The sequence below is a fragment of the Maribellus sp. YY47 genome (assembly GCF_023111095.1).
In the GTDB taxonomy this organism is placed as follows: domain Bacteria; phylum Bacteroidota; class Bacteroidia; order Bacteroidales; family Prolixibacteraceae; genus Draconibacterium.
Window position 1 is genome coordinate 57,672 of sequence record NZ_JALGYW010000014.1, and the last position, 57,671, is coordinate 115,342.

Genomic DNA, 57,671 nt, shown 5'->3' on the forward strand with positions numbered 1-57,671 from the left:
CGAACTGATGGGAGAGTTTACCAAAGCAGGCATTTTTCTGGAGGGTAATATTGTATTCCGAAAAGTGGAGGAGAAGGATTTCGAGAATATTTATATTCAGACTTCGCCCCGGTTATCCGAGATTGTCAAGGTATTGAATCACGAAAGCGTAAATCTTTTTGCCGAACATCTTTTAAAACAAATTGCAGTGGAAAAGGCCGGAGTCGGCAACAGAGAATCCGGAATCGATAGCGTAATGGATTTCTGGAAGAGCAAGGGGCTTGAAACCGAAGATTTAATAATGGAAGATGGAAGTGGTCTGTCGCATTTTAATGCCGTTTCGCCTCGGTTCTTTATCCAGTTGCTTAAGTCGATGGCCGGTAATGAGGCCTTTGTAGCCTCTCTTCCTTCATCGGGAAACGGGACCATGTATTTGTTTGATAAGAACCTTTTCCCCAACAACGCCTTGCAGGCCAAAAGCGGATCGATGACCCGGGTGCGCTGTTATGCCGGTTATCTCACAGCTGATTCCGGAAAGAAATTGATGTTTTCGATGATGTTTAATCACTTCCACGGATCGCATTCGGCTTTGGTAAAGGAAATTGAAAAACTGCTGGTGGTTTTAAAGCAGGAAAATTAGCAACTTAATTTAGATTCCGGTCTCTCATGTATACCAGTATGCTATTGGGAAAGTGTGTAACATTGGTATCAAAATTTCACCCGAAAAGCTTGTAAATATGAGCTTGCTTTTGATATTTCGTTCAATATTATTTTAATCATTCTTTCCTCGCAAAAAATTTAAATAATTTTTATTTCAGGAATAAATGCTTTCGTAATAGCATTGATTAGTAGAGGTTTGGGGTTGCTTGTTTATTTAGAATCAATAAAAGTATTGACAAGTATATCTTATTGTCGTAACTTGCTTTAACTGTTAAATCACTTGAATTCTTTTTTTGAATTCATTTTAGTACAGAAGATAGACGCCAAAGCCCTTTTATCATTAGAATTTTGTATGTAGCCCTTTAGGGATGCAGAATGTTTGTGTGTGTAGGTTTTTAAAATTTACAAACCCTAACGTGTATAATAATGATATACGAAACCTTACAAATTCTAAAAGAACAGCTCGAAAAATATTTTGAAGAAGTAGGCCTAAACGTATCGCTCACCCTGGAAAACGTTGCTTTATGGGAATCCGGTTCGAAAGATGCCGACAAGTTAGACGGGAAAGTTATTCTGACTCTGCTTAACATTGAAGAAGAGGTGACCATGAAGAATATTACGGCCACCCGCGTTGTGAAAAATAAAACGGAATACCGGAATCCTCCCGTAAACCTGAATATCTATCTCCTGGTAAGTGCAAATTGTAACACTTACGACTATTCCTTGCGCAGTGTTTCCCGGACACTCGAATTTTTCCAGGGGAAGCGGATCTTTACTTCATCCAACACCATTTATAACCGCGCTAATATGTCGTTCGATGTGCTCGATTATTTCAAGTTTATCGTCGATTTGTACACCCCCGGATTTGAAGTGGTCAATCATATTTGGGGAACACTTGGCGGCCGGCAATTGCCTTCGGTTTTGTACAAGATCCAGATTTTGCAAATCGACAGGGAGAAAAAACTATCAACCCGAGAAGTGATCACACACATTGGAGGAACCCTCGAAAATTTACAATAAAATGGCATTTTCAATAAAATATAAACCGCTTTTCGAAGTGAGGATATTTCACCAGTATTTTCTGAATAAAGGAACAAGTGACTTTTTCTCGATGAGCGAAGCGGACAAAGAAAAACAGCTTGCCGGCTACAAAGTCTCAAAATTCTTGTTGGTTTTCCCTACAGCAAAAAGCCGCAATTTACTGGCCGGTCAGCATTTGGTCTTCTCATTGACGAACACCGGCTTCATGATTTGGGTGCAGGTAACCGATGCGAATGATAACATTCCTCTTATTTCGTTAGATGATGCATTGGAACTTACCTTTTTGTTGCAACCATTAAATCACACATTCATTAATTGTACCAATCTTAAGTTTTCGAGCGCCGGCAAGCTGTTTTTCTTTGGTAATACAAAACCCGGTTCAGAGCCGGTTTCCTTTCCGCAAATTAAGTTACTGAATCATCACCTGGTGGTGTCCGAAGATTTTTTGTTGACGGCTGATGGCGAGAAAAATCTGAAATCGGAATTAACACCTGCCGAACAAAATAAAAATTTGTTTGGGCTCATAAAAATCAGAATGAAAGCAGATGTTGCTTCATTGAATATTACAGAGAATCCCAACCAAATAAAGACCCCCATTCCCATTTTTGAAATTCTATTGGAAAACCGAAAAACGGTCTGGCGTTACTTTTTCAACGAAAAACCGAAAGTAAAACCACATGATAGTGTAACAGAGGAAACCGCATCGGGACTGCAACTCATTACAAAAGATCCTCAACCCTTAACCGAAAAAGGTTTTGTTTCGATTGAACTGGACGGAAGTGAGCTTCCAAATCCTGATGCCCAGGTTGTCAAGCCCAATTCCTCTGACAATAAAATATACTCAGAAATATACATGTAACAATCAAAATTAAACAGTTATGGCAACAACGTACAAAACACCCGGCGTTTATGTGGAAGAGATATCCATATTCCCGCCATCGGTCGCTCAGGTAGAGACCGCAGTCCCCGCCTTTATCGGCTACACCCAATCGGCTGTAATTGATGGCGTTGACTTTCATGCCGAAAGTATTCTCAAACCCATAAAAATTGGCTCGTTAAAAGAATACGAGTTCTTTTTTGGAGGCGCTCCCGATCCTACAACCATTAACATTGAATTGAAAGCTGATAACTCCGTGAAATCGGTAGTTGTAAATGGTTATTTCCTGTTATACGATTCACTGCGTATGTTTTTTGCCAACGGTGGTGGCGATTGTTTCATCGTATCGGTGGGAAGTTATGCCTCCGATCCGTTTGCCCCGGCAAATATTTCAAATACAAAAACGGCGCTGTTAAACGGACTGGCAACACTCGAAAAAGAAGACCTTCCGACACTGCTGGTGATTCCGGAAACGGTTCATCTTTCAGAGGCCGGTGCCGGTGAAGTACATGCTGCCATGTTGATGCAGTGTAATAAATTGCAGGATCGTTTCTCTGTGATGGACATTGTAAATGGCGACAAAGAAGCCACTCCAACCGCTGATCCTGTTTTGAAATTCAGGAACAATGTGGGGATGAACTACCTGAAATACGGTGCAGCCTACTATCCCTGGATCAAAACGACTTTGCCGTTTAAAATTGATTATGATGCAATTGTTACCGGAACCTATAAAAAGGGAGCCGACAGTAATTTCCCTGTAAAAACAGTCTTTAATAGCGGCCTAGTTGGTATAATTGATCAGCTGGATACAGATATTGCAGCAAAAGCTTCGGCCACCGCATTAACAGCAATAACTAGTCGTCCGCAACTGGTAGCACAGGCCGGAGTAATTTATGCGCGGTTTAAAGCATTTCACGACTTAACGTTTACGGATAATGATACCAACGATCCAAAATCGGCCGCCAGCCAGCATGCGAAGGCGATCGACACAGACACACCCTTTCAGAAACTGGTAAAACTTTTCTACGAATATGTTTATTTCAGCGATGCTGATAACGGAAGTTCACCCGCTGGAACATGGGACGATCCAATTTTGACCCTGGCAGACTTCGGTACAGATTTCCCTGCTTATACTTTTGCTGCGCCTACTACAGATGCCAATGATATCTATACCGCAACCAGTACGGCATTAAATGCAGCTCCTTATTTCATTGCGGTATACGACAAACTGAATGCTTTGATCAACAGTTTCTATGCTGAATTGACCGCCACACGGAAGTTCCGCACAGAAACACTGCAACAGATTGATCCGGTTTATTCGGGCATTATTGCTGCTATTCAGCAAAAAGGCGTGGTTTTGCCACCGAGTGGGGCAGTTGTTGGAATTTACGCGGCTGTTGACGAAAACCGGGGAGTTTGGAAGGCTCCGGCCAATGTCAGTATCTCGGCAGTTAAAGGACCTGCTGTTAATATTACTTCCGAAGAGCAGGAAAGCCTGAATATTGATACAGAAGCAGGTAAATCGGTAAATGCCATTCGCGCTTTTACCGGAAAAGGGACTTTGATTTGGGGAGCGCGCACACTGGCCGGAAACGACAACGAATGGCGGTACATTTCGGTTCGCCGATTTTTCAATATGGTAGAAGAGTCGGTTAAGAAAGCCACCAGTGTTTTTGTGTTTGAACCCAACGACGCCAATACCTGGGTAAAGGTAAAGGCGATGATCGATAATTTTCTGAACAAACAGTGGAAGGCCGGCGCACTTGCCGGTGCAACACCCGATAAGGCTTATTTCGTAAAAGTGGGGCTGGGTGAAACCATGACGGCTCAGGATATTCTGGATGGTTACATGATCGTTGAAATCGGAATGGCAGCTGTCAGACCCGCAGAATTCATCGTTTTGAAATTCTCTCACAAAATGCAGGAAGCTTAATAATCGAATAATCTTTAAATGTTATAGTTATGGCAACATCATATCCAATTCCAAAGTTTCATTTTAAAGTTAGCTTTGGTGATACAGAATTTAATTGCACAGAGGTTTCCGGCCTCGATTTCGAAGCCGAGGTGATCGAATACCGTTCGGGCGCCGATGCTGAATACCACAAAACCAAACAGCCCGGTCTTTCCAAATACAGTAACATTACTTTAAAGCGGGGCACTTTTGTGGATAAAGGGCGCGAGTTCTACGAGAAGTGGATTAAAACCGTCTATTTTCAGGAAAAGGGCGAGCAGTTCAGGGGTGATCTGGTGATCAGTCTTTTGAATGAGAGCCATGAACCGGTGGTGAGCTGGAAAGCGATTAACGCCTACATCACAAAAATTCAATCCACCGATTTAAAGGCTGACGGAAACGAAATTGCGATTGAAACAGCTGAGTTTGTGCATGAAAAACTGACCATGATCGAATGACAGGCTATTATCCACCCATAGGATTTCATTTCAGCGTTGAGTTTCCGGAGATTTCTTCCAATGGCAAAGATCAGCAGTTTCAGTCGGTTACCGGCTTATCGGTCGATATTGATACGGAAGAAGTTGTGGAAGGGGGCGAAAACCGGTTTAAACACAAAATTCCGGTTCGTACCAAATATCCAAACCTGGTGTTAAAGCGGGGTTTGCTGGTCGATTCGGAGGTGATAAAGTGGTGCCGCGACGCTGTGGAGAACTTTCAGTTCAAACCCACCGGGATCATTGTAAAACTGTTGAACGAGAAACACGAACCACTGGTTAGCTGGAGCATCGTTCATGCATATCCCGTGAAATGGAGTCTTGTTGATCTGAATGCCGAAGAAAGCAAACTGGCAATTGAAACGCTGGAATTAACCTACAACTACTTTAAAGTGATTTAATCATGCCGATCGAGATAAAGGAACTACACATTCGAATCAATGTGTCGAACGATGCCGACCAACCTGCAACATCTGCAGCGCCTGCCAATTCAAAAGAGGAAATTATTGAAGCCTGTGTGGAACAAATAATGGAAATTCTGGACAGAAAGGAGGAGCGGTAAGATGTCAGGAGAACTGGTAAAACTTCAGATAAAAGCATACAGCGATGAGCAGTTTAATAACGAGGTAGCCAATGGCGAATTTCGGACCCTGTTGAATCCTGAAAAGTACGTCTTTAAATACAAGGTGGAACAAAACAGTCAGCAGGCCTCAGGGACGAGTTCGTCGGCGCCGCGTTATAACCGCACACCGCCCGAAGACCTGGATCTGGAGTTTATTTTCGACCGAACAGGTGTTCTTTTAAATTACGGGGATCCATCCACCGCTTCCGATGATCATTTGTCGGTTGACGAGGGAGTGGGGATTGCTGACGATGTGGATCAGTTCAAACGCGTGGTTTTCGACTACAATGGAGATGAGCACCGTCCGAACTACCTGATCATCACCTGGGGGGCACTTTTGTTTAAAGGAGTGCTCACCGAAATGGATATCACTTTTAAGTTGTTTAAATCCGACGGAACGCCGCTGCGTGCCACAGCCACAGCCAAGTTCAAAGGTTTTATCGAGGACAATCTCAGGGTGGCGCTGGAGAACAATACTTCTCCCGATTTAACTCACGTGAGAATTGTAACCGAAGGCGATACACTGCCCCTGATGACATTCCGGATTTACGGTGATTCAAAATATTACCTGGAGGTGGCAAAAGTGAACAAGATCACCAATTTCAGGAAACTGAAAGTTGGTCAGCAAATTTTCTTTCCACCCATAGAAAAAGTCTCGTAATATGCCTGAACAAAGAGTCATACCAACACAACGGTCTGCCGATCTGGTTACCTGGAAAATACTGATTGAAGGCGAGGAATTGTCTTCAACCTACCAGGTACTGAGTATTGCCGTTGAAAAGGAGATCAACCGTATTCCGTGGGCGAAGATCGTTTTGCTGGACGGTGACCCGTCAGCACAGGATTTTGCATTAAGCAATGAATCATTCTTTGTCCCGGGAAAAGAGATCGAAATAAAGGTGGGTTATCATTCCGATGAGGAAACGGTTTTTAAGGGTATGGTTATCCGTCATAATTTATCGATTAGGTCAGACAAGGCACAACTGGTGATCGAGTGCAGGGATAAAGCGGTGAAAATGACGATCGGCCGCAAAAGCAAATATTTCTACGAAAGTAAAGACAGCGATATTCTGGAAGAAATCATTAGCGCCCATAACCTGGAAGCAGATGTGGAAGCAACGTCGGTTGATTATCCTGAAATGGTGCAATACCGTGTCAGTGACTGGGATTTTATGATCGCACGTGCGCAGGCCAACAGCAAGGTTTGTGTCGTGGACGATGGAAAGGTCTCGGTGGTGACACCTGATTACAGTCAGGAAGAAAAACTAACGCTGGTTTACGGTGCTACCATCCTTCATTTTGACGCGGAAATTGATGCCCGGAACCAGTTTGGAAACATTACCTCCTTTGGTTGGGATGTGGCAAATCAGGATGTTTGGGAGCGGGAAGCCGCAGCATTGAATGTTCAGTTAAACGGAAATATTTCGGCCGATGAACTGGCATCGGTGATTGATTTGGAAAAACTGGAATTAAAAGATGGCAGCGGACTTAGCGATGCCGGGTTACAGGCCTGGGCCGATGCCCGGAACCTGTTTAACCAGCTTTCGAAATGCCGGGGAAGTGTCCGTTTTCAGGGAATCGCTGATGTGAAACCGAATACAACCATTGCTCTGGCAGGAGTAGGCGATCGCTTTAATGGGAAAACCTATGTGTCAGCCGTTCGTCATCACATGACCGAGGGAAACTGGACCGTTGATGCCCAGTTTGGTGTCGATTCAAAATGGTTTACCGATAAATCGGATATCAACGAGCTTCCGGCGTCGGGCTTGCTCGGAGCTGTGCATGGACTGCACATCGGAAAAGTTACGCAACTGCAGGACGATCCGGAAGGAGAGTACCGGGTGTTAGTTCGAATGCCGCTGATCAACAACGACGAACAAGGTGTTTGGGCACGGGTGGCAACACTCGATGCGGGCAATAACCGCGGCTCGTTTTTCAGACCTGAAATTGACGATGAGGTAATTATCGGTTTTCTGAATGGAAGTCCGAACGACCCTGTAATTCTCGGAATGCTAAACAGCAGTGCCAATCCTGCTCCGCTGGAGCCGGAAGATGCCAACAACGAAAAAGGTTTTGTGACGCGCAGTGAAATCCGCTTCATTTTTAATGACGACGATGTAAGCGTGACCATGGAAACACCCAACGGCAATAAAATGGTGATCAGTGATGCGGATGGCGGAATAAAACTGGAGGATGAAAACGGCAACCTGATTCAGATGGATGCGAACGGAATTAAGATCGAAAGTGCGAAGGATTTGAATTGTAAATCTTCAGCAAATACGGTAATTGAAAGTGATGTAAATCTCGAACTATCGGCGGGTGCACAGTTTAAGGCCGAAGGTGGAGCGGGCAGTAGCCTGGAATCATCGGCTATTACAGAGATAAAAGGATCAATGGTAAAAATTAACTGATATGCCGCCTGCTGCAAGAATAACCGATATGCATGTTTGCCCGATGGTAACCGGAACCGTTCCGCACGTGGGAGGTCCGATACTTCCCCCGGGTTGCGCAACAGTGCTGATTGGAGGACAGCCGGCAGCACGGGTAGGAGACATGGCAACTTGCACCGGGCCCCCTGATTCCATTTTAACGGGCTCAGGAACCGTAATGATCGGCGGAATGCCCGCAGCAAGATTGGGAGATACAACAGCACATGGTGGAACAATTGTAAGCGGATTTGGAGCCGTAATGATTGGAGGATAAAAATGGAAAAACAACACTCATTTTTAGGAACAGGATGGAGCTTCCCGCCTGAATTTCAAAAAGAAAACAAAGCAGTGAAAATGCTTCAGGACGAGGAAGACATCAACAGTAGTCTGCACATTCTGTTGACGACCCGTTTGGGCGAGCGCGTTATGGTGCCTGATTACGGTTGTAACCTCGATGAGTTGCTGTTTAAACCATTGAACCTGACGGTGAAAACATACGTGTTCGATTTGATAAAGCGGGCGATTCTCTACCACGAACCACGAATCGATGTCAACAAGATTGCGATTGATCCGGTGAATGAGCTGGAAGGCCAGTTGCTGATCAACATCGATTACACGATCCGAACAACAAATTCAAGACGAAATATGGTTTTCCCATTTTACAAAACCGAGGGTACCGAACTATAAAAACACACTAAATGGCAGGTTGCGGAAAAGACATATTGTTAACGCGGGAAGGAACAGAACAAACACAACGTTTCAGCGAAATACTCGATCCTTCGTGGGTTAAACTCAATAATTTTGGTTTAAGTGAATGGATGAGGTTTGCCTGGAACTTTGCAGCTCATCTTCAGTATTACGGGGTGGATGACGACAAAGTGTCTTCCGGAAACTGGCAGGATTTCTTTTTCACGAAAGAGGAATTGGAGGCTTTCCTTACAAAGGTGAAAGAAGGACAGGAAATTACGCCTCACCTGGCTTTGTTTGTAACCTTTGTAAAGCTGTTGGAGGTTACACAAAAACATTTTAACAGCCTCACGCAAAGTCACCTCGACTTTTATTTCAACCGGGTACTGAAAATTGAAAAACAGGCCGCTGTTGGCGATAAGGTTCATATTCTTTTTGAACTGGCAAAAAACGCCGTGGATGAAAAGATTGCCTCAGAAACACAGCTGGACGCCGGAAAAGATGCAACCGGGAAGAAGCTGATCTATCAAACAAAAGAAGAGCTGATTGCGAACCAAACCGTTGTAGCACAGCTGAAAAGTGTTTACAACGATCATGACTTAAGTAAAATAAAAGCAGCGGAAGTGGCCAATTCTTATGACGGATTGGGGGAAGATTTTCCGAATAAAGAAGTCAAATGGTGGCCTTTTGGGTATTTCGAACCTGCTCCAAAAGACGGTGATCCCGATTTGCGAGAATATCCCGAATTGCCCGATGCAAAAGTTGGTTTTGCTGTTTCGGGCGAAATACTCGAATTGCAGGAGGGCGAACGTGATGTATTGATACGATTGAAGTTCGACAGCAACCTCTCCGGAAGTATTTCCCGCGATGATCTGGAAGCCAACCTCGAGGTGTTTTGTACCGGAGAAAAAGGCTGGATCGGACCTTTGGAAATCCTGGCACAGTCAGGAGGAGAGGACGAAGATCCGGTATCATTTAGTTCAGGCGTAAAAAGCGGCGACCTGAAAACACTGAATATTTTGTTTCGGGTTCCGAAAGAGGAAAAAGCGGTGGTGAAATACGATGCAAAAGTACATGCAGAGCATTTCAATGCCAATTTCCCGGTTTGCCGGGTACTTTTCAAAACGGCAGATCCGGATGCCCATCAGCTTTACCGCGAACTGATCGCCAAAGAACTTATTTCGGCGAGTATCAGTGTATACGTGAAGGGCGTCGAAAGCCTTTCATTATCCAACGATTTTGGAGACATTAATGCCGCCAAGCCTTTTTATCCTTTCACAACTCAACCTGTCAAAAAATCAAAGTTTAACATCAACTATCCCGAACTATTCAAAAAGAAATGGGGAGATCTGCATGTAAAAATCGACTGGAAAAATACACCGGATGCTTTTAAAGAATGGTATGCTGCCTATCGGAAGAGTTTCAAATTTCAGATGACCTCGCTCGATTACAGCAATCAGATTTTTAGCAAAGCTTACATCGATTCTCTGACAGCGTCTCCACCTGTCGGAATAGGTAAGGTAGTCGGAATGGCTAAATTCAATTTCAGCAACCTTATCATTTCGTCTGACGAAGATTTTACCGCTGCGGTGGAGATTTTTCAGAACGAAGACTGGGAATTTGTAGCCGATAAAAAGGAAATTCCACTGTATGATACAAAAGAAGATGACGGAGCTTTTTCGATGAATTTTGATGTTTCCAACCCGGAATCAGATGATGATAATACCGGACCAATTCGCTTGTCATTGATTCAGCCCTTTCTTCATGATATGTTCCCGCGACTGTATGCGGTGGCGATGAGCAGCGAAGATAAAAACATACTGATTCCGAATGAACCTTACACGCCTTTTGTTGAAAAAATAACGCTTAATTACACGGCTAAGGCCGAACTGAAACCCAGCGGAGAAAGCTACGATATCGAAGAGTTTGACCTGTTTCACGAACATCCGTTTGGGCAGGCAAAAGAATCGATTATCGGCAAGTTATCCAATAAAATAGTGGCAAAACAGGAAGCCACTAAATTGCGGGCGGTTCCGAATTATTGCAAAGGCGGTGAATTGTACATTGGCCTGGAAAATGTGAAAAAACAGCAGATTGTTTCGTTGCTGATCCAGGTGCTGGAGGGAAGTGAAAACCCGGAGGCAGAATCTTTTACAGGTAAGCAAAAAGTGGAATGGTGGATGTTGTGTAACAACGACTGGAAACAGTTGGATACCACCGCCATTATTGCCAACGAAACGGATAATTTGCTGAAATCGGGGATTTTGAAATTTACGGTTCCAAAAGAGGCAACCAACGACAATACTTTGCTTCCGGCTGGCTACATGTGGCTGAAAGCCCGGATTCATAAAAAATACAATGCGGTTTCGAAAGCCATCGGAATTCATGCGCAGGCTGTGGTTGCTGAGTTTTCAGATAAGGGAAACGATCTTTCGCACCTGAAAAACGGTTTGCCGGGAGATACTATTTCGAAAATGATTTTCAGAATTCCGAAGGTAAAAAGCTTGTCGCAGCCTTACAGTTCGTTTGGAGGCAAACCCGAAGAAAGTGATGCTGATTACTACCGCCGCGTAAGCGAACGACTGCGGCATAAAAACAGGGCCATTTCGATGTGGGATTACGAACACCTGGTACTTCAGAATTTTCCCGAAATTCATAAAGTAAAATGCCTGAATCACACCTGTTCCAAAATTGTAAACAAGCAGCGAAAAACTCGTTACCTGGCGCCGGGAAGTGTAGTCGTGGTGGTGGTTCCTGACATCGTCAATAAAAATGTGTTTGACATTTATCAGCCGCGCGTGAGCAAAGCAACTTTGAATAATATTGAAAACTACCTTAAAAAGCTCAACTCTCCTTTGATCAATACCGTGGTCATTAATCCCGAATACGAGGAAGTAAAAGTGGCGTTAAAGGTTCAGTTTAATACCGGTTTTGATAATGTCTATTCCAAAAAAATACTGAAAGAAGATTTAACCAAACTGTTGTCGCCGTGGGCGTTTGATACTTCCGCCGAAATTCGTTTTGGTTTGTCGCTGCACAAAAGCGTGGTGATCAATTATGTCGAAAAACTGCCTTATGTGGATTTTGTAAGCGATGTAAAACTCTTTCAGAAAATTGCCGGAGCAGAGGAAGAAGTAAAAGTAGCTGTTCCGTCGAGCCCCGAAACCATATTGGTGTCCTCAAAAGCACATGTTGTGGATGACCTGATAAACGACTGTTCCAAAAACGAAATTGAACCAGCAGAAAAATGTCAGAGCTAACAAAACATATTACCATACCCAAAGACGTGGCATCGCACGATGATCAGGACTATGCATTCCTGCGTCAGAAAGGGCAGGAGTACATCGAACAGCTTTCCGGAAAAGTGTGGACGGATTACAACGAACACGATCCGGGCATCAGCATCATGGAGGTGCTGTGTTATGCGATAACTGATCTTGGTGCGCGCATCAGTATGCCGCTCGAGAACATTCTTACTCCTCCGGCAGGAAGCGGTTTTATTGGTGATCAATTTTTTAAAGCCACTCAGATACTGCCGTCGAAACCCGTTACGGAAGCCGACTATCGCAAGCTTTTTATCGACATTGAAGGCGTTAAGAATTGCTGGCTGAAGAAATACGAGAAAACAGTTTATGTGGATTGTAAACATGATCTGCTCTCGTATGGCCCGGATGATTTTTCGGGGCTTGAAAAACACAACAAAAATGAATTTATCCTGAATGGATTGTACCGGGTTATCATGGATTTTGACGAGCAGTTTTTGAGTGAGTTTGAAGATGAAGACGCGAAAAAGGAGGAAATCAAAAAGCAGATCATCGACACATACCATAAAAACCGCAATTTGTGTGAGGACCTGGTGGAAGTGGAAGAGGTAACAACTTTCCCGGTGCAGGTTTGTGCCAGTATTGAAGTGGAAGCGGATGTGGATGAGGAAAGAGTACATGCGCAGATTTTACGAGCCATCGATAAGTATTTGTCGCCCGATATCTGGTTTTACTCTTTGCAGCAAATGTTTGACAAGGGATATACTTCGGATCAGATTTTTGACGGCCCGGTTCTGGAAAATGGTTTTATCGATTTGCAGGAACTGGAAAAGGCCCGGCTTAGAAAAGAAGTCAGGCTTTCGGATTTGATGCAGCTGGTAATGAACATCGAGGGCGTGAAACTGATCAAAGACATGTCGGTCAACGATTGCGCAAATCCTGCAAGCGACAAAGACGTATGGCTGGTTTGCGTTCCGGACGATAAAAAGCCAATTCGCTGTCATCTCAGTGCTTTTTCTTATTACAAAGGCGTTCTTCCCGTCAACATAAACAAGAAGGCGGTTAATGCCTATCTCGCAAAGTTTGAGGAAGAGGAAAAAGCCCTGCAGGAAGAGGCCAAAATCGGAAAAGAGATTCTTGTGCCTGAAGGTGAATACCTGCAAACCGGGGAGACAACCACCATTCAGAATGATTTTCCGGAAACGTACGGAATTGGACCTGTTGGTTTGCCCAAACGTTCCACTGTTGCACGAAAGGCACAAGCCAAACAACTGAAAGCTTATTTGCTGTTTTTTGACCAGGTTTTTGCCAGCTATTTTGCACACCTGAGTAAGGTGAAAGATCTCCTGTCGGTAAACAACAAACTTTCAAAAACATATTTTACACAGGCAGTTAGCGATATAAAAAACTTCCATGAAATTGTTCAGGATTATCCGCTGGAGGATAACGATTTGCTGACTGAACAATTGTTGGCTGACCTGGACGATAACATTGCCCGCAAGAACCGTTTACTCGATCATTTGCTGGCCCGTTTTGCTGAGCGATTCAGTGAGTATGCCTTTTTGATGAAAACTTTGTATGGAAAATTTGCCGATCAGTCGATTGTGGATACCAAGCAACTTTTCCTTTCGGAATATGGTGAAATCACAGATGCCGGGAACAACATCGAGAACAAGGGAATCAGTAACTGGCGGGGCAGTGGTTTCAATTATTTTGAACAGGCGAACGGGGATCTTTGGGACACCAAAAATGTGGCGGGAGTTCAGAAACGAATTGCCCGTTTGTGTGGGATGAAAGACTACAGCCGGAGAAATCTCTCTGAATCGTTTGTTGAAGTGTACGATTTGATCGATTCCGAAGGAGAAAAAGTATATCGCTGGCGGATAAAAGATACTACCGGAACACCGGCTTTGTCGGCTACGGTCAACTACAAATCGCCCCGGTATGCTGAAGACGAGATGTATTTCTCGATTCTGAAAGTGATCGAAACTTCGCCCGAAACCATCAAAGAAGCCTTTCTGAATGAAATCGGTGACGAGTACGAGGTCGGGAATTTTGAAATACAGAAAGCGGAAAGCGGAATGTATTCGTTTGACGTGATCAATACCGAGGCCGATCCCAACAGCGTGGACCGGATTATCGCCCGTCAGTTTTTGTATTACGAAACGCAGGAAGAGCTAAAAGAGGCAATTATCAGCCTGATCAACTTTCTGAGAAATGATTTTACGGATGAGGGAATGTTTATCGTTGAACACATTCTTTTGCGTCCGGATGTCACTGCGGAAGAAGGATTAACAGACGAATTTATGCCGGTTTGCACCGACAATTGTGAGAGTTGCGAACCCATCGATCCGTATTCGTACCGGGTAACCGTTGTGTTGCCGGGCTGGACATACCGTTTCAGCAACATGGATTTCCGGAATTTTATGGAAGAGCTTATCCGCCGCGAACTTCCGGCACATATTCTTGCCCGGATTTGCTGGATTGGCGACCGTAAAGGCAGCGTTGAAGATGAGAAAAATGATATGCTTCATTTCGAAAAAGACTACAAAGCCTTTTTGCTGGCCAAAACAAACATCGGGCAGGCACAGGACAAAACAGCATTGAAGAATTTGATAAAGTCAATCACCGAATTAAACACCATTTATCCATCCGGCAGGCTAATCGATTGCGACGATGAGAAAGATTCACTGCAAGGCCGGATCATAATGGGGAGAACAAACATTGGAAACCTTTAATTACAGAAGCAATGACACCGAAACTAACAGAAATTACTACCAAGTACCATACATTTGTTGAAAACCAGGTACTCACGGATGAACAGTTAAACGAGTTTATCGAATATTTCGATGATCAGGACCGGCTGACCCGCACATTTTTGATCGGTGTGGGCACCGTTTGTGGTTTTGAGGTTTCCCGGTCGGGCGTCAACATTGTGCTGGCACAGGGCGTTGGAATTACCACCGATGGCGACTTGCTGCAACTGAAAGAGGAGGGAGTCTCACCTAAAAAGCTGGTAAAGAATTCAGTTACTTATTCCCATTATAAAAAGTTTGACGATAACGAAGCTGCTTATGCGCCCTTCCGGAAACTTGTTGGTAGCGAAGAGCTTACTACTTCTGTAATGGATTTGTACGAGATTTTACCCACTTCAGTTGAAAATTCTTCGGCTCTAAGTGAACTGCCCAACCTGAATGAAATGGCGGTTTTGCTTTACCTTGAATCATACGCCGACGACGGCGATTTGTGCACTGCCATGGATTGCGACAATCAGGGAGTTGCCCAGATCAATCGCCTGCGGGTATTACTGGTTTCCAAAACCGATGCAGAATATATTGCTGCTAACGACTCGATATTTTCAGCGCACAATAAAATAGATCAGTATTTTGATCTTCCTTCAGTGGCGGTGCGACGTGTTGTACTGAACCAGATCAATACTTCAAAATACGAAGAATTGAAACGCGCCTATCACACGGCCATCAATAGCGATGATTTGCTGAAAAACCTGAGTACAGGTATCAGTTTGATCGTGAAGAATTTTGGCGGACTTTTGCAGCTCGGAATCAGCCCGGCTACACTCAATTCAACCTTAAATAGTTTGAAGGCGCAGTTTACATTTGCGGCTTACAAAACGCCTTTCGATATTCAGTATCGCTACGATTATTTAAAAGATCTGGTGGATACATACGATGAAATCAGGCAGGAATTACTGAGCCTGAAAGAAATTTGTTCGCCCGATGTGAATGCTTTTCCAAAACATTTGTTGCTGGGATTGCTTTCCGAAATAAACACTGTTCCCAAACACCTGCGGCACAGTTTTTACCGCTCGCCTGCTTTAAGCAGCTGCGATAAGCTGGAAAAGGTAAAGTCGCTGGTACTTCGCCTGTTGGAACAGATCAAAAATTACGGAATCAAGGTCGGTGAAATAAAAATAACGCCTTCGAATAAATTACCGGAACTGGGCAAACGAAGTATTCCGTTTTATTACAAGGTGGAAACAGCTTTTCTGAAAAGCTGGGACTTTTCCAAAACGAAAATATTCCGGGAGAAATTTAACCTGAGTTATCGCAGCGAGAACCTTTCTACAGCTCCGCAAATTCAGAATCCACTGGCTTTTAATACCGATTCTTCTGATTTTCTACGGATTGAAGGGCACCAGGGAAAAGATTACCGCGATGTGCTGGAAGAGTTGGATGATCTGAAAAAAAAATACGGACTTTCGTTCGACGTAAAAGCACTTTCAGTAAATATCAATACCGAAACGCTCGATATCGACGATTATGAATGCGAGTTCGAGGACCTGAAAGTGATGTTAAAAGCCTGGACTTCGGAACAGGATTGTATTTTGGCGCAGGTGGCCAGTTTCTTTTCGGGTTTTAGCACCAGGGTTCCGGGAGCGAACATAAAAGAAGCGGAACTCGATCTCAAATCAAATCTGAAAGTCGGCTCCATTTCTACCAACTACCGAAGCGTTGATTACAATACAACTTTTCTGAAAGAGGCTACGGTGAGCAAAACAAAACTGCTCTATCAGGCAGTTGCCGGAAGCTCGGTGATTTCGGATAATATGAGCAGTGTGGAAGATACCCTGGGTGTTGAACTGAAAGCTGCAATTGATGAGAACAAAGGCGGTTCGGCCAACGATATTATTGCCAGTGCAAAAAACAAACTTCAGGAAAAAATAAATACCGAAGAATGGAATGCTGTGCCCGACTTAAAGGATTTTGTAGCCAATAAATCGGTGGAACTAATGGCGCATACCTACATTATTACACAACGGATGCCGCTCGCGGTTCATTTGGTCGATACCGTTAAGGTGCGCGACTACAAACTTTCGCTTACGCAGTTATGCGCACTGGTTCAGAAATTAAAAGCCGGGTACCAGTCCACGTCTTTATCGGTGGGACTTCGCGCATTTATCGGCTTGCTGATTAACCAGCTTTCTACGGTTTGCTGTTCGGGCAAAAAAATGGAAGTGCTTTTGGATGAGATCAATAACCGGAAGGAACAGATCTTGCTTCGCCTGCAGCTTTCAAAATTTATTGAACAGCATCCGGGACTGGAGCACAAAGCTGGTGTGGAACCCGGTGGCACCTTTGTTTTGGTGTATAAAAATGCAGAAGTAAGCACTGATACCGGCTCTGTAATCAATCGTGTTTCGGATGCAAACATCTTTTCAAAAGTGGATTTGTCCGCTTCAAAATCTTTACTCTCCAGTCAGTTATTGAACGCTGAAAAATTGACTTTTGCTGAGAGATCGACCGTCCTGAAAAGTGCCACGGAGATATTGAATTACGAAAGTTATATTGACCGGATCAAAGATATTCAGTCGTTAAATCGACTGATTGTACCTTCATCGGTTCCTGACAACACCGTGGTGGCTGATTTTGCTTTGCCTTACATGTGTTGCTCTGATTGTGCTCCGGTGAATTTCATCATTGCCAAACAACCGGCAACGCTTCGCCTGGAGCGGGATAAATATTGCCTGCTGACCGATACGGAGCCGATTTTGTACGAAGTCAGCCCGGCAGATGGAACAGTTGCACCCAATCCGGCAGTGGATGGAGTGAGTGTTGAAAACGGCAAAATTGTGATCCTTGCCGATGCATTCCCCGCAACTCAAATAGGTGTTCCCATTAAATTTACAGTTGATAACCAGGTAACCGATGCTGTTCTAACAGTTTATGCCGGAATAAAGGCCGACTTTTCGGTACCTCTGGAACCCACCAACCAGGCAACGCACCGCTTTGTTGCAACCGGTGAGAACCTCGAAGGTGCATCTTATTTGTGGGAATTTGGAGACGGAGCTACCTCCAGCGAAGCAACACCTTCGCATACCTACAAATTGCCGGTAAACGAAGAAAACAAAGTGACCGTTAGCCTGACTGTTACGGCTTCAAACGGAATTTGCAAATATACGGTTGACCACGATATTGCCTTTGTGGAAATCAAGCCAACCGTTCAACTAGATGCTACCGAGTATTGTGCCAACGATAAAAACGAATACGCATTTGCGGTAAGTCCCGAAAATGCCCAGGTGGTAATCTCCGGGCCGGGAGTGATCCCAAATAATGCAGGAGGATTTAGTTTTATTCCGGCTGCCGCTACCGTCGGAACCTTTGGGTTCCTGGTAAACGGCGAAGACGCTGGTTTTAATGTTACATTATTTGCTCCTCCTGTGGCCGGTATTTCTCCAAAGCAGGTCGGCAATCAGTTGGTAATTTCCAATACTTCGAAGAACGCGAACAAATTCGACTGGTCGATCAATGGTACGCCGCAAACCACCACGAATCTTAATCCGATTGTGATCAATCTTACGCCAAACAGTCCGACTGAATGGCGAATAACACAGGTAGCTGCGGGGGCAGCAGTTTGCCCGGTGAGCCGGACTTCTGTTGGAATAACCACCAAATATGTGGAGGAACCGCCGGTAAGCAACTGTGTGGATGAAGCAAAAACAGCGATCCTCAGGGACTTGAAAATTCTGTTGGCAACTAAGCCTGACGAAGCCGGAGTGATTGGAAACATTCTCGTTCAAACACAAAGTATTTATGGTGGTACAAGTGGTTTCAACAAAGGAGTAATCGACCGGATCGATGAGTTCCTGAGCGGAAAAGCCAACAGCGAGGTTCAGGTTATGTTTGAAAAACTTTGGTTTGAAACATTCAACATGATCATTAAAACAAGCACGCAGCCCGAAATTCAGAAACTACTGATGATCTTGTTCGAACTTCAGATCCGGCTGTTCTACAATGTAATGGGTTGTCAGAGCAACGAAACGCTCAAAGCGTTTGGCGATATTCTGAATAATTTGCTCAACCAGCTAGTACAGTACTTTGAAGAACTGAAGGAACGTAAGATTTCATTCAGTGAAGCAATGAAAGCTTTTATAAAAAACTATGCAGAAAAAGTCGCGGACCGGCTTTTCCTGGCCGAGCAGACAAAATTTATAATTGATAATGTATTAATCTAATTTGGCAACATTTGGCAACCATATTATAAACAGGGTTTTGGTGGACGTAAATCTGCGGAACGAAGAGACAGCCCATCAGATCAAAGATAACATCAGTGGATTCTTGCAAAACGAGGTATTTCCTGAATTGGAAAGCCTGTTGGATGAATTGAATGCAGGAAATCAGATCGTTCGATACAAGCAACTTGTTTTTGACCTGAAAATCGAAAATTGGGAGCAGCGTCATCGGGTCAAAAAAGAGCTGGTGCAGAACCTTCGGCAAAATATTGTCGAGTCGTTGGGTGTAAAGGTCCCTGCAAACGGGGAACGGTGGCGACTGGATGGAACCGGAAAAATTGCGAGCACCGGTTTGCACGGTGAATTTGTAAGTCCTGAACAGAAAAATCGCAAAACGCTCCTGTTTTTTCTGGAGCATGGCTATTTACCCTGGTACGGGAAACGACCGAATTTGGAGGAGCTGGTGGAGGAAAAGGCATGGGAGAAACTGGTAAGTGACAATTCTTTTTCTGTTCAGCTGATTTCACTTTTTATGAATAAGGACAGTGCATTAAAACGCTTCGTTTTTCAGTTTTCGCACTCGCAGGTTCTCTCTGTTATAGATGGCGTTAATCCTGTTTTTACTAATCGTCCCGGGTTTGAGGTGTTTCTGCAAACACTTTCCACAGCAAGTCAAAGATTACTCATCGAGTATTTACTGCGGATTTCGGTGTCCTCCGGAAAAGAAATTTTCGGAAGTAGATTTTTGCAGCTGTTGCGTACTTTTTTGAAAGAGGGAATAATTTCTGTTTCAGAAAATTCGGATGATATAAATAAAGAATTTCATAAAAAAATCGGGAAATACTTGAAGGACAATGTTGTTCGTCGGCATTTTCAAATTGGGAAGGAAGAACTTAAGGAAACTGTGATGTTTGAAGGGCATCACCCGTTCGAACACACAAAAAGGGGGTCTACTCAAGGCAAGGGGTCAATCGTTGAAAATGACCCAACCGTTATTTCAAAAGGATCAGTGCATACTGAAAATGAAAAGGAACCGCTGTTTTTCGAAAATGACGCTGGTGAAATCACCGTTCGAAATGCAGGCCAGGTTCTTTTTCATCCTTTTTTGCTTTACTTTTTTGAACACTTTGAGTGGCTAAACGAAGAAAACAAAATCAAAGAGGAATACCGGATGCTGGCTTTGCAGGCGGTGCATTTTTGTGCGACCGGCGCAGAAACTTTTTGGGAAGAAGAAATGACACTTGAGAAGTTTCTTTGCGGAGTTTCGCTGGAAACACCCGTTCCTGCTTATAGTTTGCTAACGCCGGAAATTAAAAGCGAAGCCAACGAGATGTTGCAACAGGTAGTTGACAACTGGAAAGCACTAAAAAATACTTCGGTGGAGGGAATGCGCGAGATGTTTTTTCAGCGGGATGGGAAACTGGTTCGGACGGATCAGCATTTCAAACTGATTGTGGAACGCAAAGCACAGGATATTTTGCTGGACAAGTTGCCCTGGGGCGTGTCCATCATTAAATTACCGTGGAGAGAGCAATTGTTATTTGTTGAATGGTAAGCGATGAGACGAGGAAACAGAATTTACAGATCGAATTACAGTGGCCGAAGAAATCATTCGCCGCTGTTTTCACAATCCGGGGAGTCATCTTTTTTTCCGGCACAGGCCAAACTTACGGTAGGCCAGCCAGGAGATCGTTTTGAACAGGAAGCGGATCGTGCGGCAGATGCGGTCGTTAATCAAAATGTACCGGATAGCGCGTTAAACGGATTGGATAGCAATGAATTCAGGAATACCGGAGAAAGTATTTCAGAAGGAATAACACCGCTTGTTCAGCAGGAAATGGAAGAAGTTGGCATTGCACAACGCCAGCCAAAGGAAGAAGAGGAGGAAATCGCACAACCAAAACTGCAGGAAGAGGAGGAGCCGGTTCAAGCGCAGGCAGAAGAAGAGGAGGAACCGGTTCAGGCCAAAGAGGAAGGCGAAGAATTGCAGATGCAGGAGGAAGAAGAGGCAATACAAGGTAAGGCTGAGGAAGAAGAGGAGGAGTTGCAAATGCAAGCGGAGGAAGAGGAAGAAGAAATAATGCCAAAAGCCGAGGGAAGTGCTCAACCTGCATCAAGTGTGGAAAGCACTTTGGCTTCGAGTCCGGGAAGCGGATCAAAAATGGACAACAACATTCGTTCGGAAATGGAAAGCGGCTTTGGAGCCGATTTTAGCCAGGTTCGGATTCACACCGGGCACGATGCGGTAAACATGAACCGCCAAATGGGAGCACAGGCTTTTGCACATGGTAACGATATTTATTTTAACGAAGGAAAATACGATCCAAATTCGGAAAAAGGAAAGCACTTATTGGCGCACGAACTTACGCATACCATTCAGCAAAAAGGATTTGTTAAGGCCGATGTGCAGACCACGATGGACGATAACCGGGACCTTGTTTCGGATCGGTTTAGTGGTAATTTACGCTTGGAAGCCTGTTTGGATGGAGAACGAACGCTTGGCTATGGAAGCACTGGCCGGCCGGTTTCGTTGATACAACAGGCTTTGGTGGATGCCGGATTTCCATTGCCAGTGTATGGCGTTGACGGGATTTTTAAAAATGAAACCAAAGCAGCTGTAGAAAGTTTTCAGCGTTCGTCTTCTTTACCGGTAACGGGAATAATTGATGCCCGGACCATGGCCTCGCTCGACGGATTATTCTCGTGGGGCGCGCCAACTTTGCCCACCGGAACTCCGGCCACAGAGGCTCCTTCCATCACTTCTTCAACGATCAGCATTGCACCCGACGGAACAGCCGATGAACGTACCTTGGTGGGAGTGGGGGAATTTGTTCGCTTTACCGGAAATACGGAAGGCACCTGGACTGTCACCGGAGGAAGGATTATCGGATTAAATACGGGACAGAACATGGTGTGGGAAGCTCCGCCTGTTCCGATGGTCAGCATCATTACACTTACCAATCAGGCAGGTTCAGCGTCTATGATCATGTCAACCAAAGCACCCGACTCAATTACCTTAGAACGGTCGGCAATTCTACCCATACCCGCCGGAACGCTTGGCGCAGCAATGGAAGCTGCTATTACCGTTCATCCCTTGAACGTAAACTTTGGCCGCACACAGTGGTTCGAGGAGCCCGGTCCGGCAACAAGTGTAAGCGGCTATTTTAACCAGTTTTCAGCGGCAGATCTTCACCACGACCCAAACCCGGATTATCTGCCATTTGATGATATGAATACCGGGCTAACCGATGAGGCCGCCTGGCGGGGAGGGAATCCTCCGTTCAGCAGAGGCTATCACGAATGGGTGATTCCGAACAAATACAAGATTGACGGAGAATCGGATGCCCAGGGAAGGGTATTTACCAATGTTACACAGTCCTTCTTCGTAACCCCGGGAGGCAGTTTTATGGTAGCCAAAGCAGGAGCATTTATTTTCCGGACGCTAAACAACTTTACGATATAACCGACAAATTTTGAATTGATAAAAGGAACCAATGATTTATGTACGAATCAAAATCGGCACAAAAAAGTAGTACTCACTCTTCCGCTGCAAACCGGAACGAGCCTTTTATCCAGCCCAGTTTAAAGGTTGGACAACCGGGCGACAAATACGAGGTGGAAGCTGATCAGATGGCCGATCAGATTGTACAGCAAAGCAGGGCACAAAATACCTCCCAAGACACATTTTTTTCTGTATCCGATAGCGTAAATGCCAAGTCGTTGAATTCCTCCGGGGGATTTTTTGGTGCGGGAACAAGTGCTGAAAAATCGGAAGAAGAAGAGGTGCAAATGAAAGCGGAGGACAAGCAAAACGATTTGCTGGTTCAGAACTCAGTTGACAACGATGTTGTTTCATCCATTCCCGCTTTACAGGCCAACTCAATCGGTTCGGCAGAAGAAGAACAAGTAAAAGAACCGGAAGAGGAAGAGGTTCTTCAAACTGAATCAATCGTTCAAAAAAGTACCGATATCCCTGAAGAAGAACCGGAATTACAAAACAGGTCAGATTCTCCCAACAATGCAAGTTCGGTAGAGTCATCTCTTGAGAGCTCTAAAGGCGGTGGAAGTCCAATGAGCGGCGATACAAAAAGTGAGATGGAATCGGGTTTCGGGGCGGATTTTGGCAGTGTGAGGATTCACACCGGAAGCGATGCGGTGCAAATGAGTGAAAACCTCAATGCACAGGCCTTTACACACGGCAACGATATTTATTTCAACGACGGAAACTATAATCCTAGAACTGAATCGGGAAAACATCTGCTGGCGCACGAGCTGACGCACACGGTTCAGCAGGGAGCTTCAGTCCAGCGTAAAATGATCCAGAAGCAGGAAAATGATACAACAGCTGAAAACCCGGAAGATATACTAAAGAAATTTTATCTCCCGGCAGTAAAAGCCCGACATTTATCGCTTTATCAAACCTGGGCATCACAGGGAAAATTGAAGCGTTTTCAGGGCTACAGCCGGGGAAGACCAAATCAAATAAGTGTTTGGAAAAATCATTTTTGGGATAAAATGCAAAATACCGAAAGACTCGGGCTTCACGAAGAATTTTCGGGCGTTAAAAAGATAAAAACTCCGGGCGATAAAGAAATACGGGGACGGCGGGCAACTTTGTTAAAAAAGCTCACCATCGCCAATTGGGACAAACGTGGCCGCGTGCTAGATAATACCATGGAAGTCGATCACATTATTGAACTTCAAACCGGAGGCTGGCCCAATTCTACCACGCCCAACGAAATTGAAAACATGGAGCTGCTCGACAAAAGCTCCAATGCCACTGCAGGGGCCAAAACCAAATCGAACATTGTGGCTATTGTCCGAAATTATCTGGAAGCTTCCGGCGAATCGAATACTCAATCCGATGCAGAAACCTATATGGCGGCCAATACCATTAATTTTGAACAGGTGGAGCTTGGTCAAGGTGATTTTGCAGGACAAAGAGGGGAGAGTCAGTATTGGACCCGGGAAGAAATTGAACAGGGCTTGCATTTGAACGATTTGGAGGATCTGGGAAATATCGGCGAACCGGGATCGCCCACTGAATTTGCCTTGATGACACCCGACGACGGTTACTTAATGGAATTATTTCCGCATGAAGAAAATAGTTTGTCGATTCAACTGGGACCCGATAATGCCAAAAGCAAAGCGGTGGCCGGTATGAAAATCTCCAACATTTCACTCAATTCCGGTTATGATTCAGTTGCTGCCGATCTGCCCATGGGGCAAATTACCGCAAACTGGGATCTTCCATCCGATTTTAATGCCCCGGAAGGACCGTTTACAATTCCTGTAAAAAAATCGATTAGCCAGTATGCCGGAAAAGTGGGAGACGTACCATCAATGGGGATGGATTTTGAGTATCTGAGCCCCATCGAATTGTCCGGTGAATTTGGAATTAACGAGGAGGGTTTTTTTGCTGAAGGAAGACTGACTCCTTCTGTAGAATTTTTGCGGGGAGCCGCATTGGTGGTTGGAGTGCGGGGTACAGAGGCCTATTTCGCAGCCGAATATTCTCCTTCTGATCTGAATATACCGGTGCCGGGATTAAGCATTGATAGTTCCAGTTTATCGGTTGGTTACAGTACCGCTGACGGATTTGGAGTAGATGGAAGTATTGAATTTCAGATGGACCCGATCGGGAGCGGTGCCATTGAAGCCGGTTTTAACCAGGAGAATGGCTTGAGACTGCGGGGCGATATTACCTTCGACGAACGACTTTTTGGGCGGAGTGAGGCGAGTGCCAGAATGGCATATGAAAATGGTTTGTGGAGCATTGGCGGTACTTTAACGATTCCCCGAAACAAAGTACCGGGAGTAAAAACAGCCACCATAAGTGTTGATTTTTCGGAAGAATCGGGGTTATCTGCCACCGGTGATGCCGAACTTGATATTCCGGGAATTGAACAGGGAACTTTGTCGATTAACTATGGTGATGAAGGCTTTTCGATTTCCGGCGATTTTAACCTGAGTTCTGAAATCCCCGGCATACAGGGCGGTACAGTGTCTGCACGCGTTGGCAAACAGGAAGGTGCAGAAGGTTATGACATTATGATTTCCGGCACAGCTCAGCCGGATATTCCCGGAATCGACTCAACGTTGACCGTAAGTTACGAGAATGGTGCACTTACCATTGAAGGACAGGCAGCCTACGAACGTGGAATGCTCAGCGGAAATATACGGGTGGGAGCTACCAACCGGACCATTGGTGAAGACGGTCAGCCAACCGGAGAGCCGGATGATACCATGCGGGTTTACGGTGGCGGCGATCTCACGCTGCAACTTACGCCATGGCTGGAAGCAACTGCCGGTGTTCAGTTTTTGCCCAACGGCGAGATGGAAGTAACCGGCCGAATTGGTTTGCCCAGTGCGGTGGATGTTTTTGACCGGCGCGAATTCCGCAGAAGCCTGTTTACAGTGCCAACGGTTGAGATTCCGATTTTTGCCATTCCACTCGGACCCCGCAGTATTGGTTTGGTAGCACAAATAAGTGGCGGACTCGATTTCTCCGCCGGTTTTGGCCCGGGGCAATTGCGAGAAGTGTATGCCGAGGTTACCTACAATCCGGATCGCGAAGATGAGACCGAAATTCATGGTCACGGAGAGTTTGCCATTCCTGCGGATGCCGGACTTACACTCCGCGGCGATCTTGGACTAGGAGTGAGCATTGCCATCGCCAGTTTGTCGGGTGGCATCGAACTGGCCGGAACACTTGGTCTGGAAGGCGAAGCATCGGCCATGGTTGATTTATCGTGGAGTCCGCAAACAGGAGTGGTACTCGATGCGGAAGGACGAATCACGGTAAATCCAAAGTTTGTGTTCGACGTCAATGCCTTTGCCCGCGCCAGCCTTGGGATTGGCTGGTTCTCTATTTCCGAAACCTGGCGATACAACCTTGCCTCGTTTAGCTGGGGACCCGATATTCAGTTTGGACTGGTGTTCCCGGTTCATTACCAGGAAGATCAGCCTTTTGATATTTCATTCGACGATATTGAAGTGATCTATCCCGACCTGGATGTGATTGACATGGCGAAAGGACTGGCACGCGACGTAAAAGATGATATGTTTGATTAATGATTTAGATATGGACAAACTTATTGAATTAAATAACCAGGGAGTTTCACACTTTCTAAACCAGCGGTTTAAAGAAGCGGAAGATTCATATAACAAAGTGCTGGAAATAGATGAACACAATGCCACAGCATTGAATAACCTGGGATTGTTGTATCATCAGCAAAAACAATACAAGGATGCCGAAAAAAGTTTTGAAGAGGCGATTGAGGCAAATCCCAGATCTTCCTATTTTCTCAATCTTGCCAATGTGCAGGTATTTTTGAAGAAATGGGCGGTGGCTGAAAAAAATTATATAAAAGCCTGCGAGCTGGATGCCAAAAACGTGAAAGCCAAAATTAGTATGGCCCGTTTTTATGAAGCGCAACGATTGTTTTCGAAAGCTGCTGATGTTTGGTTCAGCCTGATCATGCAAACCAACGAAACCCAATACAAGATAAACCTGGCCGGAAACAAAATGGCAATGGGGCAGTTTGAGGAAGCATTGGGCATTCTTTCAAATTTAACAGACCAGAAAGAAGCTGCCACGGTTTATCATCAGATCGGGATTTGCGAATTGAACCTGAAGAATTACGGCCTGGCGCTGCTGGCTTTTCGCAACAGCCTTGGGCTCTCTCCTGATAATCTGGCTACGCGTCATTACCTGGCGATAACCATGCTGGCGGCCGGAGAGCATGAAAAGGCTTTGGAAGAATTCGACTTTCTTCTGAAAATGAACCCCGAAAGTATAAAGTTTCGTTTGGACAAGGCTTCGGTGTTGTTGTCGCTTCAGCAAACCGGAGAAGCTAAGGAATTGATCGATGAGGTTTTACAACGGGATCCCGGGAATAATAAGGCGGCCAAATATCTTACTTTGATAAAGGGTGAGGAAAAATAGAGTATGCATGTATCGGCAACAAATAAAATGGAGAGTATTTATCAGCAAGTGTTTGCTTTTGTCCGGCTGGGAATTCAGCACCGGCTAAACCAGGATTTCAAAAAAGATGCTAATTCAAGTTCTGTAATCCCGGATTTTTCGTTTGCTACGGATACAACTTTAGGGAAGTTCATCGCTGAAAATAAGTTAAGCAGCGAAGAAATTTTTTGTCTGTGTATGGCGCTCATGCCACACTTATCGCCCGGATTTATTTCGGGAGTAGTAGGGGCATATCTTCCCAACGGTGGCGAATTTCCGGAGTTTGGCGGAGTGAAAGGTAAAAACCACCGGGGAATCATTCCAACCGGTGAAACGGTTCTTTACCTGCTGGCCGGAAAAGACCTGGCAAAAAGAGCAGCAATGATCCGGATGTTTGAAGAGGATCACCTGTTTTCGCGGAAGAACGTCCTTTTTCTGGATCAGGTTCCGTTGGGAGAGCCCAAAATGAGTGGCCGCCTGATTATGGATGACGAATACGTCGATCTTTTTATTGCAGGCAAAATTTCGAAACCAAAACTGAGCAGCGATTTTCCGGCACAGTTGATTACTACAGATCTGGAATGGAACGACTTGGTTTTGCATGAAAAAACAATTGAGGATATTCGAGAGATCGAAACTTGGCTAAAATTCAATGCCAGGTTGATGCAAGACTGGAAACTTCACGGAAAGGTAAAGCCCGGATACCGGGTTTTGTTTCACGGGCCACCAGGAACCGGAAAAACAATGACAGCTTGCCTGCTCGGAAAATACACGGGTCGGGATGTTTTCAGGATAGACTTGTCAATGGTGGTGTCGAAGTACATTGGCGAAACCGAAAAGAATCTTTCGAAGTTGTTTGACAAGGCAGCCAACAAAGACTGGATTTTGTTTTTTGATGAGGCCGATTCGATTTTCGGGAAACGCACTAACGTTAGGGATGCGCACGACAAATATGCGAACCAGGAGGTTTCTTATTTGCTTCAGCGAATCGAATCGCACGAGGGGCTGGTTATTTTGGCTACCAACATGAAAGCCAATATTGACCCGTCGTTTACCCGCCGTTTTAATACGTTTGTGGAATTCGATAATCCCGGAGTGGATGAGCGCCGCCGTTTGTGGGAGGTTTATCTGCCCGATTCAAAAAAACTGGATAAGGAAATTCAGACAAAGGAACTGGCACGTCTTTACGAGTTATCAGGGGCCAATATCGTAAATGTAATTCAGTATGCCGGATTGCAGACATTGCAGAAACAAAACAAACAACTTCAGATGGAAGATCTGCTGAAAGGCGTTGAAAAAGAGTATCTGAAAGAAGGTAAAATGCTTCGAAGAAATTGAAACTAAGGGATTAATATTTCTTTATCGTGTGTAGTATCTTCGTTTGCTGCTATGAACATAAAAAACTAATTTAGCCATCTACAACCAATTATAACTAATAAAAATGAAGATCCTGATTTCAGCATTGTTTTTAATGCTTTTATTGCCGGTGTTGAGCATAGCTCAAGAGGCCAATTATGACGAAACAAAAGTCCCTGAATTCAAATTACCCGATCCGTTGACCACTTTTAACGGAAAGAAAGTAAAAAGTGTAAAACAGTGGGAGAAGAAACGTCGTCCGGAGCTTTTGCAGTTTTTTACCGAGAATGTTTATGGCGCCGTTCCCGGTGAATTGAAGATTCATGATATAAATGTGGTTGAAGAAAGTGCGAATGCGCTAAATGGAAAGGCCAAAAGAAAACAGGTAACACTCACATTTAAAAAAGATGCGAAAGAACTTGATTTTACCATTCTGATGTACACTCCAAAAACCGAAGAGAAAGTTCCGCTGTTTTTGGGTTATAATTTCTACGGTAATCATACCATCACTGAAGATGTAAATGTGCAGATTTCTTCGGCCTGGGTTCGTGATAATCCTTCTTTTGGCATTGTAAATAATCAGCTAACGGAACAATCGCGTGGAGTTCGGACCAATCGCTGGGCATTAGAGAAAATTATTGACGCCGGTTATGGCTTGGCGGTAATTTTTTATTGCGAAGTTGATCCCGACAAAGACGATATGACTGACGGTGTACATCCGTTTTTTTATGTGGATGACCAGCAACAACCTGCCAATAATGAGTGGGGAGCGATTTCAACGTGGGCCTGGGGCCTGAGCCGGGCCTTGGATTATTTTGAACAGGATGCCGATGTCGATGCTTCGAAAGTGATCGTATTCGGACATTCACGTTTGGGGAAAACTTCGCTATGGGCCGGAGCTACCGACCAGCGTTTTGCCGGGGCTATTTCGAATGACTCGGGATGCGGAGGAGCTGCGCTTTCCAAACGTTGTTTTGGTGAAACTGTAGCACGTATTAACCGCAGTTTTCCGCATTGGTTTTGCGGAAATTTTAAAAATTACAGCAACAACGAACAGGCTTTACTGGTCGATCAGCACGAACTGATTGCACTGCTTGCTCCGCGCCCGGTTTATGTGGCCAGTGCCGAAGAAGACCGTTGGGCCGATCCCAAAGGCGAATTTCTGTCTGCTTTGTATGCCAGCCCGGTATTTGAGTTGTATGGCAAGACGGGAATTACGCAACAGGAAATGCCCGAAGTGAACCATCCGATTCAAAGTACTGTTTCTTATCATATTCGGACCGGTGTTCACGATGTAACGGATTACGACTGGGAACAATACATTCGCTGGGCCGACAATTTTATAAAGTAACCGACACTTTACTTAACACTATTGATACCATGAAAAAACGTTTGCTACTTCCACTGCTCGCCCTTCTTTTTGCGGCGTGTAATTCATCGAAAAATGCAGTACCCAAAGATCCGACCATTCATCTTTTTAACGGGAAAGATCTCTCGGGCTGGCATGCAGATGTTCCGGCGGCCGATCAAAATCCGGATACAGTTAAATCGTTTGTAATTCGCGATACCTTGTTGGTGAGTATGGGCGATCCGCGCGGACATTTGATTACGGATTCGATTTTTAGCAATTACCGTTTGGATGTGGAATACCGTTTTGCCGGAACACCCGGTAACTGTGGGGTTTTGGTGCATGCTTCAACACCGCGGGCACTTTATCAAATGTTTCCAAAATCGCTGGAGGTTCAGATGCAAAATGGGCAGGCTGGCGATTTTTGGTGTATCGTAGAAGATGTTACTGTGCCTGACATGGTGGAGCGACGCGGGCCGGAAGAAAACTGGGGAATAACCGAAGGTAAAAGCAGACGAATTCTGAACCTTACCGACGGATCGGAAAAACCGGTAGGCGAGTGGAATCATATGACCGTCGAGTGTGTAGCTGATACGATAAAAGTTTGGGTAAACGGCGATCTGGTGAATTATGGTTACAACTGTACAGCACAGAAAGGACAAATCGCGGTTCAGGCGGAAGGATCGGAAGTCGAATTCCGAAAAATTGATTTAAAACCGATTGAGAAAACTACGCCGATAGAAATATAGATTCTTGATTTTTAGGAGTCATTAATAAGTGGAATGTTGATTTATCGCAGCTTGTTTTCCTTTCTCCTATCCTCTTTCCCCCAGATCGTACGGGTGGATTTCCCTGTGCCGAGCCAGCTTTTATATACAAATTGGAAAAAGCTGGAAAATAAGAAATAGCAAATAAGGAATAAAGAATAAAAAGTATCGGAAACGAAATAATTTGAATCAATACTTTCGATTTTTTATTTCATGCTTTTTATTAAAAAACGTTCATATTTTCCTCAAGTTCCAGAAAGGAAAAGATATGTATAAAGGGGAGTTGCTCGCAAGGAAAGAAATGAGGATGGGTATGAATGTATTACCGAAACGGATTTGACTTTTATAAAAAAAGGGAGCCAGTAAGCTCCCTTTATATTTTGTTGTTTTTGATCGATTACATATCAACTTCAACTTTGGCAATTTCGCCGGTGCGGTATTCGCCGGCCACCAGTTTTTTACGCGTTTCTTTAAAGGCTTTCAGTGTCAGTTCAACATCCTCTAAAGTATGCATTGCAGTTGGAATTAAACGAAGAAGGATTTCACCTTTTGGAATAACCGGGTAAACCACCATTGAGCAGAAAATACCATAGTTTTCGCGAAGGTCGTAAATCATTTGAGTAGCTTCTTCTTCGCCACCTTTCATATAAACCGGGGTAACCTGGGTATTGGTTTTACCCAAATCGAAACCGGCTTCTTTTAACCCACCTTGCAGTGCCTTAACGACTGTCCACAGTCTTTCGCGCAATTCAGGCATGGTACGAATCATATCCAAACGTTTCAATGCACCCATTGTCATGGCCATTGGTAACGATTTGGCAAAAGTTTGCGAACGCATGTTGTAACGTAAAATGTAGCAAATGTCTGTTTCGCAGGCAATAAATCCGCCGATACCGGCCATTGCTTTCGCAAATGTTCCAAAGTAAAGGTCAATTCCATCCTGTACGCCAAAATGTTCGCCCGAACCTGCACCGGTTGGTCCCATAGTTCCAAATCCGTGTGCGTCGTCAACAAACAAGCGGAAATCGAACTCTTTCTTCAGGGCAACAATCTCATCAAGTTTACCAACCTGTCCGGTCATCCCAAAAACACCTTCGGTAATTACCAGGATACCTCCGCCATTTTCAGCAGCAAGTTTAGTGGCAAATCCTAACATTTTACGCAGCTTTTCCATGTTGTTGTGCTGGTAAACAAAGCTTTTTCCGCCCTTGGCTTTATGCAGGAAAACGCCATCCATAATACAGGCGTGCGATTCCGAATCGTAAACGATTACGTCTTTTCTGCTGGCAAGAACATCAATGGCAGAAACCATTCCCTGGTAACCGTAGTTTAAAAGGAAGGCATCAGGTTTGCCAACAAATGCAGCCAATTCACGTTCGAGCTGTTCGTGTTTAACGGTTTGCCCCGACATCATACGAGCTCCCATCGGGTAAGCCATGCCATATTGGGCTGCCGCTTCGGCGTCCGCTTTTCTTACTTCAGGGTGGTTAGCCAGCCCCAGGTAGTTGTTCAAACTCCAGGTTAAAACTTCTTTTCCCCGGAAGTTCATTCTGGCTGCGATTTCACCTTCCAGTTTTGGGAAGGCAAAATAACCGTGAATTTGGTCCATCCACTTACCAATGTCACCTTTATTATTTCTGAATTTTGCGAAAACATCCATGATAATTCGTTATTAAATGTTCGATTTCAAGGGTGCAAATGTAAACTTTTTTAAAATCTCAGCAAATGTGTTAAATAATTCTAAGCACTTAGCCCACACATTCATTACAATGTTAAATTAGCGCTTCGTAAAAGAAGGGCTGGGAGGTTATTGTGTTAATTATGAACAGTGTAAGTCTTTGTTTTAATTATTTACGAACAATAAAATTTTGATATTCTTTTAGCCTCAGTTAATTAAAAAAAGTATATTTTTGCGCCATGTTTATGAAAATGAGATTTTTGTGGGTATCGTTGGTGATGGCAACCTTGTTGCTGACATCTTGCGGAGATTACAATAAGATTGTAAAAAGTAGTGATTACGAATTTAAATATAAAAAGGCCGTTGAGTACTACGAAGATGGAGAATATGTAAGGGCCGGAACACTTTTTAAAGAATTGGTTAATATTTATCGGGGAACAAGCAGAGCCGATAAAATCTACTATTACTACGCCAAGTCGATGATCGGTCAAAAGGATTATCTCATGGCCGGACACTATTTTAAGTCGTTGGTAAAAGAATTTCCAATGAGCGAATATGCCGAAGAATCTCAGTTTATGATCGGTTATTGTTCGTACCTCATGTCTCCAAAAGCCAGGCTCGATCAGCAGGTGACACTTGAGGCGATCGATGCGCTTCAGCTTTACTTAAACCTGTATCCATACAGCGATCGGGTACAGGAAGCGAATCGCTTAATTGATGAACTTACCGAGAAGTTAACCTTTAAGTCGTATTTAAATGCTAAATTGTACTACGATTTCGAAATGTACAAGGCTGCTGTAGTAGCATTAAACAATAGTTTGCAGAAATTTCCCGACACAAAATACCGTGAGGAAATAAAATATATGCTTTTAAAATCGAAGTATTTACTGGCTTACCGCAGTGTAAACGACAAGCAGGAAGAACGTTACTCCAATGCGTTGGACGAGTATTTTTCGTTTGTCGATGAATATCCGGAAAGTAAATACCGAAAAGAGATCGATAAATTCTACGAAAAAGCATCTGAAGTGTTAAATTATAAAGAACAAGAAACTAATATCAATTAGAAAATGGATTACAAAAAAACAAAAGCTGCACCGTCAACTATTTCGCGTGACCTTGATGTTTTGACTCAGGAAACAGGTAATATCTACGAAACAGTGATGGTTTTGGCTAAAAGAGCAAACCAGATTTCTTCGGAATTGAAAGAGGAGCTGAATCAAAAACTTCAGGAGTTTGCTTCTTACACTGATAATCTGGAGGAGATTTTTGAAAACCGTGAGCAGATTGAAATTTCGAAGTTCTACGAGCGTTTACCAAAACCAACATTGATCGCTTTCGAAGAACTGAAAACGGGTGAAATCTACCATCGTAACCCTGCACGCGAAAACAAGCAGCGCATTTAATTTCATGCCCATGCGGCTGAAAGGAAAAAATATTATACTTGGAATTACGGGAAGTATTGCAGCTTATAAAGCAGCAATGCTTCTTCGGCTTTTAATAAAGGAAGGAGCCGAGGTTCAGGTCGTAATTACTCCGGCGGGAAAAGAGTTTATTACACCGGTTACTTTATCGGCATTGTCGAATAAACCGGTGGTGAGTGAGTTTTTTGGCGCCAACGACGGATCATGGAACAGTCATGTTGATCTTGGATTGTGGGCCGATCTTATGCTGATAGCGCCGGCTACAGCTTCCACGCTTGGCAAAATGGCCAACGGAATTGCCGACAACATGTTGGTGACCACTTATTTGTCGGCAAAATGTCCGGTATTTATTGCACCTGCCATGGATCTTGATATGTTTGCTCATCCTTCCACTCAACGGAATATTTCGATACTCCGCGGGTATGGAAATGTGATCGTAGAACCCGGTTCAGGAGAGCTGGCGAGCGGACTGGAAGGAAAAGGCAGGATGGAAGAACCCGGGAACATTCTCAATCTGGTAGTGGAACATTTTTCAGTAAAAAAAAAACTTCTGAATCGTAAGTTCCTCGTAACTGCCGGTCCTACTTTTGAAAAAATTGACCCCGTTCGTTTTATCGGAAATTATTCTTCCGGTAAAATGGGATACGCCCTTGCCGAAGAATTGGCTGATCAGGGTGCAGAAGTGATACTTGTATCCGGGCCGGTGTCGGTTTTGGCAAAAAACAGTGCGATTAATGTGGTCAAGGTAGAGTCGGCACAAGAAATGTACGAAGAATGTGTTTCTGTCTTCCCCTCGTGCGACGGAGCCGTGATGTGTGCTGCCGTAGCCGATTTTACTCCGGTTGATAAAGCACGGGAGAAAACCAAAAGAGGCAAGGAAAATTGGTCCATCGAGTTACAACCCACAAAAGACATTGCTGCGGAGCTCGGAAAACTGAAAAAAGAAAATCAGCTTTTGGTGGGCTTTGCGCTCGAAACCAATAATGAACTGGAGAATGCCGGAACAAAGCTGGTGAAAAAGAACCTCGATTTTATTGTTCTAAATTCGTTAAACGATTCGGGCGCTGGTTTTGGCGTTGACACCAACAAAATTACAATTGTGGCAAAAGACAATAAACCGGAGATTTTTGAGTTAAAATCAAAGAAAGAAGTTGCCCGCGATATTGTTGGGAAGATTATTGAACTGAAACCTTGACAGCATGATCAGAAAAATTGCAAGTACCTTATTGATTACAGCTTTTGTGTTATTCGGCGCCATGGCGCAGGAGTTGCGTTGTAATGTTACGGTTTCTGCACGTGGAATTCAGGGGGCCAATCAGAATCTTTTCCGAACCATGCAGTCGGATATTTACGATTTTATGAATAACCGCAAATGGACAGAGCATGTTTATGGTTACGATGAAAAAATCCGCTGCAACATTCTTATTCGTTTGGATGAACAGGTTTCTGCCGATGAGTTTAAAGGATCTATCCAGGTACAGCTAACCAGGCCGGTGTTTAATTCGAGCTACACTTCTACGGTGCTAAATATCAAAGACAACGATTTCCATTGCAATTATGTAGAGTTTCAGCCGCTTGAATTTAATGAAACTTCAAATCGCGACAACTTGACCAACATTTTGGCTTATTACGCTTATATCATTCTTGGTTTTGATTACGACACTTTTTCTCCGGAAGGAGGAACCGAATTTTTTCAGAAAGCACAGTCGATTGTAAATAACTCGCAAAATGCCCGGGAAAGAGGTTGGAAATCATTCGAAAGTGAACGCAATCGTTATTGGCTGACCGAAAATATCTTAAATAAATCCTATTCTTCTTTCCGGAGCTGCATGTATAATTACCACCGCATGGGACTTGATATCATGTCGGATCGGGCAGAAGAGGGGCGCGCCACTATTGCCAATTCGTTGCGCGATATCCAAAAAGTATTTCGCCGTCGTCCGTCGACCTATATTTTGCAGATATTTTTCGATGCCAAAGTCGATGAGTTGGTAAACGTCTTTTCAAAGTCGTTTCCCGATGAACGCAGCCGGGTGCTCACCATCCTGAACGAGGTGGATCCTTCGAACGGAAGTAAATACGAAAAGATCAATGAAAGTGAAGACATGTGATCTTACCTGCTCATCGTTAATATTATTCTCCGCATAAATCTTTTTTGAAATAACTGAAAAGAAAAAGTCAGTTGTCCTATTTTTGGTATTTTTACCCGAAATACAATTTGAATATGCTTGCCCGATTATACATATCCAATTATGCTTTGATCCAGGAATTACAGGTCGATTTTAGCCGAAATCTGAATACTGTAACCGGGGAAACCGGCGCCGGAAAATCCATAATTCTTGGAGCACTTGGACTGATTCTTGGCAATCGTGCAGATTTGTCGGTGTTAAAGGAAAAGGAAGAGAAATGTGTGGTGGAAGGTCAGTTTGAAGTCAAGACTTATCAACTGAAGCCGTTTTTCGAGGAGAATGATCTGGATTACGACGAAATCACCATTCTGAGGAGGGAAATAACACCAGCCGGAAAATCGAGGGCTTTTATAAACGATACGCCGGTTACCCTGAAAACGCTTCGGGATTTGGGATTAAAGCTAATCGATATTCATTCTCAGCATCAAAACCTGGAATTGGGGAACCAGAAATTTCAACTCGATTTGGTGGATGCAGTTGCCGGGGCCGGAGAAGCGCTGGCCGACTATAAAAAACAGTTCCGGCTGTATCGAAATACAGCAAAAGAACTGGCGGCCTTAAAAGAACAGGCTGAAAAGGAACAAGCCGATCTGGATTACTACCAGTTTCAGTTTAATCAACTGGAAGAAGCTGCCCTGAAAGAGAATGAGCAGGATGAACTGGAAGAAGAACTGGGACGCCTGACACATGCCGAAGAAATCAAAACGGGTTTTACAACCGTTGTCCAGCTTTTGGACGATGAACGTTTTTCGGTTATTCAGAACGTGAAAGACGGGAAAAAAGCCCTCGAAAAGATAAGGAACTATATAACAGAAGCCGCCGGTTTAGAAAGCCGGCTGGAGAGTGCGATGCTCGAATTGCGCGATATTCTGGATGAAGCGGAGGCTTTGGCTGAAAAGATTGAACACGACCCGGAACGCATTCAGGAAGTGAATGACCGGTTAAATTTGATTTACAGTCTTCAGCAAAAACACAATACCGATAATGTAGCCGCTTTGATTGAGCTACGCAACGAACTGGATCAGAAAATCAGCAAAGTAACCGGTTACGATGATGAGATTCGTGAAAAAGAAAGCGAATTGGCCCACCAAAGTAAGTTGCTGGAAGAAAAGGCCGGTAAGCTGACATCGGTTCGAAAAAAGGCATTTGCAGTAATCGAAAAGTCGGTGGTGGAGGATCTGCAGCAACTTGGAATGAGCAAAATCCGTTTTGTGGTGGAGCACACGCTGATGAGCAATTTCGGCCCGGAAGGAAAAGACGAAGTGGCTTTCCTGTTTAGTGCGAACGCCGACTCGGCGCCTGATGAAATTTCGAAAATTGCATCGGGTGGTGAAATGTCGCGGCTGATGCTGGCCATTAAAAATTTATTGAGAAGCTCGAAGGCGCTGCCCACCATTATTTTTGATGAAATCGATACGGGCGTGTCGGGCGAAGTGGCCATTAAAATGGGAGCGATTATTAAGTCATTCTCAGACACCACACAAATCATAAATATTACGCATCTTCCGCAAATAGCAGCCCGCGGCGATGCTCATTTTATGGTGTACAAACTGGAACAAAACGGACGAACTTATACGTCGATCAGGCAATTGTCGGAAAACGAACGCATAGAAGAACTGGCAAAAATGATGGGTGGAGATAAACTCACCGATACAACAATTAGCGCAGCGCGCGAACTTTTAGCAAATTAATTATGACAGAAATAGGAAAAATAAATACACTCGATATTGTTCGTGAAACTGGAAACGGAGTTTATCTTGACGGAGGTGAGCTGGGCGAAATTTTAATGCCCCAGAAGTTTGTCACCGATGAAATGAAAGCAGCCGGAAAAGCAGAGGTTTTTGTGTACACCGATTCGGAAGACCGCTTGGTGGCAACTACCGAAAAACCGTTGGCCAAAGTGGGTGAACTTGCCTGCCTTGAGGTGAAGCAGGTGACCAACGTTGGCGCTTTTCTCGATTGGGGACTTCCCAAAGACTTGCTGGTGCCTTATCGCGAGCAGCGCGAGAGAATGGAAGTGGGGAAGAGTTACTGGGTGCATGTTTTTCTCGACCTGCTTTCGAATCGTATCGCGGCAACAACCAAACTGCAGAAATACCTCGATAATACTCCGCCGGAATATAACCCGGGGCAGGAAGTGGATCTGATTATTTTTGACGAAACGGATCTGGGCTATAAGGCCATCATCAATCGCGAACATACAGGAATGCTGTACAAAAACCAGGTGTTCAAGGAACTCCGGATAGGTGATGTAACACGTGGCTTTATCGCAAAGGTTCGGAAAGATGAAAAAATCGACCTGATGCTGGAAAAGCCCGGTTACGGAAAAGTAGACGACATTTCTGCAAAAATTCTGAAAGAGCTGAAAAACAACCGGGGCTTTATGGCGGTATCCGACAAATCATCTCCCGATATGATTCAGGCCCTGTTTGGCATCAGCAAAAAAACATTTAAACAGGCGATTGGCGGTTTGTACAAAAAACGGCTGATTAGTTTTGAATCCGATGGCATTAAACTGGTGGAAGAAGATTAGTGTTGTTGGTCGCCGGTAAAAGACATCTGTTTATCCAGTATTCTGAAATCCAATTTACGAACACCCAGGATATTCAGATAGCTTTTACAATTGTAGGAATGAATTTCATCCTTTTCTCCAAATATGTGATACGAACGAACTACCCAGTCAATGGCAGCATCAATATCCCCTTCCATTTCGCAGGCCAGTCCCAAATTGTACATACACTTGGCTGCAATCCTTTTGTTCGGATTGTCGATATTCTTTTTCCAGTAGTTGGCTGCTTCCAGCCAATTTCCTTTTTTTAGAAAATCTTCGGATTGTTTCAGGTCAGGATGCCCCGATTTATAATACATCCGTTCTACTTCCATCCAGTGAGGAATAATCATTTGCGCAAACTGAGTACCGTTCATGTCTGCCGAATTCAAAACTGCATCTCTGCGTGGCGGAACAACTTTTAATGCGTTTTGCAGAAAGATACATTCTCCTTCCCATGTAATAGGATTCTTATGCAAATAATGATAGAGGAACATGTTTTTATTCAAATCATATATACTCCAAAGTGCATTTACTTCTGCCAACTCTGTAACGTTGTAATAGCCTTCCGCAAAAGTCTCATTGGTGTCTATTTCGTTCCGTGTAAAAAAATGATCCAACGATAAAAGAAAATCAGCCCCTGTAGAATCAGAAATGGCTTTCAGTTCATTAGAAGTATATAATCCGAATTCGGGATCCAGCATCTTATCATCTGCCTTGTTTTCTGTGGAAGCAGGTAATTCTTTTAAATAACTCGCAATAGCGAATGAATTTACGTATCCAATATAGGAATCAGGATTTGCAGTTGAATCTATTTTCGCGAGTTGATGAAAATTGAGGGTGTCTTTGACCAAAATTGAAGAATAATCGCACGGTTCCAGCTCAATAATTCGATCAAAAAAATCCTGCTCCAGGATTCCTGCAAGGAAATAGTCGTAATAGATTTTTGAGGCAACACTGTCCATGTTACTTGTGTCACTCATCTCTTGTCCCAGAACTTTGTAATGAATGAGTTCGGGATTATACGCCACATTGGTATTGTTGTAGCGTACGGCAAGTTTTCGGTATACTTTGGGAAGCGTGATTTCTGCCGGTTGAAGGACTTCAATTTTTATCGAACTTGTCTGCAAAAAACGGGCACATCCCTGTAAAAAAGCAGCGATAAAGAAAACAGTGATTAAGGTTAGAGGTAAACGTTTCATTTATTCATGGTTTAGTTTTGAAATGTCACGCATGCGTTTTTGAAGTGCATTTTGATAGAAAAGGATTCGTTTGATATCTTCTTTACTCCGGTATTTTGTGGCCAGTTGCATTGCAGCCGTCAGCCAGCTCGATGCGGTATCCATGTCGTCTTTCATTTCGTAAGCCAATGCCATGTTGTACCTCGCCTGTATGGCGATTTTCCCGTTGTCGTCTCCCACATAACGCTTCCATAGTAATATGGCATTATCCCATTCTCCTTTTTGCAGGTAGGTTTCAGCAGAAGCGAAGTCGGGGAGTGGCGGTACCGAATACATTCGGTTGGCCGTTTGCCACGAGGCAAAAAAACGTTTGGCATAGTTTTCACCTGCCATCTGGGAGGCTATTTTAAGGGCAGTTATACGCGGGGGAAGCAGTGTTTTTCGCTGGTAATTTCCCTGGTCGTCGTAACCGTTCCAGAAAACGGTATCAATCATGGTTTTCCGGTCCAGCATTCTTTTTTCAACCGGATCATAAACCGCCCAGACCGCAGCGGTTATTACTTCGTTCGATTTTGTCGGCATTTCCGCTGTGTAGGAATATTCGTTGTAAAAACACGAATAGGTTTCGAGCGAGATCATCAGATCGCTATTTGATTTATCGGTGATATTCTCGATCAAATCATAATTGAGCGGAGGCAGTTTATCGCCCCGGTGTGTTTTGAAAAGTTCGGGGAAAATATGAATGGTCTCAAACGTCTGATGATTTTTCAAATTGCCAGCCAGTTTCTGCATGGCCTGGCTTACCAGCACCGAATCGAGGTTTTCAGGATCATTAACGGCTTTTTTTAGCCGGTAATCGTCTTTGTAATAATGAATAAGCGTGTCGTTGGTGTACTTAAAATTGCGGTAAACAATCGCAGCACTTTTACTGTTTTGGGGGATCGTAATTTTGCCCGGTTGAAAAACCTCAATCTGGTATTCTTTATAAACGGTGCACGAACTGAACAATGCCAGCAGGATCACCAGTGGGAGAATGCGGTTCATTATTTAAGTTTTTCTAGTTCCTGTCGTCGCAGTTTCAGCCGTTCCAGGTAGTCGTATGTCACCTGCCGAAACATCGTATTGTACGACTCCAGTCCCCACTTTATCGCTTCATCAACATTCCCCTGAAGTTCGTAAGCTACAGCCAGATTAAATGCAGCTTTACTTTTGGTCGCTTTTGAGCTGCTTTCCGCGGCAACTTTCTTCCAAATTTCCATCGCCGAAGGCCAGTCGTTACTGTTCACCAGGTTTTCAGCCTGGGTCATCTGCGCATCTTTGTCGCTTAGAATTTGTCGTTGTTCGCGGTACCAAACCGTGCTGATTTTTTCCGAGAAATCGAGTGCTGCCGCTATACCTGCCTCCGAAAGACCTTGTTTTACCGTTGTAAAGTGAGAGAACAGTTCGCGCGCAGAACCCGCACCGTCTTCCCAGTACAAGGTATCCCGCTGGTATTCGCGTATGATCACCTTATCTTCTGACGGATCATATATTCTGAAAAGAGTTTCATAGACAACGGCCATTTGCGCTTTTACCATTTCGTAAAAAGCGTCATCTGCTGGATTGTAATAGGTATCTCGGTTGAAATTGGTAATCACCCGGGTAGTAAACATATCAACCGACAAAACGGCATCGGTGTTAAAGGTATCGCAAAGCTCTTTAACCTCGTTCCACGGCATGGTTTCACTTAGAAAAGCATTTTTTTCGTGATCAATAAAACGATCAACCGGGATAACATAATCATATCTTCCCGACTCAAAAAGCAGTTGCCCTAGCGCCTGTAACATGGTATCGGCCGATTGACGGTCATGAATAACCGTGTCAACATCGAATCCTTTTTTGAAAAAAATGTTTTGAAGCGTATCGGCAGCGGTGTCGGTGTACGAATCGTCGACTGTACGGTTAACCAAAACTAGGCTTTGAATTCGTTCAGGAAGTTCCTGTTTCGCTTTTTGCGGAATTTCAATGGTAATATATTTTGGCGTTGTGCAAGACGTAACCATTAGCAGCATCAGAGGCAAGAAACCAATAAATTTCCTGAATTTGGTATTCATACAGCGTGTTTCGTTTATACCTGAAATTAATAAACTCCCCAATATTTTCTCAAAAACCATTCCACACTCAATATTAGCAACAAAACAAAAAACAGCCATTTAAAGTTGAGCAATTCATTTACCATTTCCTGGTAATAATTTACTGTTTTGGGTTTATTGCCTGATTTGAGTTCGTCAATCAGTTGGCCTGCGCTGGCCGGCAGATAAAACTTTCCGCCACTTAGCGATGCCAGTTGATACAAGGTGTTATGATCGGCCCTTGTCACCACATCTTCCAAATTTACCGGAACAACCGTGAAACTGCCAGTTTCGTTATATTCTTCCGTTCCGATATCAACTTTGGCATCAAAAGTATAATCGCCCAACGGGAGGTGTCCCGCGTTCAAAAAATAATCTTCGCCCTGTACATCGAAGGTAAAGTTAAAATCTTCATTGTCAAAGTTTTTTAGGGTGATGTTTACTTCTCCGGTGGTGATGCGTTCAAAGGCATCATTGTACACTTCTGCATTCAGAATAACATCGTCGGTTTCGGAATATACCGGTTGGAACTCAACAATAAAATTATCTTCATTTTCGCGCAAGGCAAGGTACTGAATCAGCTGGTTGATCAATTCGTTAAAACGGTCGTGACTCTGATTCTGATAATAATCGAACAAGCGCCAGCGCCAGATCCCTTCGCCAAAAATAAAGCCCACCTTCCGGCCGTTCTTTTTCCCGGTGGCCATCAAAGGTTTTCCTGTTTCAATATTTTTTAGTTTTTGATAAAGCAGTGTAGTAAAATCAGCATCGAGTTCATAATCGGCATAAGCGACATTTAATGGCGGAAATTTTGGCAGAACTTCCAGGAAATCTTCAGATAAACGAAACGTCGCATAAATCGGATTGAATACGGGTTGGGCTTCTTCTCCCGAACCGGCCAGCGGTGTTATTTTTGCTCCCTGATCGAAAGTATTAAGCTGCGGCAGAAACGTTTTGCTTCCTACGATAAAAAGAACGGGTAACCTTCCGGCCTGAGCATTTTCAATTACCTGGGCGATCGATTTTCCCGAAGTCGGAAGTTGATTAAGAATGATCAGGTTGTAATCGTTCAGGTTCGATGGATAAGGTTCGGCGGTAAATACACTGACATCGTATGTTTTTTGTTCTTCAAGCGTATACTTAATCGCTCCAATGTCGGGGTGCGAACCATCAGACAGAATCAGGATCTTTTGCTTGTTTTCCAAAACATTGATGACAAAGCCGGCCGAGTTATTTTTGGTGTTTTGCTCGTTTTCCACCGTCTCTATTTTTGCGGTATAATGTTGCAACCCGGTCTGGTCAGCGTCAAGAATAAATTCGCGGCTTATAAAATAATTGTCATTAGGCGGGGTGATCATTACGCTTTGCAGCTCTTCGTTGCCTTTAACAACCGACAGTTTTAGCACTTTATTCCTTACTTTCGAAAAGTGCACGTCCACCTCCACCGGAAACTTATTGCCCGAGAAAGCCGTACGGTTCACGCGAATATTCTGGATTCTCGAATCGGCCACAATGGTGGTGTCTCCGAATCCGATGGTATAAACCGGGAAATTGATATCGCTGAGTTGGTTTACCGGGTTTCTTCCCTGGTTGTAAATGCCGTCGCCAACAAGAATCAGCGCACCAATATTCTGGTTAAAATGATTGTTGCTGACCGTATTCAGCATCTCACTGTAATTCGATCTTTTGGCGTTGAATGAAAGCTCATCCTTTGTGCCGGGTTCTTCTCCGAAATTATAATTTACAAGCTCGAAATCATTGCCAAGTTTATCGTTTAGTTCTTTTTTTAACGCTTTTATTTCTGTGGAAAGAGCTGTCGAATCGGGGCCTGAAATCATCGATGAAGAGTTATCCCAGGCAGCTATGATCAGCGGATTCTGGCTGATCTTTTTAAGGCTTCTCAAAAACGGAGCTAACAGCAGCACCGCAATCAGGAAAAAAGAAACAAAGCGCAGGGCCGACAGGATTCTAATCTGAATTTTGGAAAGTTCACTATTCGCTTTGTTTTTGAAATACAAAAGAATAACGATGCCCAATGCTGCGGCAAGCACAGCGAGCAAGTGGATAAACCAATATTTAGTTCCGAATGAGATCAAATCAAGTGAATTTTGAAAGTCGTAAATATACGTAACTCCTTTTTTAAAATAAGGATTTATGAGTATTATTACATAGTAAAATAAAGCAGAAATAGTTGGTGGAATTAGCCTATAAATCATTTGACAACCGGGCTTTTTTATTGCATGACCATTGGCCTGTTCTACTTGCTGACGCTTTATTTGAAACCGAAAATTAAACTACCAACCCATGAAAATTACACTGCTGTTACTTGTTATTTTGGCTTTTACAGCGTGCGCTCCGAAATTCAATCCCGAAATTTCGGTTGACGACCTGAAGGAAAATATTTATTACCTGGCTTCCGATTCGTTGCAAGGGCGACAGTCGGGAGAAAAGGGAGGATTGCTGGCTGCTGAATACATCCGTTCGAAGTTTAAAGCGGCAGGCCTGCAGTTGTTGTACAACGACGGATTTCAGCCGTTTAGTCTTGTAGCTGACGCTGAACTGGGCGACGGAAATTCGCTGGAGGTGGGTGGAAATTCGTTCCAGCCTAAAACCGACTTTTTACCCTACGCATTTTCAGGCAATACAACGGTTGAAGCTCAGGTGGTGTTTACTGGTTATGGAATTGAAGTAGACCGCGATTCATTAAAGTGGAACGATTTTGAAGGCGTGGATGTTACCGGAAAATGGATGCTGGTGCTTCAGGGCGATCCCGATTTGGATAATCCGAACAGTCCTTACCTTGAGTTTTCTACTGAACGCGCCAAAGCGCTTACCGCTTCCGATAAGAATGCGGCTGGAATAATTTTGGTTGCCGGGCCGGCTTTTAATGAGAAAGACGAACTTTCCTCGCTCTTTTTTGATAAAAACAGCAGCCGTTTTAGCATGCCGGTTCTGCAGGTGACCCGAAACGTGGCCAACGAAATTCTTGCGGGGACAGGAGAAACGATAGAATCGCTCGAAAGCAAAATCAAGGAACAGCATAAAGGTATAAATCTGGAAGTTAATACTTCCGTAAAAGCAACGGTGAATGTTCAGCTAAAGGAAAAGGAAACACGTAATATTGTGGCCATGCTGCCCGGAGTGGATGAGAAACTGAAAGATGAAGTTGTTGTGATCGGTGCGCATTACGATCACCTGGGAATGGGTGGCCCCGGCTCGGGATCACGCGCGGTTGATACAGTTGCTGTTCATAATGGTGCCGATGACAATGCTTCGGGTGTTGCTGCCGTAATTCAGTTGGCAGAGAAATTTGCTTCGTTAAAGACCAACAAAAGAACGTTGATTTTTGCAGCATTTGGCGCTGAAGAAATGGGACTTGTCGGATCGAAGGCATTCACAAACGATCCTCCGGTTGCCAGCGAAAAAATGGTGGCCATGTTTAATTTCGATATGGTGGGCCGTTTGGATACCACTACCAATGCTATCAGCATCGGCGGAACAAAAACTTCGGTCGAAACCGAACAAATACTTACCGATCTTAATACGGGTTTTGAGCTTGCATTTTCGGGAGAAGGAATTGGTCCGTCAGATCACGCATCGTTTTATCTGCAAAATATCCCGGTGTTTTTCTTTTCTACCGGAGCTCATCCCGATTACCATACACCGAAAGACGATGCCGAAATGATTAACTACGAAGGTGAGAAAAAGGTGCTGAACTACGCAGAAAAAGTGATTGAAGAAGTGACAAACCGCGATCAGAAACTTACATTTCAGGAAGCAGGCAGCAAATTCCAGCGGAGCAGGGGCGGACGTTTCAAAGTTACCTTTGGAATTATGCCGGATTACGCGGGACTTGAAAAACGCGGGATGAGAATTGATGCTGTTTCAAAAGGGAAACCGGCAGATAAGGCAGGAATGCTGCGGGGCGATATTATTACTGCGATTGAAGGCAAAAAGGTTAGTAATATTTATGATTATATGAGCCGTCTGCAAACACTAAAAGCGGGAGAAAGAGTTTCAGTTGACATAATCAGGGACAATAAAGAAACGGTACTTATCGTTCAGTTGTAATAAGCGTAATAGTTTTTTTATAACCAGGGATGCCGTTTAAAAGTGGATTACATCCCTGTTTTTTTCTGAAAGTCAATTTTAAAAAATATTCAATTCTCAATTTCGAATGCGAAATATCCAACAAAATCCGGGAAATTGGATATTGGGAATTTTGCATTGGATATTCTGCATTCGAAAATAATAACATCCCTTCTATATGCAGATATTCTTAAAAGTACTGTCATTCCTATCGTAGTGAGAATCTGTTCGGATTAGTAGACACTACTATTTTTTATATCCATCCGCGAAGCTTGTAATACGACAGCGCAAACATTTCGCGGACAAATAAAATCTCGTATTTCAGATGGTTCCAAAGCTTATAACGCACGTTGATGTTTTGCCCCACATCGGGAATAAAAATGGTGTTTCCTCCCAGTTCGTCATCATTAAAGGCAAAGTCTGCTTCGGCAACATTCTCAAATGCGGGTAATGCGTTTACTTTTTCATAACCCACTTTACGAAAACAAAATACGGCTCGTCGCATGTGCTCAAGAGAGGTTATTAAAAGAATGGGCGTTTGGTAACTGATAATGCCTGCACAATTCAGCGCCTGCGAGCTGGTATTGGTTCCTCGTGCTTCAAAAAGTATCTGGTCTTCCGCAATTGCTCTTACTTCCAGCTCTGCTTTCATTTTCTGCGGCGTACTCATACTGTCTTCCAGCTCCCCCGGCATCGCGATAACAACTTTTGCTTCGGGAAAACTTTTAACAGCCACGGCGGTGTACCAGCTTCGCATCAGGTTCGACTGGCTGGGCATGCCACCTCCTCCGAGAAGTATGATGTACTGCGGTTTTTGATTGATTTTCGATTGACTGGTTCCCAACCAGTGGTAGCCCCGGTATGGTGCCGAAGTGAGCGCGAGCACGATGCAAATCATGAAAAATATGCCTGTTACCATGAAGATATTTCGCAGGAGTCTCAAAAAATAGATACTTTTGACTTTGGTTTTATGCATCACCTTTGAATTGAAAAGTAAAATTACATTAAAAATAAATACACTCACTTTTGAATACAACCGTTAAAAACGAGCTGATAGAACTGTTTGAACACCAGTTCAATGAAAAAGTAGAAACCTTTGAAATGCTCCCTCAATCGGGTTCGTACCGCGAGTATGCCCGGATGGGAAACACAACCCGGACGGTGATTGGCGCTTTTAATAACGACGTGAAAGAGAATACAGCCTTTCTTTCATTCTCCAATCACTTGTACAATAAGGGAATAAAAGTGCCGAAGGTTTATGCGGTGAGTTCTGATTTAAAGAAATACCTGTTGCAGGACCTCGGGGATACAACGCTTTTTGGTTACCTCACTCAGGTCAGGGAAGAAGAAGGTTTTTCGGAAAATATTATCAGCCAGTACAAAAAAGTACTGACAGCGCTCCCTAAAATCCAGATCATTGCCGGAAAAGATATCGATTACTCGGTTTGTTATCCGCGTGAGGCTTTTGACAAGCAGTCGATGATGTGGGACCTGAACTATTTCAAATATTATTTTCTGAAACTGGCCAAAATTTCGTTCGACGAACAGGCTTTGGAAGATGATTTTCAGCAGTTTAGTAACTATTTGCTGAGTGCAAGCTCGAAGTATTTTCTGTACCGCGATTTTCAGTCACGGAATGTAATGCTGAAAGACGATGAAGTTTATTTTATAGATTACCAGGGCGGACGCATGGGGGCGCTTCAATACGATTTGGCCTCGCTCTTATACGATGGAAAGGCTGATATTCCGGAAAGTGTTCGGCAACAACTGTTCGATTTTTATCTCAGCGAGCTAAAAAAATACATGAAAGTGGACGAGGAGCGCTTCACTGCCTACTTCAAAGGTTTTGTGCTCATTCGTATTATGCAGGCAATGGGAGCCTATGGGTTCCGTGGCTTTTACGAGAAAAAGGAGCATTTCCTGAAGAGTATTCCTTTCGCTCTGAAAAATCTGGAAATACTTCTGAAAGACCTTCGGCTTCCGCTTGAATTACCTGAGTTGATAAGTGTTTTGAAACAACTGACCAAATCAGAAGTGTTAAAGGAAATCGGGAAATCGAAGTCTGATCTTACCGTTCGCATTACCAGTTTTTCTTTCAAAAAAGGTATTCCTGACGATCCTTCGGGTAACGGAGGAGGGCATGTTTTTGATTGCCGTGCTATTCACAACCCGGGGAGATATGAAGAATATAAAAAGCTAAGCGGAAAAGATGTGGCCGTGCAGGAGTTTTTGGAGCAAAAGTCAGAAATGGGACTGTTCCTCGAATCGGTAAAAGCATTGGTGGAACAATCGGTAAAAGTTTACCTTGAGCGCGGATTCTCTCATTTGTCGGTGAGCTTTGGTTGCACCGGCGGACAACACCGGTCGGTGTATTCGGCCGAAAAAATTGCAGAATTTCTTCAAAACAATTATCCGGTGAATGTTGTTGTAGTTCACCGTGAAAGGGATAGTTGGTGATGAGTAAAAAAGCATGTAAAAAAAAGGATTTTGAGAACAAAAAAGACGCGCTTTTTGAATGTAAAAAGTGCGGTGCTAAAGTAAAAAGTGAAGACAAGGTTTGTAAACCGAAAAAGATTGGCTGACAGTTATCGTTGTATCTTGGGGATCAGGTAGCTGACAAAAATCAAAAATGTATCAGTTTTGCCTGTAAGATCTTGGTAATTAAAAACTGAGTTTTTATTTTCGCAGCAAATTTCAAAAAATTAAAAATCATCCATGGGAAGAGCATTTGAATACCGCAGGGCAGCAAAAGAAAAACGCTGGGATAAGATGTCGAGGGTTTTTCCAAAACTCGCAAAAAAAATCACGATTGCAGCCAAAGAGGGCGGTGCTGATCCGGATATGAATCCCTCATTGCGTACAGCCATTTTGAATGCGAAGCACGAGAATATGCCGAAAGCTAACATTGATTCGGCTATCAAACGTGCCTCGGGTAAAGATGCTACCGACTATATTGAGGTGAGTTACGAAGGAAAAGGTCCGCACGGAGTACTTGTTTTTGTGGAATGTGCCACCGATAATACAACGCGCACAGTTGCCAACGTAAAAAGCTACTTTAATAAAGCCGGCGGAGGCCAGGTGCCTAACGGTTCTTTGGAATTTATGTTTTCGCGGAAAGCAGTTTTCGAATTCGATCTTCCGGAAGGAATGGAGGTGGAAGATATGGAACTGGAACTGATTGACTCCGGTTTGGAGGAAATTGAGGAGAACGAAGGCAAATATTATGCTTCGGGCGATTACACCAGTTTTGGCGAATTGGCTTCGGCATTCGAGCGACTAAATATCGAACCAAGTAAAGCGGAGTTAAGACGAATCCCTACTACTCCGGTTGAATTTACCGAAGAACAGCTCGAAGAAATTGAGAAGATGCTGGATAAACTGGAAGAAGACGACGATGTTCAGGCAGTTTACACAAACATTGCCTAATCAGCGTTATTGATAATAATTTCAAAAGAACGTATTCGTTTAAAACGGGTACGTTTTTTTTATGCGCTCGATTTACCATTCAGATCACTTCATTAACCCTAAAAAACACTGTACTCGTCTAATAAATGACAGCTGAATTTTTCTTTTGTCCTATATTCGGAGAAAACTTAACTTATGCTGCCTGTCCGTAAATACATTCGACATTTTTCGGAAATATGGGAAAACAGTCCCGGTAATTTTCCTGCTTTCTCTAAAGAATACTCATCTCAGGAAAAATTGTCAAGAGAGGCCAACTACGAACTTTTCCAGGAGAAGATAAAAGCGATGCAAAACCGAAAAGAAATAAAAGCCGCGAAAAGTGATCCCGGAGCTTCTTTCTTTCCCATGTTCAAAGCTTTTCTGGAAACGGTTTTTGATTTTGAAAAGGACCATTTGAAGGTGATTTTATCGGAGGAGTTTAAAAATGTATCCAAAGACTTTTTTTACCGGGCCCGCGAGTTTGGGCCGGAGTTGAAACCAACCGATATTTACCAGGGAATGCGGAATGTGTGGATCATGAACGGACTTCAGCTAATGATGAACATCCCTGTTAAGATTACCCCTTCGGTTTTTGCCTATTCGATGATCTACCCGTACAGCGATAATCTGTTGGACGATCCTGCAATTACCAATACCGAAAAGGAAGAGTTTTCGGAGCGTTTCAACCGTAGGTTACATGGTGAGGATGTTCATCCTGCTTCCTTTTCTGAAAGCCAGTTATTTAAATTGGTGGAAATGTTTGAAGAAGAATTTCCAAGAACGGATTTTCCGATGGTATACGAAAGTTTGTACGCTATTCAGCAGGGGCAAACCAACAGTTTAAAAATGTGTACACAAAGTGGCCTGTCGGATGAACAGATTCTTGAAATTTGTTTTGAAAAAGGAGGAGCTTCGGTTTTGGCAGATGGTTATTTGGTTGCCGGCCGGTTAACTCCCGAACAGGAGCAGGCCTTGTTTGGCTATGGTGTTTACCTGCAGCTGCTCGACGATATTCAGGATGTAAAAGAGGATGCACAGGCATCTACCAAAACCATTTTCTCCTGTCTCCCTGAAAATGATCTGGGAACTTTTGTAAACAAAACCATTCATTTTGGCCGTACTGCACTTGCCGAAATGAAATGCTTTCAGGGGAGTGAAAATGACGAGTTTATCAGTTTAATGAATCGCAGCATCGAAACCATGCTCATTGAGTCGGTAGGATTGAACGATGGTTGGTTTACACAGGAATACCTGGACGAACTGGAGCGTTTTTCACCCTTGCATTTTAGTTTTGTTCGCGAAAAAAGGGCGCAGTCCAAATCACAGCGCTTTGCTTTGTTCCAGAAATACTTTGAGTCGGCAAAACCTGCCGCAGTTTAGTGCCTGATGCTTCAATCTCTCTACTTTAAAAGTTGTTCGATATAAGGCTCCAACTTTTCCGGTTTGGTAATGGGAGCAAAGCGTTTCACCGGTTTACCGTTTTTGTCGATCAGAAACTTTGTAAAATTCCATTTGATCTTACTTCCGAGTACACCACTTAATTCTTTTTTCAGGTATTTAAAAATTGGGTGTGCCTCTTCTCCGTTGACGTCTACCTTCGAAAACATCGGAAACGAAACGCCGTAATTGATCAGGCAGCCTTCCGAAATTGATTTTTCATCTCCGGGCTCCTGGTTTCCAAACTGGTTGCAGGGAAAACCGAGAATCACCAGGCCGTTGTCTTTGTGTTTTCTGTATAAATTTTCCAGACCTGCGTATTGCGGAGTAAAACCACACTTGCTGGCAGTGTTCACCACTAAAATGGTTTTTCCTTTAAAGTCTTCCATTGGAACCTCCTTGCCTTGAAGACTGTTGGCTTTGAATTGATAAAAATTGTTTTCCATGGTTAAATTGTTTTATGTTGTTTTAAATATATCGTGCGCAATCCAAATGTAGAAATTTGATTGTATGTCGCATGCGATATAAGTTGGTGCCAACTCAAATTAATGGATAATTAATCGTTAAAAAGCGTTGATTTTGAAATGCAAATTCAAAATAGTTCGTATTTTTGCGAACAACGAACAAGCTGATCATGATGGAAGTAAAAATAATTTCAGACGAACAACAAAAACTGGCGCGGTATTCCAAAGCCCTAGGTCACCCTATCCGTGTTTATGTAATGCAGTTGCTTGGGCAACAAGCCTGCTGTTACAGTGGCGATTTAAGCGAAGAGTTACCGGTTGCAAAGTCAACACTATCGCAGCATTTGAAAGAACTCAAAGATGCCGGATTGATCCAGGGTGAAATTGAAGCTCCAAGAATAAAATACTGCGTTAATAAAGAGAATTGGAAAGAAGCGCAGGAATTATTCAAAACCTGTTTCAAAATCTGAAAAAAATTTAGAGCGATAGTTCGTGTTTTTGCGAACTACGAATAGAAATTAATTATACAAATCACAATGGAAATAAAAGTATTAGGTACAGGTTGTGCCAAGTGTAAAAAACTCGAAGAGCTGACCCGCAATGTGGTTGCTGAAATGGGAGTGGAAGCTACTATTGAAAAGGTAGAGGATATCTACAAAATTATGCAATTCGGAGTGATGAGAACTCCCGGGTTGGTGGTGAACGGAAAAGTAGTTCTTTCTGGTAAACTTCCAGGAACCAGTGAGTTAAAGGAGCTGTTGGAAAATGCGTGATCGTTTTAAAATACTGCTCTGGCCATTTGTGCTTTTGGCGCTGTGGATTCTGATTTACAACAACCTGCATGAAATTGCCGATCTTGTCGTTTACCGGCTGATGGGACTAAAAGAGGGAACACATCTGACAGAATCGATTTGGTTCTTCATTTTTGAAGTTCCCAAAGTAATGCTTTTACTTGTGTTGATTGTGTTTATCGTTGGGGTGATCAGAAGTTGGTTCTCGGCCGAGAAAACGCGCAAGGCGCTCGAAGGTAAATCATTGTTTGCCGGAAATGTGATGGCTTCGGTACTGGGGATTTTGACTCCGTTTTGTTCCTGTTCAGCCATTCCTTTGTTTTTAGGTTTTGTGGAAGCCGGCATCCCCATCGGAGTCACTTTTTCTTTTTTAATTGCGGCTCCCCTGATCAACGAAGTGGCGCTTATCTTGCTTGCAGGTTTATTTGGATGGAAAGTAGCTGTAATTTATGTGGTTACCGGCTTAACCATTGCCATCGTTTCAGGTTTTGTGATTGAAAAGCTGAAGTTGCAGAAATACGTGGCCGACTGGGTATTCCAGGTAAAAGCCAATCATGCTGCAATGGAAGAACAGGAATTAACTTTAGCGGATCGGATACAGGTGGGATTTGACACGGTAAAGGAAATTGTGGGCAAAATCTGGATCTATATCCTGATTGGAATTGCAGTTGGCGCCGGTGCGCATGGTTATGTTCCTGAAGATTACCTGGCCCGCATTATGGGAGAAGGAAGCTGGTACGCCGTGCCGCTTGCTATTTTGCTGGGAGTTCCGCTCTATTCGAATGCTGCCGGTATTATTCCAATCGTGGCGGTTTTGATGGAGAAAGGAGTTACGCTGGGAACCGCACTGGCATTTATGATGTCGGTAATCGGCTTGTCGCTTCCCGAAATAATTATCCTGAAAAAAGTGCTGAAGTGGCAGTTTATTGCCATTTTTGTTGCAATTGTAGCCACTGGAATTACAATGGTTGGATTTTTATTTAATCTTCTGCATTTATAGTCATGGTTCGAAAACACGGTTTCCTTGTTGTCATGATCCTGCTGGTGGGCGCTTTGCTGATCTTGTTGTTCAACAAGGAGAAACTGTACGATTATATCTCCGGCGAAATGCAACAACAGAATTCGGAACAGGCAAAATTCGAAGCCAAACAGTTCATCGAATCCAATTATAATTATGCTGAAAACGGAAAGGATCTTGAGTTTTCCCTGCTTCAGTTTAAATCCTCCGGGTGTACCATTTGCAAACAGATGGAACCGGTTCTGGAAGAAATCAAAAACTGGAACGGGGCAAAAGTAAATATTCAGGTTTTTCAGGTGTTGAATCCTGACAGCCAGGAAATGATGAAGTATTTTGGAATTTCTACTATTCCGATGCACATTCTCCTGGATAAAAACGGGCAGGAATTCTCCCGTAACTACGGGTTTATTTCTGCAGACGATCTAAAATCCCGATTTCTGAAAAATAAACAGGCTAATAATTAAAAGACCAGTGTTGAATGAGTTCATTCGCTTTTATGGTGCAATAAAATACATCTTTGCTTCCGTTATACGAATGAACTCAAACTATATTCAGATTAATCATCAAAAACAAATTTTACTCCGAGCGAGAACATCGAAGCGCTAAACTTCGAGTCGCGGTCGTATTTGTTGTATTTCAAATCGATACTTTTCAGACCAAACTTGTAAATGTGTTTGCTGGTAAATACATCGGTATACGAGACGCCCAATCCAAAATTGTTGGAATTAAATTTCGACAAATCGTAATCCGAGGTATAGTACTGTTCGGTAGACAAATGTTGATTGTACGGCGCAAAGTAATCAGCTGCCGTTTGGTCGTAATACCGGTACGAAGGATAGATCGTGAATTTATCCGTGATCTTTACCGGGATTTCGATGCTTGCGGTGTTGGACGTAATTCCCCAGTCGTCGAAATAATAGCGGTAATAGGTTCTGATCGTTACCCGCTCGTTCACAAAGTAATTTAAACGGCCTCCCAAGGCGGTTTTAAAGCGCGAATTTGGCAAATGCTCAATCCCTTCGGCCAGATGGAAATTCTCGGCAAAAGCATCCTCTACATCGCTAAAATAGACTCGGTGAAAGGGTGTCGACAGCAAACCATCCTGTAAGATAAAATCAGCCGACAAATAGGCATTCATCCGGGAAGAGAGTATTTGCGAAAATCCAAAACCCGCCGAATAGGAATTCCTGCCTTTACTGGTTATTTCGTTGAACTCTGGATTGTAGTTTCCCTGAATCTGGATCCCCTGAATCAACTGATTGCCGGGCGTTCCTCCAATCATCGAAGGGCGCAATTCAATGGGATAAATCAAACTCCAGGTATCGATGTATACGTTCCCGTGCAGCGAGAACTCTGTGTTTTTTTCGTTAAACAGCCAGGTGTACGATCCGCCGCCACCCACCGAAGTATAATCGAACTCGGCAGAAAACGAAAGATCGGCCGACCAAATGCGGTTGCGGTCGTCGGAGCTGTGACTGTAACCGATAATTCCGTTTATCCAGACATCGCTTTTGGAAGCGCCGCTGCTTGCCACAAAAGGATCGGCGGGCTTTTTGCCGTCAAACGGATCGATATTACTCGACGAGGCCGATGAGTATGCCGAAATATTTGCATTAATGGTAAGTACATCGTCGTCGTTTAACGGAACACTCACAACAATGGTAGGAGAGAGGTCCTGCAGTTCTTCCGTTCCTTTTCCGCCGGTAACCGCTGCATTTTCCCCGCTTTGCTCATAATAATTCATGAGAAATTCGACCTCGGCATTCTCCAATACCCTTTTTTTATACTCCCCGTTATTTTCGGAATCCGTTTGTGCGAACAATGCTCCGGAAAGGAGGATCAAAAAAATACTCAGTAATACTTTCATACTTCTAAAATTTAGTTACACCCACATCCTCCGCCGGTTTTGCCTCCGTTGGCTCCCGATGCTGCTTCGCGGTACGATTGAAAACTATTTTGAAATTTGTCGATCGAACGTTGGGTCAGTGCCATGTCCGGATCGTTGATGTTCACCTTTTCGTACTCTTTCAGCACCGTACACGAGCTAAAAAGCAAAAGGCCTGCACCCATCAGTAGCAATAGTCTTTTTCTCATTCTGTCTCAATTTTTATATTTTTTGATTGATGGATGTTTCCCTGTTCATCCACAATAATGCATTCAATGTTGGGCAACTGGTTAATGCGGTCGATTCCCACGTCGATTCCCATTACAAAGATGGAAGTGGCCAGCGCATCGGCCAGCTCGGCTTTCGGTGCAAATACGGTGGCACTGATGATCCCCGTTGCGGGATATCCGGTTCTGGGGTCTATGATGTGGGCGTATCGTTTCCCGTTAAAGCTTACATATTTTTCGTAATCGCCCGATGTAACCACTGCTCCGTGTTCAATGGGAAGCAAGGCAAATGCCTTGTTTTTGTCCATCGGATTGGTGATGGCTACCATCCAGTCTTCTCCGTTGGGTTGTTTTCCCCAGGTATTCATGTCGCCCGAGGCATTAATAATCCCGGCAATCACGCCTTTTTGTATCAGAAGATCTTTGGCTTTGTCGGCAGCATAACCTTTTCCGATGGCGCCAAAACCGATTTTCATTCCCTCTTTTTTCAGAAAGACAGTTGAATTAGTTTCATCCAAAACAATGTTCTGATAACCGACTTTTGAAACAGAGGCTTTTATCGATTCTTCCGAAGGCATTTCTTTCATACTTCCGTCAAATTTCCATATGCGATCCATCGACGCATAAGTAATGTCGAATGCGCCGTCGGTTAATTTCGAAATTCCGATAGCTCTCTTTATCAGGTTGAAAAGTTCGGGTGAAACTTTTACCGCTTTCTTCCCGGCTGCAGTATTTACTGCCGATGTTTCGGAATCGGGATCCCACGATGAAATCAATTTTTCGATACGCGTAATTTCCGCAACAGCCAGATCAATAAATTGGTTGGCTTCTGTTTCGTTGTTGGCCACAACCGTAATCTCGAAGCGGCTGCCCATTAACTTTAGCGTACGCTTAAAGGGCTGGTTGGCCAGAGCAAATCCGGCCAGCGAAACAAATAATATGGCCAGAGCAAATCGCATCATCTTTTACTGATTGATACCAGGTGCTCGATGTATTCTTTGGGTGAAAGCTTTTTGTACCCTGTTTCTCCGAGTATTTTCCCGGTTTTGTCGAGTACGGCAACAAAAGGAAAGAAACCTTTCGAGTTGTATTTTTCGGCCAGCTGCTTGTTGAATTTAACCTGTTCGCTGTCGGGTTGATTTTCTTTTTTTCTCGGAAAATCGGCTTTGTAGACTACCAGGTGATCGGCAGCGTACGTTTTAAACTCATCTGAACTCCAGATTTCCTTTTCCAGTTTCATACACGGTGCACACCAGTCGGAACCCTGGAAAATGAGTAATATGTTTTTATTTTCTGCGGCTGCCTTTTCTTTTATTTTCTCAAAATCAGTAGTCTTGTTTTGCGCAGAAAGCGTGAGTGTGAAAAGCAGAAATAGAAAACTGATCAAAACTCCGGTTTTTTTGAATTGCATTGTCAGTTGTATTAAGTGAATGATTTTAAAGAAATTTTGTTCATATAAACCCCGCAACAGATGAATTGTTCTGTCGAAACCGGAATTTAACGTTTGTTAGCGGTAGTGAGTTATGTGAAACAAAAGGTGGAAATTATTCGCCGGCGGTATAAAAACGTGTGGTTGGATAGGCGAATTGAATGTCTTTTTCGGAAGCAAAAGCTTTCAGAATCCTTTGCCAGATTTGGTTTTCAGATCCTCTTCGTGTACGGGGATTACAGAGGTAACGAACAGTGAGCCGAACGCCGTATTCCTTTACCGACGTATAAACGATGGGAGTGAGGTGCTTGTAATAAATCATGTAATTCTTGCTGGCCTCAAGTATTTCCTTTTTAGCCTTTACCGGAATATCTTCTGCCAGTTCGTTGATGATCTCTTCAAGAATGATCTTTGCTTTTTCCCAGTTACTCTCAAACGTTATGTTCACTTTTATTTCATTCCAGATGTATTCAAATCCGGCGCTGTAGTTGGCTTGTGGTTCCAGAAAAACCTTTCCGTTGGGAATGTGCACGATTCTTCCCGTGCTTTGGTCGGCTTCCACCCAGTTCCCAATTTCGAGGATCGTAAACTGAAACAGACGGATATCGATAACATCTCCGATATAGCTGGCCACCTGCACCCGGTCTCCCACATTAAATGGTTTCCTGAAAATGATAAAAAGCCAGCCGGCAAGGTTGGTGAGCGGGTCTTTTAGCGCAATGGCAATACCGGCGGTAAATAAGCCCAGAAAAGTTCCAAACTCCTCGAAAGCTTTTATCCATACGGCTGCGACCATTAAAAGTCCGATGAAAGGCAGGGTCATGGAAAGTGATCTTTTCCACTGGTAACGCACTTTAACATCTTCCGTGCGCCGCCAAACCACTTTTAGGATCGCTAAACGCACCACCGACAAGAAAACGATGATCAAAACCGAAACGATCACTTTGCTGAACGTCTCGGCATTTAACCCAATATGATGCGTTATAAACTCGTTAATTTGATTCATGAGCAGTTTCGCTTTACTAAGTTTAATTTACAAAAAGCCTGACTAATTTGCCGAACTATTCAATGGCTTTCTGATTCTTGGAATGCACAAACAATACGGTACCGAGGTCATCGTATCCCTTAAACAGGTCTTCTCTTTCATGTTTCACCAGTTCTTCGCGCAAACCAATCAGGGTAAGACCGGCTTTACTGGAGTGTTCGGCAATGATTCTCCGGGAAGACACTCCGGCGGGTTGCAAAATCACTTTTACGTTTTTCTCGTTGATGGGCAAGCGTCCCAGTATAATCAGATTTTTAAGTTCGGTTTTGGTCGAACTCAATTCATTTTCCTTGCACAACGCGAA

Annotated in this window: 48 protein-coding genes (2 of these 48 cut by a window edge); 35 read left to right on the plus strand and 13 right to left on the minus strand. The window is 43.7% G+C overall.

Annotated features, from left to right (window positions below; genetic code table 11):
* From dacB to MR764_RS12880, 21 genes are all read left to right on the plus strand, one after another.
* On the plus strand, nucleotides 1-619 hold the end of the coding sequence (gene dacB / locus MR764_RS12780; protein WP_247979814.1) for a D-alanyl-D-alanine carboxypeptidase/D-alanyl-D-alanine-endopeptidase. It extends 809 nt beyond the left edge of the window; the window shows 619 of its 1,428 coding nt (coding positions 810-1,428); the start codon falls outside the window, past its left edge; its stop codon occupies nucleotides 617-619.
* Nucleotides 620-1,065: 446 nt separating this feature from the next.
* A complete protein-coding gene (locus MR764_RS12785) occupies nucleotides 1,066-1,659 on the plus strand; it encodes a DUF4255 domain-containing protein (RefSeq protein WP_247979815.1) in 594 nt (197 codons plus the stop codon).
* Between the two features lies 1 nt (nucleotide 1,660).
* Nucleotides 1,661-2,539 (plus strand): hypothetical protein, encoded by an 879-nt coding sequence (locus tag MR764_RS12790; RefSeq protein ID WP_247979816.1) that lies wholly within the window; start codon nucleotides 1,661-1,663, stop codon nucleotides 2,537-2,539.
* Nucleotides 2,540-2,558: 19 nt separating this feature from the next.
* Nucleotides 2,559-4,490 carry a phage tail sheath C-terminal domain-containing protein gene (locus MR764_RS12795; protein ID WP_247979817.1) on the plus strand — a complete coding sequence of 644 codons (1,932 nt, stop codon included), beginning with the start codon at nucleotides 2,559-2,561 and terminating at the stop codon, nucleotides 4,488-4,490.
* A 29-nt stretch (nucleotides 4,491-4,519) separates the two neighbouring features.
* Nucleotides 4,520-4,966 carry a phage tail protein gene (locus MR764_RS12800; RefSeq protein ID WP_119439243.1) on the plus strand — a complete coding sequence of 149 codons (447 nt, stop codon included), beginning with the start codon at nucleotides 4,520-4,522 and terminating at the stop codon, nucleotides 4,964-4,966.
* A complete protein-coding gene (locus MR764_RS12805; protein ID WP_247979818.1) occupies nucleotides 4,963-5,403 on the plus strand; it encodes a phage tail protein in 441 nt (146 codons plus the stop codon). Before MR764_RS12800 ends, MR764_RS12805 begins: the two co-directional genes overlap by 4 nt.
* A 2-nt stretch (nucleotides 5,404-5,405) precedes the next feature.
* The gene (locus MR764_RS12810) at nucleotides 5,406-5,564 is read left to right on the plus strand and encodes a DUF5908 family protein (RefSeq protein WP_247979819.1); all 159 of its coding nucleotides are present in this window, start codon (nucleotides 5,406-5,408) and stop codon (nucleotides 5,562-5,564) included.
* 1 nt (nucleotide 5,565) lies between these two features.
* Nucleotides 5,566-6,285 carry a hypothetical protein gene (locus MR764_RS12815; RefSeq protein WP_247979820.1) on the plus strand — a complete coding sequence of 240 codons (720 nt, stop codon included), beginning with the start codon at nucleotides 5,566-5,568 and terminating at the stop codon, nucleotides 6,283-6,285.
* 1 nt (nucleotide 6,286) lies between these two features.
* Nucleotides 6,287-8,035, plus strand: coding sequence for a type VI secretion system tip protein VgrG (gene vgrG, locus MR764_RS12820; RefSeq protein ID WP_247979821.1), 1,749 nt, complete (start codon nucleotides 6,287-6,289; stop codon nucleotides 8,033-8,035).
* 1 nt (nucleotide 8,036) lies between these two features.
* The gene (locus tag MR764_RS12825; RefSeq protein WP_247979822.1) at nucleotides 8,037-8,327 is read left to right on the plus strand and encodes a PAAR domain-containing protein; all 291 of its coding nucleotides are present in this window, start codon (nucleotides 8,037-8,039) and stop codon (nucleotides 8,325-8,327) included.
* Nucleotides 8,328-8,329: 2 nt separating this feature from the next.
* Nucleotides 8,330-8,740 (plus strand): GPW/gp25 family protein, encoded by a 411-nt coding sequence (locus MR764_RS12830; RefSeq protein WP_247979823.1) that lies wholly within the window; start codon nucleotides 8,330-8,332, stop codon nucleotides 8,738-8,740.
* Nucleotides 8,741-8,751: 11 nt separating this feature from the next.
* Nucleotides 8,752-12,000, plus strand: a complete 3,249-nt coding sequence (locus MR764_RS12835) for a baseplate J/gp47 family protein (protein WP_247979824.1) — start codon at nucleotides 8,752-8,754, stop codon at nucleotides 11,998-12,000.
* Nucleotides 11,988-14,741, plus strand: a complete 2,754-nt coding sequence (locus tag MR764_RS12840) for a hypothetical protein (protein ID WP_247979825.1) — start codon at nucleotides 11,988-11,990, stop codon at nucleotides 14,739-14,741. The genes MR764_RS12835 and MR764_RS12840 overlap by 13 nt, the downstream gene beginning before the upstream one ends.
* An 11-nt stretch (nucleotides 14,742-14,752) precedes the next feature.
* Nucleotides 14,753-18,976, plus strand: coding sequence for a PKD domain-containing protein (locus MR764_RS12845; protein ID WP_247979826.1), 4,224 nt, complete (start codon nucleotides 14,753-14,755; stop codon nucleotides 18,974-18,976).
* A gap of 1 nt (nucleotide 18,977) precedes the next feature.
* Nucleotides 18,978-20,528 carry a contractile injection system tape measure protein gene (locus MR764_RS12850; RefSeq protein ID WP_282189221.1) on the plus strand — a complete coding sequence of 517 codons (1,551 nt, stop codon included), beginning with the start codon at nucleotides 18,978-18,980 and terminating at the stop codon, nucleotides 20,526-20,528.
* 3 nt (nucleotides 20,529-20,531) lie between these two features.
* Entirely contained in the window at nucleotides 20,532-22,436 is a 1,905-nt protein-coding gene (locus MR764_RS12855; RefSeq protein ID WP_247979828.1) for a DUF4157 domain-containing protein, read from the plus strand.
* Nucleotides 22,437-22,474: 38 nt separating this feature from the next.
* Nucleotides 22,475-26,047 (plus strand): DUF4157 domain-containing protein, encoded by a 3,573-nt coding sequence (locus tag MR764_RS12860; RefSeq protein WP_247979829.1) that lies wholly within the window; start codon nucleotides 22,475-22,477, stop codon nucleotides 26,045-26,047.
* A gap of 10 nt (nucleotides 26,048-26,057) precedes the next feature.
* Nucleotides 26,058-26,921, plus strand: coding sequence for a tetratricopeptide repeat protein (locus MR764_RS12865; RefSeq protein WP_233377422.1), 864 nt, complete (start codon nucleotides 26,058-26,060; stop codon nucleotides 26,919-26,921).
* Nucleotides 26,922-26,948: 27 nt separating this feature from the next.
* Nucleotides 26,949-28,277 (plus strand): ATP-binding protein, encoded by a 1,329-nt coding sequence (locus tag MR764_RS12870; RefSeq protein WP_247979830.1) that lies wholly within the window; start codon nucleotides 26,949-26,951, stop codon nucleotides 28,275-28,277.
* 103 nt (nucleotides 28,278-28,380) lie between these two features.
* Nucleotides 28,381-29,646 carry a hypothetical protein gene (locus tag MR764_RS12875; protein ID WP_247979831.1) on the plus strand — a complete coding sequence of 422 codons (1,266 nt, stop codon included), beginning with the start codon at nucleotides 28,381-28,383 and terminating at the stop codon, nucleotides 29,644-29,646.
* Nucleotides 29,647-29,675: 29 nt separating this feature from the next.
* On the plus strand, nucleotides 29,676-30,392 hold the full coding sequence (locus MR764_RS12880) for a DUF1080 domain-containing protein (RefSeq protein WP_247979832.1): 717 nt from the start codon (nucleotides 29,676-29,678) through the stop codon (nucleotides 30,390-30,392).
* 415 nt (nucleotides 30,393-30,807) lie between these two features.
* Here MR764_RS12880 and MR764_RS12885 read toward each other — a convergent pair whose 3' ends face one another.
* On the minus strand, nucleotides 30,808-32,070 hold the full coding sequence (locus MR764_RS12885) for an aminotransferase class I/II-fold pyridoxal phosphate-dependent enzyme (protein ID WP_247979833.1): 1,263 nt from the start codon (nucleotides 32,068-32,070) through the stop codon (nucleotides 30,808-30,810).
* A gap of 269 nt (nucleotides 32,071-32,339) precedes the next feature.
* Here MR764_RS12885 and bamD point away from each other — a divergent pair, with 269 nt between their 5' ends.
* From bamD to MR764_RS12915, 6 genes are all read left to right on the plus strand, one after another.
* The gene (gene bamD / locus MR764_RS12890; protein ID WP_247979834.1) at nucleotides 32,340-33,152 is read left to right on the plus strand and encodes an outer membrane protein assembly factor BamD; all 813 of its coding nucleotides are present in this window, start codon (nucleotides 32,340-32,342) and stop codon (nucleotides 33,150-33,152) included.
* Between the two features lie 3 nt (nucleotides 33,153-33,155).
* Nucleotides 33,156-33,491, plus strand: a complete 336-nt coding sequence (locus MR764_RS12895; RefSeq protein WP_247979835.1) for a DNA-directed RNA polymerase subunit omega — start codon at nucleotides 33,156-33,158, stop codon at nucleotides 33,489-33,491.
* Nucleotides 33,492-33,501: 10 nt separating this feature from the next.
* Nucleotides 33,502-34,704, plus strand: coding sequence for a bifunctional phosphopantothenoylcysteine decarboxylase/phosphopantothenate--cysteine ligase CoaBC (gene coaBC, locus MR764_RS12900; RefSeq protein ID WP_247979836.1), 1,203 nt, complete (start codon nucleotides 33,502-33,504; stop codon nucleotides 34,702-34,704).
* A gap of 4 nt (nucleotides 34,705-34,708) precedes the next feature.
* On the plus strand, nucleotides 34,709-35,620 hold the full coding sequence (locus MR764_RS12905) for a DUF4835 family protein (RefSeq protein ID WP_247979837.1): 912 nt from the start codon (nucleotides 34,709-34,711) through the stop codon (nucleotides 35,618-35,620).
* Between the two features lie 113 nt (nucleotides 35,621-35,733).
* On the plus strand, nucleotides 35,734-37,389 hold the full coding sequence (gene recN / locus MR764_RS12910; RefSeq protein WP_247979838.1) for a DNA repair protein RecN: 1,656 nt from the start codon (nucleotides 35,734-35,736) through the stop codon (nucleotides 37,387-37,389).
* A 2-nt stretch (nucleotides 37,390-37,391) separates the two neighbouring features.
* The gene (locus MR764_RS12915) at nucleotides 37,392-38,231 is read left to right on the plus strand and encodes a S1-like domain-containing RNA-binding protein (RefSeq protein WP_247979839.1); all 840 of its coding nucleotides are present in this window, start codon (nucleotides 37,392-37,394) and stop codon (nucleotides 38,229-38,231) included.
* On the opposite strand, the gene MR764_RS12920 is transcribed toward MR764_RS12915, so the two are convergent.
* Genes MR764_RS12920 through MR764_RS12935 form a run of 4 tightly spaced genes read right to left on the minus strand, consistent with a single transcriptional unit; the run spans nucleotide 38,228 to nucleotide 43,754 of the window.
* Nucleotides 38,228-39,448: a DUF6340 family protein gene (locus MR764_RS12920; RefSeq protein WP_247979840.1), complete on the minus strand. Its 1,221-nt coding sequence runs from the start codon at nucleotides 39,446-39,448 to the stop codon at nucleotides 38,228-38,230. The two genes, MR764_RS12915 and MR764_RS12920, sit on opposite strands and share 4 nt — an antisense overlap.
* Nucleotides 39,449-40,471, minus strand: coding sequence for a DUF6340 family protein (locus MR764_RS12925; RefSeq protein WP_247979841.1), 1,023 nt, complete (start codon nucleotides 40,469-40,471; stop codon nucleotides 39,449-39,451).
* Complete coding sequence (locus MR764_RS12930; protein WP_247979842.1) at nucleotides 40,471-41,520, minus strand: DUF6340 family protein; 1,050 nt, start codon at nucleotides 41,518-41,520, stop codon at nucleotides 40,471-40,473. The genes MR764_RS12925 and MR764_RS12930 overlap by 1 nt, the downstream gene beginning before the upstream one ends.
* Nucleotides 41,521-41,546: 26 nt before the next feature.
* A complete protein-coding gene (locus MR764_RS12935) occupies nucleotides 41,547-43,754 on the minus strand; it encodes a hypothetical protein (RefSeq protein WP_247979843.1) in 2,208 nt (735 codons plus the stop codon).
* Between the two features lie 88 nt (nucleotides 43,755-43,842).
* Between MR764_RS12935 and MR764_RS12940 the strand changes: the two genes are divergently transcribed.
* Nucleotides 43,843-45,609, plus strand: coding sequence for a M20/M25/M40 family metallo-hydrolase (locus MR764_RS12940; RefSeq protein ID WP_247979844.1), 1,767 nt, complete (start codon nucleotides 43,843-43,845; stop codon nucleotides 45,607-45,609).
* Nucleotides 45,610-45,880: 271 nt separating this feature from the next.
* Here MR764_RS12940 and MR764_RS12945 read toward each other — a convergent pair whose 3' ends face one another.
* Nucleotides 45,881-46,525 (minus strand): YdcF family protein, encoded by a 645-nt coding sequence (locus tag MR764_RS12945; protein ID WP_247979845.1) that lies wholly within the window; start codon nucleotides 46,523-46,525, stop codon nucleotides 45,881-45,883.
* Between the two features lie 128 nt (nucleotides 46,526-46,653).
* Between MR764_RS12945 and MR764_RS12950 the strand changes: the two genes are divergently transcribed.
* The 3 genes from MR764_RS12950 to MR764_RS12960 all read left to right on the plus strand — a co-directional run bounded on the left by MR764_RS12950 (nucleotide 46,654) and on the right by MR764_RS12960 (nucleotide 50,451).
* Nucleotides 46,654-48,084, plus strand: coding sequence for an RNase adapter RapZ (locus MR764_RS12950; RefSeq protein ID WP_247979846.1), 1,431 nt, complete (start codon nucleotides 46,654-46,656; stop codon nucleotides 48,082-48,084).
* A gap of 258 nt (nucleotides 48,085-48,342) precedes the next feature.
* Complete coding sequence (locus MR764_RS12955; RefSeq protein ID WP_247979847.1) at nucleotides 48,343-49,053, plus strand: YebC/PmpR family DNA-binding transcriptional regulator; 711 nt, start codon at nucleotides 48,343-48,345, stop codon at nucleotides 49,051-49,053.
* Nucleotides 49,054-49,227: 174 nt separating this feature from the next.
* Nucleotides 49,228-50,451 carry a class 1 isoprenoid biosynthesis enzyme gene (locus MR764_RS12960; RefSeq protein WP_247979848.1) on the plus strand — a complete coding sequence of 408 codons (1,224 nt, stop codon included), beginning with the start codon at nucleotides 49,228-49,230 and terminating at the stop codon, nucleotides 50,449-50,451.
* A 20-nt stretch (nucleotides 50,452-50,471) separates the two neighbouring features.
* On the opposite strand, the gene MR764_RS12965 is transcribed toward MR764_RS12960, so the two are convergent.
* On the minus strand, nucleotides 50,472-50,954 hold the full coding sequence (locus tag MR764_RS12965; RefSeq protein WP_247979849.1) for a glutathione peroxidase: 483 nt from the start codon (nucleotides 50,952-50,954) through the stop codon (nucleotides 50,472-50,474).
* A gap of 164 nt (nucleotides 50,955-51,118) precedes the next feature.
* Between MR764_RS12965 and MR764_RS12970 the strand changes: the two genes are divergently transcribed.
* The 4 genes from MR764_RS12970 (at nucleotide 51,119) to MR764_RS12985 (ending at nucleotide 53,245) form a co-directional block, all read left to right on the plus strand.
* On the plus strand, nucleotides 51,119-51,442 hold the full coding sequence (locus MR764_RS12970) for a metalloregulator ArsR/SmtB family transcription factor (protein WP_247979850.1): 324 nt from the start codon (nucleotides 51,119-51,121) through the stop codon (nucleotides 51,440-51,442).
* Nucleotides 51,443-51,508: 66 nt separating this feature from the next.
* A complete protein-coding gene (locus MR764_RS12975) occupies nucleotides 51,509-51,745 on the plus strand; it encodes a thioredoxin family protein (protein WP_247979851.1) in 237 nt (78 codons plus the stop codon).
* The gene (locus MR764_RS12980; protein WP_247979852.1) at nucleotides 51,738-52,763 is read left to right on the plus strand and encodes a permease; all 1,026 of its coding nucleotides are present in this window, start codon (nucleotides 51,738-51,740) and stop codon (nucleotides 52,761-52,763) included. Before MR764_RS12975 ends, MR764_RS12980 begins: the two co-directional genes overlap by 8 nt.
* Before the next feature lie 2 nt (nucleotides 52,764-52,765).
* Complete coding sequence (locus tag MR764_RS12985) at nucleotides 52,766-53,245, plus strand: thioredoxin family protein (RefSeq protein ID WP_247979853.1); 480 nt, start codon at nucleotides 52,766-52,768, stop codon at nucleotides 53,243-53,245.
* 92 nt (nucleotides 53,246-53,337) lie between these two features.
* On the opposite strand, the gene MR764_RS12990 is transcribed toward MR764_RS12985, so the two are convergent.
* From MR764_RS12990 to MR764_RS13015, 6 genes are all read right to left on the minus strand, one after another.
* The gene (locus tag MR764_RS12990) at nucleotides 53,338-54,648 is read right to left on the minus strand and encodes a DUF3570 domain-containing protein (protein ID WP_247979854.1); all 1,311 of its coding nucleotides are present in this window, start codon (nucleotides 54,646-54,648) and stop codon (nucleotides 53,338-53,340) included.
* An 11-nt stretch (nucleotides 54,649-54,659) separates the two neighbouring features.
* The gene (locus tag MR764_RS12995; protein WP_247979855.1) at nucleotides 54,660-54,875 is read right to left on the minus strand and encodes a DUF4266 domain-containing protein; all 216 of its coding nucleotides are present in this window, start codon (nucleotides 54,873-54,875) and stop codon (nucleotides 54,660-54,662) included.
* Nucleotides 54,872-55,855 (minus strand): FAD:protein FMN transferase, encoded by a 984-nt coding sequence (locus tag MR764_RS13000; protein ID WP_247979856.1) that lies wholly within the window; start codon nucleotides 55,853-55,855, stop codon nucleotides 54,872-54,874. The genes MR764_RS12995 and MR764_RS13000 overlap by 4 nt, the downstream gene beginning before the upstream one ends.
* Nucleotides 55,852-56,304, minus strand: coding sequence for a thioredoxin family protein (locus MR764_RS13005; protein WP_247979857.1), 453 nt, complete (start codon nucleotides 56,302-56,304; stop codon nucleotides 55,852-55,854). Before MR764_RS13005 ends, MR764_RS13000 begins: the two co-directional genes overlap by 4 nt.
* Before the next feature lie 133 nt (nucleotides 56,305-56,437).
* Nucleotides 56,438-57,328, minus strand: a complete 891-nt coding sequence (locus MR764_RS13010; RefSeq protein WP_247979858.1) for a mechanosensitive ion channel family protein — start codon at nucleotides 57,326-57,328, stop codon at nucleotides 56,438-56,440.
* Between the two features lie 55 nt (nucleotides 57,329-57,383).
* Nucleotides 57,384-57,671 carry the 3' end of an amino acid permease gene (locus MR764_RS13015; RefSeq protein WP_247979859.1) on the minus strand. It continues 1,932 nt past the right edge of the window, so only the last 288 of its 2,220 coding nucleotides appear in the window; its start codon lies off the right edge, out of view; the stop codon is at nucleotides 57,384-57,386.

Coding starts and splice junctions, on each gene's coding strand:
- MR764_RS12905 (WP_247979837.1), top strand. CDS start 34,709: ATGATCAGAAAAATTGCAAGTACCTTATTGATTACAGCTTTTGTGTTA.
- bamD (WP_247979834.1), top strand. CDS start 32,340: ATGAGATTTTTGTGGGTATCGTTGGTGATGGCAACCTTGTTGCTGACA.
- MR764_RS12860 (WP_247979829.1), top strand. CDS start 22,475: ATGTACGAATCAAAATCGGCACAAAAAAGTAGTACTCACTCTTCCGCT.
- MR764_RS12885 (WP_247979833.1), bottom strand. CDS start 32,070: ATGGATGTTTTCGCAAAATTCAGAAATAATAAAGGTGACATTGGTAAG.
- MR764_RS12785 (WP_247979815.1), top strand. CDS start 1,066: ATGATATACGAAACCTTACAAATTCTAAAAGAACAGCTCGAAAAATAT.
- MR764_RS12870 (WP_247979830.1), top strand. CDS start 26,949: ATGGAGAGTATTTATCAGCAAGTGTTTGCTTTTGTCCGGCTGGGAATT.
- MR764_RS12915 (WP_247979839.1), top strand. CDS start 37,392: ATGACAGAAATAGGAAAAATAAATACACTCGATATTGTTCGTGAAACT.
- MR764_RS12965 (WP_247979849.1), bottom strand. CDS start 50,954: ATGGAAAACAATTTTTATCAATTCAAAGCCAACAGTCTTCAAGGCAAG.
- MR764_RS12810 (WP_247979819.1), top strand. CDS start 5,406: ATGCCGATCGAGATAAAGGAACTACACATTCGAATCAATGTGTCGAAC.
- MR764_RS12960 (WP_247979848.1), top strand. CDS start 49,228: ATGCTGCCTGTCCGTAAATACATTCGACATTTTTCGGAAATATGGGAA.
- MR764_RS12930 (WP_247979842.1), bottom strand. CDS start 41,520: ATGAATACCAAATTCAGGAAATTTATTGGTTTCTTGCCTCTGATGCTG.
- MR764_RS12835 (WP_247979824.1), top strand. CDS start 8,752: ATGGCAGGTTGCGGAAAAGACATATTGTTAACGCGGGAAGGAACAGAA.
- MR764_RS12920 (WP_247979840.1), bottom strand. CDS start 39,448: ATGAAACGTTTACCTCTAACCTTAATCACTGTTTTCTTTATCGCTGCT.
- MR764_RS12840 (WP_247979825.1), top strand. CDS start 11,988: ATGTCAGAGCTAACAAAACATATTACCATACCCAAAGACGTGGCATCG.
- MR764_RS12975 (WP_247979851.1), top strand. CDS start 51,509: ATGGAAATAAAAGTATTAGGTACAGGTTGTGCCAAGTGTAAAAAACTC.
- MR764_RS12805 (WP_247979818.1), top strand. CDS start 4,963: ATGACAGGCTATTATCCACCCATAGGATTTCATTTCAGCGTTGAGTTT.
- MR764_RS12875 (WP_247979831.1), top strand. CDS start 28,381: ATGAAGATCCTGATTTCAGCATTGTTTTTAATGCTTTTATTGCCGGTG.
- vgrG (WP_247979821.1), top strand. CDS start 6,287: ATGCCTGAACAAAGAGTCATACCAACACAACGGTCTGCCGATCTGGTT.
- MR764_RS12935 (WP_247979843.1), bottom strand. CDS start 43,754: ATGATTTATAGGCTAATTCCACCAACTATTTCTGCTTTATTTTACTAT.
- coaBC (WP_247979836.1), top strand. CDS start 33,502: ATGCGGCTGAAAGGAAAAAATATTATACTTGGAATTACGGGAAGTATT.
- MR764_RS12980 (WP_247979852.1), top strand. CDS start 51,738: ATGCGTGATCGTTTTAAAATACTGCTCTGGCCATTTGTGCTTTTGGCG.
- MR764_RS12815 (WP_247979820.1), top strand. CDS start 5,566: ATGTCAGGAGAACTGGTAAAACTTCAGATAAAAGCATACAGCGATGAG.
- MR764_RS12880 (WP_247979832.1), top strand. CDS start 29,676: ATGAAAAAACGTTTGCTACTTCCACTGCTCGCCCTTCTTTTTGCGGCG.
- recN (WP_247979838.1), top strand. CDS start 35,734: ATGCTTGCCCGATTATACATATCCAATTATGCTTTGATCCAGGAATTA.
- MR764_RS12985 (WP_247979853.1), top strand. CDS start 52,766: ATGGTTCGAAAACACGGTTTCCTTGTTGTCATGATCCTGCTGGTGGGC.
- MR764_RS12945 (WP_247979845.1), bottom strand. CDS start 46,525: ATGATTTGCATCGTGCTCGCGCTCACTTCGGCACCATACCGGGGCTAC.
- MR764_RS12940 (WP_247979844.1), top strand. CDS start 43,843: ATGAAAATTACACTGCTGTTACTTGTTATTTTGGCTTTTACAGCGTGC.
- MR764_RS12830 (WP_247979823.1), top strand. CDS start 8,330: ATGGAAAAACAACACTCATTTTTAGGAACAGGATGGAGCTTCCCGCCT.
- MR764_RS13005 (WP_247979857.1), bottom strand. CDS start 56,304: ATGCAATTCAAAAAAACCGGAGTTTTGATCAGTTTTCTATTTCTGCTT.
- MR764_RS12800 (WP_119439243.1), top strand. CDS start 4,520: ATGGCAACATCATATCCAATTCCAAAGTTTCATTTTAAAGTTAGCTTT.
- MR764_RS12895 (WP_247979835.1), top strand. CDS start 33,156: ATGGATTACAAAAAAACAAAAGCTGCACCGTCAACTATTTCGCGTGAC.
- MR764_RS12795 (WP_247979817.1), top strand. CDS start 2,559: ATGGCAACAACGTACAAAACACCCGGCGTTTATGTGGAAGAGATATCC.
- MR764_RS12790 (WP_247979816.1), top strand. CDS start 1,661: ATGGCATTTTCAATAAAATATAAACCGCTTTTCGAAGTGAGGATATTT.
- MR764_RS12865 (WP_233377422.1), top strand. CDS start 26,058: ATGGACAAACTTATTGAATTAAATAACCAGGGAGTTTCACACTTTCTA.
- MR764_RS12955 (WP_247979847.1), top strand. CDS start 48,343: ATGGGAAGAGCATTTGAATACCGCAGGGCAGCAAAAGAAAAACGCTGG.
- MR764_RS12990 (WP_247979854.1), bottom strand. CDS start 54,648: ATGAAAGTATTACTGAGTATTTTTTTGATCCTCCTTTCCGGAGCATTG.
- MR764_RS12925 (WP_247979841.1), bottom strand. CDS start 40,471: ATGAACCGCATTCTCCCACTGGTGATCCTGCTGGCATTGTTCAGTTCG.
- MR764_RS12995 (WP_247979855.1), bottom strand. CDS start 54,875: ATGAGAAAAAGACTATTGCTACTGATGGGTGCAGGCCTTTTGCTTTTT.
- MR764_RS12825 (WP_247979822.1), top strand. CDS start 8,037: ATGCCGCCTGCTGCAAGAATAACCGATATGCATGTTTGCCCGATGGTA.
- MR764_RS13010 (WP_247979858.1), bottom strand. CDS start 57,328: ATGAATCAAATTAACGAGTTTATAACGCATCATATTGGGTTAAATGCC.
- MR764_RS12845 (WP_247979826.1), top strand. CDS start 14,753: ATGACACCGAAACTAACAGAAATTACTACCAAGTACCATACATTTGTT.
- MR764_RS13000 (WP_247979856.1), bottom strand. CDS start 55,855: ATGATGCGATTTGCTCTGGCCATATTATTTGTTTCGCTGGCCGGATTT.
- MR764_RS12855 (WP_247979828.1), top strand. CDS start 20,532: ATGAGACGAGGAAACAGAATTTACAGATCGAATTACAGTGGCCGAAGA.